Here is a 57,671-nt window from a genome sequence, read left to right as displayed (position 1 = left end):
CATGGAAACCAAGCGACAATTAGATGTGTTGGATCGTCATTTGGCTGAACGTGAATACATGTGCAAAAGCGGTTATTCAATCGCTGATATCGCTATCTGGTCGTGGTACGGACGTGTAGCACTGGGTGATGTTTATGATGCAACCGAATTTCTAGATACCGCTTCATACAAGAATGTGCTGAGATGGGCTGAGTCAATTCAACACAGAGAAGGAGTGAAGAAAGGACTTGAGTCTGCGTTGTGATAATTGATTAGAGACCCGCCGAGATTGGTTCACTAAATCGAAGGTCTCGGGATGCTCTGCTCGAACCCATTGGGGGTTCTCATACATCCGATTCGTTTCAAAATAAAAAAGCCCACTTCAACGAGTGGGCTTTTTTTGTATTTGGCGGAGAAGGAGGGATTCGAACCCTCGGTACCGGTAAAGGTACACACGCTTTCCAAGCGTGCTCCATCGGCCACTCGGACACTTCTCCGTATGCTTTGTAGCAAGGGTGCGCAGTTTATTCTGTTTTGATAAGTGTGACAAGTGAGATGTATTTTTTAGCACCCTTTGTATAGAAAAATAGCTTAGCCGAAGCTTTGCTGAGACAGCGTTGGAACATTGTGACGACGACCCGAAGGGTGAGGTTTTCATTTAATACTATAAAAAAAACCTCATAAAAGGTGGGGGGTGTCATTTTTCCTGTTAAAACGAGCATTATCAATAACTCATGTCTGGACGCTTCGTCATGCTTATGCAATTATTACCAGTCCTTTTTAACGATAGTTAAAGCATTTTCTCATGAATCAACAAAGCTCTAAAAATACCCCTGAATTAACTGAAAATTACCAGCAACTGCTCGATTATGTTCCAGTAGATGGCTTGTTGAAGGATCGCGTTATTTTAGTCACGGGTGCCGGTTCTGGTATTGGTAAAGAAATATCATTGGCGTATGCGCGTTTTGGTGCAACGGTGGTGTTATTGGGAAAAACACTGAAAGAACTGGAAGTCGTCTACGATGAGATTGAAGAGGCGGGATACCCTGAGCCCGCTATCTACCCATTGAATATGGAAGGTGCGGTGACAAAAGATTATCAGGATATGGCGACTACCATCGAAGATAAGCTGGGTGGGCTTGATGGTATTGCGTTAAATGCGGGTTGGTTGCCAGCGTTTATCCCATTCAAAGAATATGATCTTGAGTTATGGTCGAAAACGACAATGGTAAACTTACACGCTAACTTTTTAATCACTCAAGCGTGTTTGCCTTTACTTGAAGCCTCTAAAGATGCGGCGATTGTTTTCTCTGCGCATGATTCACGCAAAGCCTATAACGGTGCTTTTGGTATCGCTAAAGCGGGTTCACAGGCAATGATGGATATATTGGCTGATGAATATGATCTGCCGGATAATTTCATTCGTGTGAATAGCATCGATACAGGTCCAGTCGACACTCAAATGCGCCGCATGAATTTCCCGGGTGAAGATATGACACAGGTTGCAAAACCTAATGCTTTAGTCGGACCTTATTTGTACTTTATGGGTCCAGATGCAGGAAAACGAACCGGTGAGAAAATTACTTTTGGCAAACTATCCGTTGATACTAAATGGCCGGGTGCTTAAGCCTTTTTGCATAGGCTGCTTTAGTTATTACCACTTTTGCGCATTCTTTTACTCACATTCTAGTGACTCATGAAACAAGATAATATTTTCGCTAATAATCAAAAAGTCGTGGATTTCGCTTTTGACGATTCTGTGGCGGATGTGTTTCCTGACATGATTCGTCGATCTGTGCCTGGATATGAAACGGTCATTTCCTTACTAGGTGTTTACGCTGGTCAGTACGCCAAAGATAATAGCAATGTATATGATCTTGGTTGCTCCTTAGGCGCAGCGACTTTAGCGATGCACCGACAAACATCATCACGAAAGTTGAAGCATATTTGCATCGATAATTCTGAGGCAATGGTGAAACGCTGCCAATCTCGTTTGGCTCGTCACATGCCTGAGTCTGATTTAGACGTCCTGTGTGAAGATATCGAGAAATCAGAGATTAGCAATGCGTCTTTAGTGGTAATCAACTTTACTCTGCAGTTTCTTTCTCCTGAGTCGCGCTTAAGCTTATTGAAAAAAGTTTACGAGGGTATGTTGCCAGGCGGAGCGTTGATCTTATCTGAGAAAATTATTTTTGATAACGAGGAAGAGAATCAACAGCAAATCGAGTGGTATCACAATATGAAGCGCTCGAATGGCTATAGTGATCTTGAAATCAGCCAAAAACGTGCGGCTTTAGAAAATGTAATGATTCCTGATACCCTGGAACAACACCAGACCCGTTTGCAAGAAGCTGGTTTTTCTCAGTCTTACCAATGGTTTCAGAGCTTTAATTTTATCTCTCTAGTTGCTTTGAAATCCTAAGAAAGAATATAGTAATGTCCGAAAACATGATTGTTAATTTTGAAAGCTTGTATGCTGATCTGCAAGAGAATGACTTTGTCGAATGGCAAGAAGTACTCCCGCAGCAACTATCTGCTATTTTTGAAAAGCGACAACACGGCAAGAAGGAAGAGTGGGAAAGCATTCTTCAACAACTACCAGATATTCAGGCATCTAGTATTGATATTTCCGCGGATAAAGTAAGAATTGGTTCAGCTGAAGATTGCGATCATGAAACTAGTGAGTATTTGCTTTCACTGCTCAAAAAGTTACACCCCTGGCGCAAAGGTCCTTATGAATTATTTGGTATTCATATTGATACTGAATGGCATTCAGACTGGAAGTGGCAAAGAATTCAATCGCATTTAACGCCTTTGAAGAATCGACGGGTTTTAGATGTCGGTTGTGGTAATGGCTATCACATGTGGCGTATGTTGGCCGATGGTGCAAAGTTGGTGGTTGGTGCTGACCCTAGTCAGTTTTTTCTTGTGCAATTTCATACCTTAAAGAAATACGTAGGTGAAAAACCTATACATCTATTGCCCTTCAAAGGTGAAGAGTTGCCTGCATTCAGTAAGGTATATCAGGGCAAAGGCTTTGATACGGTATTTTCAATGGGGGTTTTGTATCATCGCGTTTCCCCCATCGAACACTTACAAGAACTCAGAAGTTTTTTACGCGCAGATGGCGAATTGGTATTAGAAACATTGGTCATCGAAGATGAATCAAATCAACAGAGCCATGAGTTGTTATTGCCCGAAGATCGTTATGCGAAAATGCGTAATGTCTGGTTTTTACCCACCCCCCCACTTTTAGTGAGAATGTTAGAAAGAGTGGGTTTTAAAAATGTACGGGTAGTCGATATAAACCAGACCAGTATTGAAGAGCAGCGCTCGACGGACTGGATGGAATTTGAGTCACTGCAAGATTTTCTTGATCCTGAAGATCATAATAAAACCATAGAAGGATATCCTGCCCCCAAAAGAGCGGTCGTTATCTGTAACCGTTAAGATGTTAGAGAATACGCCCAACGATTAAGGTGACCAAAAAAGTGCCTGTAAGTAGGGGGGTGACTTTTTATAATCACTATATCTACCCTTAAGCCCCAGTTTTTGATACTGTGTGCAAACTTAATAAAACCAAAAACAGATCAATCGATATGACTCAAATAATTGCCGTTGCTAATCAAAAAGGTGGTGTTGGTAAAACGACCACTAGCGTTAATTTGGCGGCCTCATTGGCGGTTATTAAGCGCCGTGTGTTAATTGTAGACATGGATCCTCAAGGTAATGCAACTACTGGTATTGGTTTAGATAAACACGAAATGCCGGTGTATTTAAGCGATGTTTTGCTGGGTGATGCAAAGGTTGATGAAGCGATTCAAACTATCCCCAATATGTCTGTGTCTGGTTTAGCGGGTGGTCCTGATCTAACTATTGCTGAACTTGAAATGATGAAAATGGGCGATCGTGAATACCGCCTGCAAAAAGTATTACAATCGGTAAAAGGTAATTACGATTACATCATTATAGACTGCCCACCTTCACTCAATATGTTGACGGTAAATGCTTTAGTTGCGGCAAATGGGGTGCTTATTCCCATGCAATGTGAGTATTATGCATTGGAAGGTCTTTCTGCATTGATTGGTTCGATAGAAACCATTCGTAGCAATTCGAACCCAAAGCTGGAAGTCATCGGACTTTTAAGAACGATGTACGATCCGCGTAATAATCTGTCGCGTGATGTTTCTAATCAATTGGCCCAGCACTTTTCTGATACCTTGTATAATACCTCGATTCCGCGCAATATTCGTTTGGCAGAGGCGCCAAGTCATGGTTTGCCAGCATTGATGTATGATAAGCGATCAAGTGGCGCATTGGCTTATTTAGCGCTTGCAGCTGAAGTCATCCGTAAAGAATCATCGCGACAAGCCGCTTGATAGTAGTTGTTTAAGTCAGTCTAATAATCTTCGATAGGGAATTTGATAATGGTAAAAAAACCAGGACTAGGTCGTGGCTTAGATATGCTACTAAGTTCGGCTGTAAAAGATGATGCTGCAAATAAAGACAGCGAACTAAAGAAACTACCCGTTGAAAAAATCAGAAAAGGTGAGTATCAGCCACGCTTATCTATTGACCCAGATGCGCTTCAAGAGCTTGCCGAGTCGATCAAAGCACAAGGATTAGTTCAACCTATAGTCGTTCGTAGAATCGATGGCGGTGAATATGAGCTGATAGCTGGCGAACGTCGCTGGCGTGCGTCTCAAATAGCGGGTATGCATACCATTCCTGCGATTGTCCGAGATATTCCTGATCAGGCTGCTGCAGCAATGTCTTTGATTGAGAATATTCAACGTGAAGACCTTAATCCACTGGAAGAAGCGATTGCAATGAGCCGTTTGATTGCAGACTTTGGTTTGACACATCAGCAGACGGCGGAATCAGTAGGTCGCTCCAGAGCCGCTGTCAGTAATCTATTACGCTTGCTTGATCTTGAAGAAACTACCAAAGAATTATTAGACACAGGTAAACTTGATATGGGCCATGCGCGAGCGTTGTTGGCTTTATCAGGTGCGAAACAGGTTGAAACGGCACATATTGTTGCAAAGAAAGAACTGTCTGTAAGAGAGACTGAAAAGCTGGTAAAGAAAATAGCAAACCCCGAGCTAGCTGCAGATAAAAAGACGCCCGTGAAGAAAGCCCTGGAAGTGCAGAAGCTTGAAGAGTCCTTATCGCAAACTTTGGGTGCTCAGGTTGCCATTCAGTATAACAATAAGGGCAAAGGTAAACTGGTTGTTGAATACAATAATCTAGATGAGCTCGACGGTATTCTTGAACATATAAAATAAACAAAGGTTGTTTAGATAACTCATAACACTTATGGACGCAGAAATTTTATTTCTTATGTTGGAAAAGGATGAGTCTGAGTTTTTGGCTTATGCTAATGATTATTGCGATTCTATCGATATAAAAGAAGTCACTTCAGAGTTATATGTTGGTGACTGTAAACTACTGTTTACCCATTCTGTTTTAGACAATGAAACCTTGTTTTGTGGCAAGTTAGAAATCAGGTTAGGGCGCGAAGAGTACAACTGCACAGACCATGCAAAAGCGATGTCGGTCTTTAGAAAATTAAGAAATTATATTAAGAAAGGCTATTGGAGTCGTTTGGCATACAATCATCAAAACAAAAAAGGAAAATTAACGCCATCTCGAAATCACTGGCTTGGTCCTGTAGCTAAAAAGTGGAAAGAGGAAGACCCTTCAAATCATATTTTAAAGTTATCCAAAACAAGCTGGATGATATTTGATATTGGTTTTTAGGTAACTGATTTCATTAGAATGCAGTTAGCATTAAAATTCAGCAACAATACTCGATGCGTTGAGTGAAAACTTAGAAGCAGCAACCACTCTTACCGGTTTAGAGAATAGGTAACCCTGAACAGAGTCTGCGCCTAAACTTCTAACCAGATTTAACTGCTCAAGGGTTTCAACACCTTCAACAACAGACTTTACCCCAAGACGTTTTACCAGTGAGATGGCAGATTCTAAAATCGCTTTGTTACCATCGCTCGCACTGAGTAACAAACTTCTATCTATCTTTACACTATCTACGGGCAAAATAGATAAGCGGCCAAGGGAAGAATAGCCCGTGCCAAAGTCATCGATAGAAATTGAAAAACCATTCGCTTTTAATAGATTGATCGCTGGGATTAAGTGATCTGTAGGGATATCTCCATCTTCAGTGACTTCAATACAGAAACGTTCTGTGGGTAGATTTGCATTATGGAAAGAGCTGATAAATTCGTTCAGTGTATCGGTATTATTCAGCATATAGGGTGGTACATTAACGTTGATATCTACTTTCGGTAGTTTTTCAAAGTTCTCAGCGACCATATTAATACACACTTTTGTGAGCCCAGTTAACAAGCCATAAGCTTTTGCCTGATCAAGAAATTGGCTAGGACGTAGAAGTCCATGTTCATCAGACTGCACGCGAATTAATAATTCCAGTGCTTTAAGAGAACCATCTTTCAGATTATAAATAGGCTGAAAATGAATAGGTAAATAGTTTTGATCTATCGAGCTTTGTAATATCTCTCTAAGTTCTAGTCTCGGGAGATTATCATTATAATTAACGGAAAGTGGATTTTCTCTTTCCTTATATAAAGTAAAATCTTTGTGTAATTCTCTAGCTTCCTTTAACGCAAGCTCAGATTGTCTAACTAATTTTTCTGGTTTGATGGGATGTTTACTGTGGCTGGCTCCAAAAGTTAAGGGAACTGCAACTCTCTTGCCGGAGACCATATCCCATATGCCTAATTCTTGTTGGAGTTTTGCATAAACTTTATATATATGTTCTTGAGGAGCCTGGAAGACTGCTAAAAAACTATCGCTACCGATACGAGCAACAAATAAGACATCACTGAGATTTTTTAGTCTTTTGCCTAAGCTTATTAATACATTGTCTCCAAATTGCCTTTCGTGCATATCATTGATCGATTTGAAGTCTTCAATATTAAGGGTGAAAACCAACATATTTTCTTTGTCATCTATTAAATGACGTATACCTAAATAATTAGGTAACCCCGTTAATGCATCAGTAAATGCGATTGATTTTAATTTCTTGCGTTGTTTTTCGTAATTTCTGAGTAGCACTGAGATTCGTAAAATAACAATTAGACTTAGTGTTGCTCCGACAATGGCTAATAAGTAAGGATCTAGAGGAGTAAGATTAAATTTCCATCTATAAATTACGCCTATTGGAGTAACCAATAATGCAAGAATTGAAGAACTCCAGAGAAACTTTAAACCCAGAACCTTTGCTTTATTAGGGTCATAATTGTAATTATAGTTTTCAGTGAGTATGTGTAGAAAAGCTAAGACGCCAGCAAATTTGTAACAAAACCATTCAATGTCGTTTACTGCTTCGCTGTTACCAAAATAACCGATGCTGTTGAATGCATTGACTAATAAGTAGGTAGATAGCGTTAATATCATAATGGCGCTTATAAGATCTTTGATTTTAAATGAAATCAGAAGTCGTAGATTTACAAGAAGAAGACCTATCAGCACTGCTACTAAAAACGCATGCGAAAACTGAAGTTGTTGGTATAAGGTGAGATCTTTAAGTGCAAACTGCAGTAGGTTTGGAGATAATATGAATAAGAAACAAATTACCGAAAATAGGCACAATATGAAATCAATGGCGAAGCCATTTATACGATAATTCGATTCTATTCGTAACAGTAAGCTTAAGCTGAAAAGACTTAAAATGCCTATGCCAATTTCTTTTAGCCATTCATTCTTAAAGAATGAGGCATCAAATCCCAAGTATGGTAACGAAGATAAAATATCCTCTGCTACGAGAATTAAAATAGCAAAAACAAAAATTCCCCAGGGATAGAGAGGTTTTTTGTGGATAAAAATGGCTATTAAAAGAGGGATGGCTGTGAAAGTAGCCAGTAGGATATTAAAAAAGTGCTTTATTTCTGAGCCGTTTGTAAAGAAAGCTATGCAAATCGCAGTAGCAAAAAGAGCAAAAGCATAAAATTGCCAGAAAGCTGACAGCCCTGCATCTTTGACTTCACTAGAAATTTGAGTAATTTTCATTTACAGTTTTAGCAGTTATTTAGACGTTGTTATTTTTATAATTACTCAGCTTTTCAACTGATTGGAAACTTCTAAAATATAGTTACAAAAGCCTTTTAGTGGCTTTTGTTAGAATGCAGCTTTTTTTATATTCTATTTATAATTATATCGAGTTAATTTATTTTTTACTTTTATGCAAGAGAGTTTAAATCAATATAAAAATTATTTTCAATATATCTGACGAGTTGCACTTTTATTATTAGATTTTTATTTATTATCAGTTTTTTATTAAAACTGTTTTTGTATTTCTTCTTTTATTTTATCCCTAATAATTCTTTTTAATTCTTGAGTATCATTTTTTTGAGCGTTCCTATTTGCTGGAGCAGGGCTGTTTGACGCAATCGTAAATGTTTGAATGGTTGTTTCACCGGAAGCTACTCTAACCACTTCGCTGCCACTGAGGCCTCTGTAATTAACACTGACTGTGTGTCTTATAGGTGCTAATTCAAATTCACCTATTGAGACACCGTTTGCTCGTGCAACGATTCTGCCTCGCATGTCTTTGACAAGTAGATTGCCTTTTAGGGGACGGCCAGCTTCATCAATGATCCTGCTCCTCAAGAGTCCTTTGCGAACTCCAAAGTCACTTGTTCTAAAAATCAAACGTGTATTTTGATTTTCTCTGATTGTTACATTTTGACTGCGACGTTGATTTTTATGAATTGCAGTAACGACGTATTGGCCTGTATCTAATTTAAAATTTCCTGATTTGACACTGGTTAGCTCAACTATTTTTTTACCTGCTTTTGTAGCGACTATAAAATGGGTATTTAAATTTTGATTTGATCCGTTTTGATTATTATCCGCTTGCATTAAAACGTTTAAAAATCCACTTGGAATAATGCCATTATTTACGGGTTTAGCGGGTTTTTGAGGGGCAGGAGTTGCAGACCTTTCTGTGGTGTCAGGCGCTGTCAGATTATCCATCAAAAAGGTTTCGTTTAATTGCTGATTAGCCGAAATACGAATGGTTTTAACGTTGTTTTTTCTGTTCTTTGATCGAACAGTAATTTTATATACGCCTGGTGCTAGCTCAAAAGTACCTGAGTCTACATAGATTTTTTTATCTAGATGCTGACCGGCTGGGGTTTGAATGTAAATATTTGATTTTATCGGTCTGTTATCTGCAGCATTTCTAGCAAGAATGGTTATGCTGGCGTTTTGAACCGCAGCTTCATCTGCTTCTGGAACAGGTTCAATAGCGGGTTGTGTATCAACTTGGTTAGTTTCTTGTTGAGGTTCTACTGCTTTAATTGTGACATTTTCTGTAATTTGGATGCCATTATCACTAGAGTTTCCAGAGGTTTCGGTATCATCGGATACATTGGTAGTAGACGTTTCCGTGGTATTGACGGCAACTTGAGGCGCATCGAAGCGAAAAATCTCACTCAATGATTGTCCTGCTATTACTCTTATATTCTTATTGGATTGTCCGGTTGGACCTGCAACACGAATCTTATAATTGCCTTGTGCCAGTGAAATTTCAGTTTTAGTCACTGATTTTAACTCTTGTACCAGATTTCCTTGAACATCAGAAATCGTAATATCAGCATTCACAGGGGTGCTGGAGCGAGTATCAAAAACCCTGATTAAAACACGTCCCTGTGCAGCAGCTTCTTGAAGCTTAAACGTTTCCTGTGTTGATTCGCCTGCCTCTACGACAACGGTTCTAAAGTCGCTTATGCTGCCACTTCTTACGGTTACTTTATAACTACCTGCATTCAGTTTGAAAAGGCTGTTTGTCACATTGTTTCTGGTAGCGACGGTCTCTCCATTGTCTTTTTGAACGATGAAATTTGATCTAACGGCTTTATTTCCAGCACTCGTTGAAACAGCAGATACTTGCAATATCCCAATGGTCAGTGGTGGTTTAAGTTCGAAAACCTGATCGGTTTTAGAGTCGGCACTAATCGATAGTTGCTGGGTCTTTTCTACCGTTGGAATCGGTCTATCGGATGGTGTAGCAGCGGGTGTTAAAGTCGCTGTTATTTTATATTCACCCACAGGTAGTTTATACGTGGCTGTATTTACATTACTTGTCTTTGCAACTTCAGTATTTTCTTTATTCAAAATGACAAAAGAAGCGTTAAGTTTTTCTTTATTGTCTGGATTGATCGAACTGACGGTAAGCATGCCGAATTGAATTTCTTCAGGTTTCTCCGGTTCTTCCTCTTCTAAAACAGGTTTGTCCGCATCTATAGTGGAGTCCACAATTTCGTCAGCGTTTGTTTTTTCTTGATTAGAAGTGAGTTGCCCAGATTGTTCAGCATTATTATTGGTATTGTTATCTGAGTTTTCGGTGTTTGTTGAATTTTGCGGATTAATGCTAATAGAGGGGGCTGGAATATTCGAAGAGTCTCTGCTTGTTGAATTGTTGATGTTGGTATAGTCATCTGGGGATTTACTTTTATCTAATAAGCTCATTGTTCCTACAATGGCTAATATTAGGACAATGCCAATCATGATGCCTTTTAATAACTGAGACATTCCTCCAGAGCTACTCATAAACAATCCTGTTTAAGTGATTTTTTAAAGAGCAAATAATACAACATTTCGCTTGAAAAGTTATTAATTGACCATACATTTTTGACATCTTTTATTAGAACTACCATAGGATTTATTAGGAAATTAACAATGGCTGAAACAAAAGTGAAAAAAGAGAACATGGAATTTCAAACTGAAGTAAACCAATTGCTTCATTTAATGATCCATTCTCTGTATTCAAATAAAGAAATTTTTGTACGTGAATTGGTATCTAATGCATCAGATGCTTGCGATAAGCTTCGATTTGAAGCTATTTCAGATGATTCTTTATATGAAGGAGATTCTGAATTACGCATAGAAGTAGAATTTGATGAAGAGGCTAATTCTGTGACTATCCGCGACAATGGTATCGGTATGACGCGTGAAGATGTCATCAATAATATCGGTACTATTGCAAAATCAGGAACGAAAGAATTTTTATCAAAACTCTCTGGTGATGCCGCTAAAGATTCAAACCTGATTGGTCAGTTTGGTGTTGGTTTTTACTCATCATTCATCGTCGCTGACAAAGTAACGCTAACGACGAGAAGAGCAGGTGACAAGCCTGAACAAGCTGTCGTTTGGGAATCAAACGGTGAAAATGGCTTTACCTTAGAAGATACAACAAAAGAAGCGCATGGAACTGAGATTGTTTTGCATCTTAAAGAAGATGAAAAAGAATTTGCCAATGATTATCGTTTACGCTCAATAATTTCAACGTATTCAGATCATATTCCTTTACCCGTAAAGATGCGTAAACGCGATGAAGAAGGAAAACTGACCGAAGAATGGGAAGTCGTGAACAAGGCTAATGCCCTTTGGACCGAGCCTAAAAGTAATCTTAAAGATGAAGACTATCAGGAGTTCTACAAGCACATCGCTCATGACTGGGAAAACCCGTTAGCCTGGAGTCATAATAGTGTCGAAGGTAAGTTAGAATATAAATCACTTCTTTATATTCCATCAAAAGCGCCTTTCGATCTTTGGGAGCCAGAGCAGAAAAATGGTATTAAGCTTTATGTTCAACGTGTTTTCATTATGGATGACACCAAGAACCTAATGCCTCATTACTTACGATTTGTTCGTGGTGTTATTGATTCTAATGATTTGCCATTAAATGTTTCAAGAGAGATTTTGCAAAGTAATCATGTTGTAGAGTCTATGCGCAAAGCTTCTGTGAAGAAGGTTCTGGGCTTGCTTGAAAAAATGGCGAAGAACGATAAGGAGAATTATCAAAAATTCTGGAATGAATTTGGGCGTGCTTTAAAAGAAGGTCCGGGCGAAGACATGGCGAACAAGGAACAAATCGCTAAGTTATTACGTTTCTCATCAACGCATACGGATTCAGAAGAGCAGACAGTAACGTTAGAAGATTATGTTTCTCGCATGAAAGAAGAGCAGGAAGAAATCTACTACATAACAGCAGAAACATTTGCTTCCGCTAAAAACAGTCCGCATCTTGAAGTATTCCGTAAAAAAGAGATCGAAGTTTTGCTATTGAGCGACCGAGTAGATGAGTGGTTAGTGAATGGCTTACAAGAGTTCGATGGTAAGAAACTTCAATCAGTTGCGAAAGGAGAGCTTGATTTAAGTAAGTTCGATACTGAAGAAGACAAAAAAGAACAGGAAGAAGTAGACAAGAAAGCAGACGGTATTATCAAACACCTTAAAGAAGTTCTGGGTGAAAAAGTTGAAGATGTACGTGTTTCTCATCGTTTAACATCATCTCCGTCTTGTATTGTCTTAAATGAGCAGGACATGGCGCTTTATATGCAAACGCTAATGAAGCAGGCAGGGCACGACATGCCTTCAAATAAACCTGTTTTAGAAATAAATCCAACGCATCCATTAATTGAACGTATGGAAACTGAAACGGATGATGAGCAGTTTGGAGATTGGGCAGAGATCCTGTTTGACCAAGCATTGTTAGCAGAAGGCGCGCAATTAGAAGATCCAGCTGGATTTGTAAGTAAGCTAAATAAATTAATGCTTAAAATGTCGTAATAGCCGTTTTATAACGTTACCAAAGGCGCATAATTCTATGCGCCTTTTTTATGTCTGTGAAAAAGGCACCCCCCTACTTACAGCCTATTATTTTATATTGATCATTCTTTTATTCTTATTTTAGCTCAAAGGATGGTGGATACCACTGGTCTGATAGTTTCTGATAAATGTTGATATTTAGCCGAATAACGGTAATCTGTGAGTGAATAATATAAAAATAATTGGTTTAATTTATCTACATGAAACGTAATTTTCATTATTAGTGCCCGAAAAATAATGTGTACTCAGTAATAAATAAACCTTTTACTCGATAATTTTAAAAATAATAGAAAGTAAATACATACATGTTAAACACAAGAACACGCATTAAAGGCTTTTCAATGATTGAGGTTTTAGTAAGCCTTATTGTCATTGGTGTAGGTATGCTGGGTCTTAGTGGATTGCAGATTGCATCAATGAAAGGGACGAATAACGCCCACTCGAGAACAACAGCAAGTTATCTTGCATTTGAACTTGCCGAAAGGATGCGCGCCAATCAGCCGGGTGTCGATGGCGGCTTTTATGATAATGATGTGAGTTGTGATGTCCTTGAAGAATTGTGTGAGAGTGACGGCACCGCTTTAGATGCAAATACCACCTATTGTACACCTCAAGAAACAGCAAGATTCGATACGCAAGAAGTCATGTGCGGAACATTAACGGGTGCAACAAGAGAAGGTGGCATAGCGAATTTACTTGCAAATGGCTCCCTCGACGTAAGTTGTGTTGGTCTTTGTTCGCAAGCAAATATTGAGCACAATATTACTATTAGCTGGAATGAGTCTAAAACTCATGAAGATCAACCGGACGAAGATCAAGTCCAAACAATAACAATACCGGTTATCCCTTAATCCATAAATAGGATTTCAATACTAGTGATGAAATATAAAAAATTTAAAAACACAGCTTATCATCAGACAGGTTTGTCGCTGATAGAGTTGATGATATCAATGGTAGTTGGATTATTTCTATTGGCAGGTGTAGTGACTAATTTTATTGGTACTAAAGATGCCGATCACATGCGTGATGCAATTAGTAATATGGATGCTAATGCAAATGAAGCGCTTACTGTTTTGAGAACGACAATCTCCCACGCTGGATACTCTTCCATGGAAAATATTCGTCTTGATAAGCCTTTTTATACAGCGTCTGATGGAGAAATAAAGAATGAAAATAGTTGTAGAAATGGATTAAAACCTCATCGTTGGAAACCTCCTGAAAATAGGAGAACAAGAGATCTCAATGTACAAGATAGAATAACCGTTGTTTCATTGGCTGATAACCCATGTCGTGATGGTGCGACCAGTTGCCCTAATATGGCAGATGTAAACCCAAATGCTCTACATTATACAGATTGTTTGGGTAATGGTGGCGAAGCTACAATTCGAGATACAAGAGCAGTATATTGCAGTACCGACCCAGATATAGGTATGCCGGACCCTACCCAGGCGAAGATATACAGCACCTTTAGAATTATCAGAAACCCGAATGTCCCAACCCGTGATAGAGGCTTATTTTGCGAAGGTAGCAGAACCTCAGGTCATATTGACACGAAAAAAATTGCAGACAATGTAGAGGCGATGCAATTTTTATATGGCGTACGTCAGGAAAACGGAAACACATCTTACCGAACAGCTAATCAGGTGGAAGAAGATGATCAATGGGGCATGGTAACTAGTGTTCAAGTTGGATTGCTAATGCGCTCGGAAAACCAATATTTGTTGAAACAACCAAGCACAAAAAACGTATATAGGTTATTAAAACAGCCAGTGACTATTGCAAACGATGATTTACGTCGATTATTTAAAATATACACGACAACCATAAATTTAGAGAATGTTGATAATGGAGCTCTCCTATGATCACTAAGAATAACTTGAGTTTATCTCACAGGCAGCGAGGTGCGACTTTGTTTACATCGCTGGTCTTTTTAGCGTTAATGACCGTGGTAAGTGTTTCGGCAACGAAAGTATCTTTATTAGACTTACTTGTTGCAGGCAATAATCAGCAGCAAATGCGGAATTTTCAAGATACTGAAAACGAATTAAAGAAGCTCACAAGAGTAGAAGAATTAATGATTCCTATGATTGATGAAACTCCGGGAGAAGAATTTAATACCACTACAGGTATTTGGTCCGTACCGCCTAAGGCGGGTGATCATGGTGTTGAAAGAGAGATTCGAGATACCTTCAAAAGGTACACATGTGGTGGTTTTGAAGGTCAGGCAGTAAGCATTGGTCCTGATGTTGCCCCTTGTGACTTATATGATTTTCAAGTTCGAAAGAGAGCTTCTAATTCCGGTGTAAGAGATCGCCACAATCGCGGAGCTGGAAAAGAAAAACCTAACGCGAATAAAAACAGCTACTTGTAAGATAACGACTCAATACATTTTAGATATAGACCAAATTAATAAAAATAACCTAATCCCTAGGGGATGAAAATTATGAACAAATTAACGAATAAAATCAGCACGGCAATTAAAACAGCATTATCCCTGTCGATGCTCGCATCTTGTATAACCACCTACGCAGAAGATACTGAAGTCTTTTATTCGGTCAATGTTTCTAAGCCTAACTTGCTATTTGTGTTAGATGTTTCCGGCAGTATGAACAGTACGATAGAAGTAGCATCGGGCCCAGGTACTGCGGTTACGAGTCAAATAAAAAGTTCAGTAGAAGATGGTTCTCAAAATGGAAGTAATTCTAATGTCGTTACAAATCAGAATTCTATTACCTTTAGCCAATATAATTTAAGTCGTTTCAGATTTGATAATTTAGGTATCCCACAAGACGCTAATATCACTGATGCTTATATCCAATTTGAATCAGCAGCAACCACTTCTGGCGATGTTACTGTTAGAGTTTACAGTGATGACACAGATAATTCCCCCACCTCAGATGGAAACTATTTTAGTGGTTATTTCAATCGTGGTTACGATTGGGATATAAGGGAAGATTGGGCTGCAGGTGACAGGACTGAGGATCAAAGAGTTGACGTAATGAGTGTGTTGCAGGAGGTTGTTGATAGAAATGGCTGGCAACAAAACAACGGCGTATCATTCTTCTTATATAATGTTTCAGGTGGCTCTCGGTCAGTATTCACCTTCGATGATAATTTTGGAACAGTTCCAGAATTACATGTTGAATATACAGATGGTTCTACCTACAAGAAAAAAATAGATGTAATGAAAGAGTCATTACGTACCGTTTTAGAAGAAGCACCAGACAATGTTAAAATTGGCTTGATGAATTATGGTCAGGAAGGATTGAGCATCTACAACGCTCAAGATAAAAGACATAATTCGGTTTCAGGTATCGCTTTTCCTGTTACAGATATCAATGCAAAAGCAAGAGATGTTATAACTTCTAATTCAGAAGTCTATGGTTTGCCTAATTTCCCAGATGAAAATAAAACAGTTCGTGAATATGTTGCTGATATTGCAGATGACTGGAATGCGAACTCATTTACACCTATTGTGGATGCACTTTATGAAGCTGCTTTGTATTATCGTGGCGAGACCATGCATTATGGTCAGAACTCCCCGTACATCAACGGAGCACACCCAAAAACCTATTCTGGAGATATCGTAACTAAAGATATTAGATATGTTGCGAGAGACGTAACATCATCAAATGCACAGAAGTATATTTCTCCAATTGAAAGTAGTTGTCAGGAAAACTATATCGTATTAATGACCGATGGAGCTCCTACATATAGAGTTAGTTACAATAATTCTCAAACTACTAATGAAGGGCCTTTTGCTTCTATCCGAGGAACCTCTAAAGGACCTCAGGGAACTCTGGCTTCTGCCATAGGTGCATGTGCTTCGCCTCAAGGAGCAGGTAATGCCGGTAAATGTGGTGCAGAGATTACGCAATATATAGCAACCCATGATAATTTACCTGATCCAACGGGGTCATTTCCTAATGGTCAAGAAGGCAATCAATACATTGAAACATTTACGATTGGTTTCGGAACAGGAGCGGGAACAAGTACTGAAACATATTTGAAATCATTAGCCACTTATGATGACGGTATACCAGGAACAGAAGATGATGGGTATTTTGAAGCATCAAGCCCAGAAGCGTTGGCAAATGCATTTAAAAATATCTTGGCTGCAGTTGCGGCACCTAAAGGTACTTTGGCATCACCAGGTTATAGTGTGAATGTTAAAAGTGGTTTAGAGCATGAAAAGGATATTTATATCCCTGTTTTTGATCGCAAAAATTCATCAAGATGGGCAGGTAACCTTAAAAAATTCAAAATTGTCGATGAAGACGGCCTTCGTAAAATCAAAGGTAGTAATGGAGCAGAGGCAGTTGACGAGCTTGGTGGCTTTACAACAAATGCCTTGGATTATTGGTCTGAAAGCCCTGCGGCAACTCCTGATGGAAAGTTGGTGCAAAAAGGTGGTTTAGCAAACTTGTTAGATCCATCAGAAAGAAATGTTTATTCTGATATTGTGAGCAATGATATCTCAACAGCTAGTAATCAATTGACTGAAGGAAATATAGCCAACATTACAAATGATGTATTGGGTATATCCCCAACCTCTACTGTTGCATACCGTAAGAAACTGGTTAACTTCATGCGTGGCTGGGAACTTGGAGAGCCAAATACTGAAGCCCGTTATCATATGGGAGATATGCTTCATTCTGAGCCTCTCGTTATCACTTATAACAGCGGAGAGAATGGTGTCAAAAAGCAATATATTTTTGCTGGTACTAATGAAGGTTATTTGCATGCGTTTGATACTGCAGATACGGGCTCAAATGCTGGAAAAGAGATGTTTGCTTTTATTCCTAGTGAGTTGCTTAAAACAATCACGGAATCACAATATTTAAATGAAGGAACCGCCGAAGATCATGAATACGGTGTAGATGGAAGTATTACCTACTGGTTTAACGATGTTGATGAAGATGGCGTTGTTGATGTAGGTAGTGATCAGGTTATCCTTTATTTTGGTTTGCGTCGTGGTGGAAATTCTTACTACGCACTTGATGTCACGAATATAAATGCGCCTAAACTATTATGGAAAGTGAACTCAGAAGACACAGGCTATGGTTTATTAGGACAATCGTGGTCACCTCCATATTTAGCAAGAGTAGGAGTAGACGGATCAACCTGTGTTAACGGACGCGAGAACTGTAAGGAAGTCGTCATCATCAGTGGTGGTTATGATCCAGATGAAGACAGAAATATACCTAACACTCAATTAGTCGATGACGCAAAATCATCAGTTACCGCAAACGAAGGTAATGATATTTTCATTATCGATGCAATTAACGGTGGCGCACCTTTATGGAAGTTAAGTAGTGCTGTTTCTAATCCATTAGTTAACAGCGTTCCAGGCGGTATTCGCATACTCGATACGAATTACAATCAATTTATCGATCGTATGTATTTTGGTGATACAGGCGGTAACTTATGGAGAGTCGATCTTAGTGAGTCTATTGGTTCATCTGATGAAGAGTCAACTATCACTAAATTAGCAGAACTCGGTGATGGTGGAAGAAAGTTCTTTAATGAGCCTGATGTTTCAGCGTTAAAGCTGAAAGGTAAGACGATATTTGCAGTATCTATCGGTAGTGGATTTAGAGCACATCCGTTGGATAAAACGATTGATGATAAATTCTATGTGGTACTTGATAGGTCTCCATTTAGTAAGTTGGATGAAGATAATTACAATACAATATTAACAAGTACCCTGGCTAGAATAACAATAGATGAATCGGGTGTAACCCAAACGGGAACATTAGCTGAATCTGATGGTTGGTTAGTGCATTTGCCTGATTCGGGTGAAAAAGTACTAGCGACAGCAGTTACCTTTGACGGTGTCATCACATTTACAACACTGGTTCCTGAAGTTTTAACATCGGGAGTGGGTATCGATCAATGTGCTGCCCCAGCAACTCAAGGTCGTTTTTATGCGATTAATTTGTTAACGGGTGAACCCGGTATAGACCTTGATGGAAGCGGTGATGCTGATTCAGATACATCTGATCCTTATAATCCGCAAGCAATAACCGATAATGATATATACATCACTGTGGCTAAAGGTGAGATTCCTGGAAAGCCTCAAACCATTTTTAATCCTTTAGATGTGGTTAATGGAGAATGTACTCATCCAGTAGATATTCGTATTGGTAAGAAGCTTTCTCAGGCGACGGGCTACGATGCATGTAGATTAGAGTCTGTTTATTGGAGTGATCCTGTTAGTGATCAATAAAGCACTGGATGATTAGATAACAAGTTGATAGCTTGGCAAATTAATAGCTAGCATATTAAGAAAAATAGAGAAATAACTATGAATAAGAAAATTAAACTAACAATAAGCATGCTGTTATTTTCCCCTCTATTGTTGTCTATGGAGGCGCAAGCAAAAATCTATAAATGCGTTAATACAGAAGGTAAGGTTTATTACAATGATAAGCCTTGCCCCGTTACCAGCATAGAAAAAGAAATGAAGGCGGCTAAAGATCCAGTTGATGGTTATGTGCCGCCCAAATTTGTACCGGATGCTCCAGAAGAGGGAAGTAAAGGTATAATGATTGGTGATGATTCCAGTAGAGAAATAGACAGCAAACAAAGTGAAAATGCTAAAGCTGAAGCCAGCACTACTGGTGGAGGTGGCAGCAATCAAAATTCTAGTTCTGGAACAAATGCAGATACCGCTTCCACAACAAGTCAGTCAAAAGAAACGAACAACACAAGTACGGCATCTCAAAACAATACTGAATCAGCTAATAACAGTTCACCCAATGAGTTAGAGAATGTTAAATACGTTGAAAGTAGAACTAAAAAAGAATAACTAAAATAAATAACTAAAAAAAATAATAAAAGGTCATCGTTAACGATGACCTTTTTTGTTTGAAATCAATGCTGTTGTTATTTGATTGACACCCCCCAACTTACAGGCCTTTTTTCTATAGGCTACTAGGCACCCCCCAACTTACAGGCCTTTTTTCTATAGGCTATTAGGCACCCCCCTACTTACAAGGCCTTTTTCGATTCGCAATTGGGCACCTCCCCACTTATAAGCTCTTTTTTATCTTTTTCTCTTGCCAATTTAAAATTGACGAAAGGTAGTTTTTTATTTACCGATTGTCTTAAAAAATTGCTTTTCTCGCATAATAAGTTAATCTGGTTGACATAAATAAAAATAATGTCAAATGAGTCCTCGTATAGGACTTACTAATAATAAAAATAAGCGATTTAAGCTATGAACAGATTGGCACGGCCACAACGTGGCTTTTCACTAATAGAAGTAATGGTTAGCCTGATTGTTATTGGGATAGGATTACTAGGCCTAAGTGGTATGCAGGTTGCATCGATCAAAGGGCTAAATAATGCCCACTCTAGAACAATGGCAAGTATTCTCGCATCAGAACTTGGTGGACGAATGCGTGTGAACCGCTTGGGTGCTGCAGGTGGTTTTTATGAGTCTGCGGTTAATTGCAATACATTGCAAAAACAATGTCGCGGTAACACTTATTGTACCCCTGCAGAAACAGCACGATTTGATATCCAGGATGTCATGTGCGGAGTAAGGAAAGGTTCAAAACGTGTTGGTGGAGTCGTTAATACATTGCCTGCCGGAACATTAGAAATTGCTTGTGACGGTGGTTGTGCAACTCCGAATGTTGATCACAATATAACGATTGAATGGACTGAATCTAAAGCGCATGAAGATTTAGGGGGTGAAGAAGAAAGGTCATCAGTTTCTATAGTGGTGAGGCCGAACTAAAATGCAAAAAATAATAAAAAATAATTCTAGTCTATTTAAAGGTAAGTCGGGCTTGCAGGCTCAGTCGGGCTTATCCATGGTTGAATTGCTTGTTTCTATGGTTATCGGCCTATTTCTGTTAGCTGGCGTAGTGACAAACTTTGTTGGAACTAAAGACAGTGATCGCATGCGTGATGCGATTAGTGAGATGGACGGAAATGCAAGATCTGCACTAGAGTTGATACGAAAAACTATTATGCATGCCGGGTACCCTTCGATACACAGCAAAATTATTGATAAGCCTTTTTACACTGATGCAGATGGTCCTTTGGATAATCCCGTTTGCAGAAATGGCGTCACATTAGAAAATCAACAACCGTCATGGAATAGAAAAACCAGAGATGGCGCAAGTGATTTAATTACTGTTGCAGCATTAGCGGATAACCCCTGTATTTCAGGTGTTACAGAATGTACAAATTCCCCCGCAAATTATAATTCGCGTGCCTTAGTTTATTTTGATTGTACAGGCGGAGGAACATTACGAGATCAACGCGCAGTAGCGTGTAGTGCAGATCCTGTGAATGGCATTGCTCCTCCTTTTCAACCATCAGATGCCAAAATTTACAGTACTTTTCGTGTTGTAAGGAACACTTCTAGTGTTGATGACGACAGAGTTTTATTTTGTCACGGAAGTCGTGGCGGAACTCAACCTATTATTGAAAATGTAGAGTCTATTCAGTTTCTTTATGGTGTCCAACGTGATGACGGTTCGATTAATTATCAACGAGCCGGAAAAGTTGAAGATAGAGGTGAGTGGGAAAGTATAGTGAGTGTTCAAGTTGGGCTTCTACTTCGATCTTCAAATGATAACTTATTGAAAGAAGATAGCTCGGTCACCTTTTATAATGTGCTGGATAAAAAAGTAAACATTTCTAGTAATGATTTACGCCGTTTGTTTCGTGTTTATACAACAACGGTTTACCTAGCTAATAAAAGCTCAGGGAGGATATTAAATGCTGGCAATTAATCAAAATAACAAGTCATTAAATTCTTTGAAAAAACAACAGGGTGCAACGCTGTTTACCGCACTGGTGTTTCTTACGTTGATGACAATCATTACGGTCTCTGCAACAAAAATTTCTGTGCTTGATATTTTAGTGGCGGGTAACGACCATCAGCAAATGTCCATTTTTCACGAAACAGAAAATGAATTAACTGATTTTACCGCAACAACTAAGTTGATTACGCCACTGGAAAGACAGGATGCAGGACTTACTTTTGGAAATGGCGGTGGCAAAGTTAACGGTGTAGAGACTGATGATAATACATTCAGTTTTGCTGGAGCGCCTTCTGGGACTGTAGAAATTATTACCGATTTAGAAGAGCTATATGCCTGTTTAAGAGATGGTGTGGGTTCTAGTATTGGTCCGGGTGTTCCTAATTGTAGGCTCTATGATTTTCAAATAAGAAAAACAAGCGATAAAAATAAATCGGTTAGAGATCAACATCACAGAGGTGCAGGAAAAATGGTGCCTAATTCAAAAAGTAAAGGAAGTTATCTCTAAGCGTTTGACGTTAGAAAAGTGAATTCAATACAAATAAACAATGAAAATAATTTTGAGTACTGATCGTTATGAAAATTTATCTAGATAATATGAAAAAAACTTATTTTATAAGTGCATTGGGCATAACAATGCTGGCGCTAATGGGTTTCTCGTATGCTGATGATACCGAAGTTTTCTACACGGAAAGTGAAATAAATAATAACGTATTATTTATTATGGATAACTCGGGCAGTATGAAAGAAGAGGTTGATGGAACCTCTGCCGTCGGAGAGAAGACTACAGTTTCTAGTGCCATCATAGATAAAAACGAAGATGCTGATGAGCATAATTTTCCAAGTCTGAGGGGAACTGCTCATAGTGGCAATATTCTAGAAATGACTAAAGATGGATTATTCACTCAAAAAGTTGGGTTACGCTTTAGGGATTTAGATATACCCAAAGGCGCAAAAATTGATTCTGCGTTTATACAGTTTACGGCTAGCAACTCTAGTTCTGCCTCTACTACGTTAGATATTAAAATTCAAAATCATGATAACCCATCTGCTTTTGAAAATAATCTTACCAATATTTCAAACAGAACGCTTTATGGTACATCAGTCTCCTGGTCCGTTGATCCATGGGTTGTTGGTGAGAGTGGGGCTGCACAACAAACACCAGATTTGAAAAGTCTGGTTCAATTGGTTGTCGATAGAGGTGACTGGGACCCTAATGATGCGATGGTGTTTGTCATTTCTGGTTACGGAGAAAGAAATCCTAAATCAAGAGATAACGGTGATGGTTCAGGTGCGCCAGTATTGACGATAACGTATGAAGAAGTTACCGGTAAGAAAACACGTATGCAGGTAATGCAAGATGCATTGAGAACAGTTTTGACGAATGCTCCAGATAACCTAAGCGTGGGTATCATGAATTATGGTGATAACTCAAACTGGCGAAAAAATTATCCTAACGGGATTAAGTTTCCTATTACTGCTGTTACCAGTCTCGCAAGACCTATCATAGAAGACTCAATGATGCTTAATGGAACAGTTCGTTGGGATTACAGTAATATTCCAGAGCCAAGCGATACGGTCACGGTTAGAACTTTTTTAAGTGAAATTGCCGATGACTGGGAAGCAAAAGGGATGACTCCCATCGTTGATGCGCTTTATGAAGCGTCACAGTATTTCCGAGGCGAAGAAGTCGACTACGGTTATGATTATGCGAGAAAGAATTACACGTGGGCAGCACATCCTTCAACCTATGCAGGAGAACCCGTAAATCAAAAGAATGACTCAGGTTCTTGTGATGCATCACCTTCTGGATACAGAGTTTGGAACGATAGTATAGCTGACTGGAGAGCAGGAGAAACATGGGGGAAAATATGCCCAGCTGATCGCTTTAATCCGTCTGGACCTGGTTTAGCCTCTAATTGTGCAGGTACTGAATATAATTGTAAGACTGAGTCATATTGGGGATGCCGAAGTTCGTGGGTTGGTGGAACCACAACATGTACCGGTACGGATGAAGATGGTAATCCTACAGGTTGTTCGACAACGGGTAAATATTGTAAAGACAATGATTATGGCACTATCACAAATTCATCTTGTTACTATGCGATTTGTAAAGATTCGCCATTACCAAAACCTAAATATGAATCACCCATGAAAGATGGTTGTCAGAGTAGCTTCATGATTTTGATGTCTGATGGCAAGCCTGAATACTCGAATGGTGTTAATAGAGATCCTTATTCCTATGGCAGAGTAAAAAGCTTAATAAACAAGTCTAGTTGTGACATTACGCATGGCTTCAGAAGTGGGCGTTGTGGAGCAGATTTAACGCAATATCTGGCGACTCATGATAATCAGCCAAACGTAAATGGAGATCAATTCTTACATACCTATGTTATTGGTTTCTCTGAAGGTATTACACCTGAAGCCTCAGAATACTTGCAAAGTCTGGTGACGTTGGAAGATGACCCCGAGACGGCTAAAAAAGAAGGTTATTTCTCGGCGACTAATGAAGCTGAACTTGCGGATGCCTTTTCACAAGCATTAGATGAAATAGCGGAAGAGGCACGTTCTCAAGCTTCTCCCGGTTACAGTGTAAATGTGAAAAGTGGTCTGGAGCATGAAGATGATATTTATATTCCGGTATTTGATAAATCCAGCTCTTCACGTTGGGCGGGTAACTTAAAGAAGTTTAAATTGGACGATGTTGGTGATAGTCGAATTATTAAAGGTAAAGATGGAAATGGTGGTTTAACGAGTGCCATGACTGAATTAGGCTTATTTAAAGATGAAGCCTGGGACTTGTGGTCAACAAGCGCAATCCCTGATGGTGATGTGGTACAGCAAGGTGGAACAGCAAGTTTGCTAACGAACCCTGCTATACGTAAGTTGTATTCGAATGTCTCAGGCAATACATTATCTGAGATCAATGTAGCTAATACCGGTATCACTGAGGAAATGTTATTCGATAAAGATGGATTAAATTTGAATACCGTTGAAGCAGCAGCTTACCGCGCTCAGCTAATCCAGTTTATTCGTGGCTGGAAAAATGGTCAGTTTGACAGTAATGCAACGCCTCATGGAGTTGCGCGTAAACATATGGGAGATATGCTGCATACCGAACCTGTAATCATTACCTACAAAAAATCTACAGACGATGCGGCGAAAAAACAGTACATATTCTCTGCGACCAACGAAGGCTATTTACATGTGTTTGATAGTACATCTGGTGAAGAAATATTTGCCTTTATGCCACAGGAATTATTAAAAAATATAGAGCCACAATTCACAGGACAAGGTCCTCATAAATATGGAATTGATGGCAATATAAGTTACTGGCACGAAGATGATCCGGATAACCCAAATGGTGAAGTAGATTCAGGTGAAAAGGTATATTTATACTTTGGACTTCGTCGCGGTGGTAAATCATATTATGCCTTGGATGTGAGTAATATTCACAAGGGACAAACGCCAACAATGCTTTGGAAAATTGACGGTGATGACAGTCAGTTTAGCCGAATGGGACAAAGTTGGTCGATGCCTTACTTAGCGAACGTTCTAGTAGGCTCTGGTAGCAGTGCCGTTAAAAAAGAAGCAGTCATTATTGCCGGAGGTAATGATCCTGTTCTTGATTATGACGAGGACTATGAGCCAGCTGATGTCGTGATCTCTAAAACGCCAACGATGGGTGATGATATTTATATTGTCGATGCAAAGACCGGAGATAAACTTTGGTCGATGCGTGAAACACTTGGAGCAAAAGTAACTCAGGCTTTCCCTGGTGGCGCAAGAATTCTTGATGTAAATAAAAATAACATCCTTGATCGAATGTATTTTGCAGATACGGGAGGTAGCGTTTGGCGACTTGATTTCCTAACTGAGTCGTTATCAAATAATGCTGAAGACTTTAAACTAACCAAGTTGGCTGATTTAGGGACGGCAGGATCTTCTGCGGCTCGTAAGTTTTATAATGAGCCAGATGTAGCTTCATTCAGATCAAACGGTAAAACAATGTTTACGGTTTCAGTTGGAAGTGGAATGAGACCTCATCCAATGAATGAAGAAATAAATGATCATATGTTTGTGATTCTGGATAAATCGCCATTAAATAAGTTGGATGATGATTTCACCCCAATCCAACTTTCTGATTTGGCAAAAGTTGAAATTGATGTTGTGGGTACAGGAACCACTCTTACCAAAAGCATTACACAGGATTCAGATTTTGAAGGTAAGCAGATTACAGAGACCGATAAACTCGGTTGGTATGTGAATTTCTTTGAATCTGGCGAAAAAGTATTGGCACCTGCAATTACCTTTGAAGGGTCAATCACTTTCACTACATTAGTACCTAAGGTTTTAACAACGGGTGAGTTAATAAACTCTTGTGCCGCTCCGGCAACTCAGGGGCGTATTTACGCAATGAATCTGTTAACCGGAGAAGCCAGTATAGATATGGATGGAAACGGAGTGATTAATGATAATGATGTTTTCCAGACAATATCTGCCAGTGAAATCCCCGGAACGCCTCAGCGTGTATTCAATGAATTAAGTTGTGAAAACGGAGAATGTTCACACGAAGTTGATATTCGAATTGGTAAAAAGAGTACCGAAGTCGGCACTATGGATGTTGAAGCTATAGAGTCCATTTATTGGAGTGACCCAATGTAAGTTGGGATCAGCGATAGTGTAAATTCAGTACTAGTCTCACGAGTGATTTTTATCCTCGTGAGGCTTATGTTTTAGGTAGTTCTTTAATATATAAATCCTGCTTTGCATAGGGAATTTCAATGTTTTCTTCGTTGAATCTCTTATAAACAGCACTATTTAACTTATGTAGCGTTCTCCCCCTTAATTCTGGGTTTTCTATCCAGCAAAGCAGTTCAAAATCTAGACTAGATGCCCCAAAAGCACGAAAACGTACTCTTGGTTCTGGTGATTTAGGGACGAGTGGCTCATCTTCCGCAACCTTCATTAAGATATCATTGACTTGGTCGATATCAGTTCCATAGGCAACCCCGACTTGAACCCTTATTCTAAATTTGGGGTGAGGGCCACCACTCTGATTGGTGACTTTGCTATTTCCCATGATGGAGTTTGGAACTGTCACTTCAACATCATCGCGTGTGATTAAACGCGTACTACGTAAACCGATATGTGTAACTTTGCCTCGCTGATTGCCATCCAGGACAATATAGTCACCTATTTTATAAGGTGTATCTGCGAGTATAAAAACACCAGAAAATAGATTGGCAAGGGTATCTTTAGCGGCAAAGCCCACAGCTATACCTACGATACCGGCAGAAGCTAACCAGGCTGTCATATCAATTCCCCATATTTGGAAAATGATGTAAACGGCTACGGCGACAATTAAAAGCTTTGATACGTTATCAAACAGGGGAAGTGTTTGCGGTTGAATGAGTCTAATGTTGTTTCTATTGCCACCCCATGCCAGTTGTTGAAGAATAATTTTAGATACTCTAACTAACGCTATCATCCAGATAATAACGCCTAGGGTTTTAAAACCAAAGATCAGGTAATCGGTCAATTTATCTGAGAGAGGCATACGATTAACGCCAGCAGAAAAGCCTGTCATTAAAAGTGAGTAGTAAATAGGGGGCCTGGCAATTGCTAATAAACGATCATCAAGAAATGATTTTGTTTTGCTGGTTAGGAATTTTAAGGTACGAAAAATAAACCAGGAGAGTAGAGAAGCGAAAAGAAAGGTCACTCCCATAATCGCAATACCTTGCGGCCAGGGTTCACCATCAAAATAAGCCAATAAAGGAGCAAGGTATTGTTCTAGGTTATCCATTCTATTTCCCAAGGGCGCAAATAATTTTCGCAACTGTAGCAGATAGCGTGGTAAATGGAAAAACACACCCCCCTACTTACGGGCACTTTTTCTTGATTCATTTATAATAGCTATTTAAATGCTACCGTTTGCTTTAGAAAGCTTGTGAATCATTTTCAATAACGATAAAATCCTCCCCCTTACTTTTTAGTGTGGACTTGAATTGCTGTTCAAACATAACCATTCATACAAGTACACATTATAAAATAAAGGCGCGTAGCTCAGTTGGTTAGAGCATCGTCATGACATGGCGAGGGTCCTCGGTTCGAGTCCGAGCGTGCCTACCAAACAATATTTTTACACTTTTTGTTAATTAATGATAAACACGTGGCCTCTCGTAAGGGTCACCACTGGGGAATAAAATGCCAACAATCACTTTGCCAGACGGCAGTCAGCGTTCATTCGACAACGCAGTATCCATTTTAGACGTAGCAGCAGATATCGGTCCGGGTCTAGCGAAAGCAACACTTGCAGGCGCCATTGATGGAAAACAATATGATGCAAGTCATATCATCGATGAAGATGTGTCGCTAAGTATTATCACTACCAATAGCCCAGAAGGTGTCGATGTAATACGTCACTCTTCAGCGCATTTGATGGCCCAAGCTGTTAAACAGTTATTCCCAGAAGCTCAAGTGACTATTGGTCCTGTAATCGAAGATGGTTTCTTCTACGATTTTTCTTATGAGCGTGCGTTTACGCCAGAAGATGTAGATGCTATCGAAAAACGCATGCAGGATTTGATCAAACAGGATATTCCTGTTGAACGCAGTGTGATGTCTCGTGATGAAGCCGTTCAGTTTTTCCGCGATATGGGTGAAACCTATAAAGCTGAAATTATTGAAAGCATTCCAAGTGATGAAGATTTATCTTTGTATAAACAAGGCGATTTTATCGACCTTTGTCGGGGTCCTCATGTACCAAGCACAGGTAAAATACCGGCGGTAAAATTAACAAAACTTGCTGGTGCATACTGGCGTGGTGACTCTAATAATGAGATGTTGCAACGCATTTATGGCACAGCATGGGAAAATAAAAAAGCGCTTAAAGCTTATTTGCACCGTGTAGAAGAAGCAGAGAAGCGTGATCACAGGAAAATAGGGCGTAAACTTGATTTATTCCATATTCAAGACGAAGCGCCAGGGCAGATCTTCTGGCACGACAAAGGCTGGACAATTTATCAGGTGATTTCTCAATATATGCGTGACCAACAACGCATGCGCGATTACAAAGAAGTGAATACACCAGAGTTGGTTGATTTTTCTTTATGGGAACGCTCTGGTCATGCGGCAAAATACAGTGAAGACATGTTCTCACTAGAGTCTGATGGTCGTCAGTTTGCACTAAAGCCAATGAATTGCCCTTGTCATGTGCAAATATTCAACCAGGGTCTAAAAAGTTATCGTGACCTTCCATTAAGAATTGCTGAGTTCGGTGCGTGTCACCGTAATGAGATGTCAGGTGCATTGCATGGTTTAATGCGTGTGCGTGGGTTCGTGCAAGATGATGGTCATATCTTCTGTACCGAAGAACAGATACAGCCTGAAGTTGCCGATTTTATCGATTTCTTACATGATGTGTATCATGATTTTGGTTTTGAAGATGTTATCTATCGTTTATCAACTCGCCCAGAAAATAGAGTGGGTAGTGAAGAAGACTGGGATAAAGCAGAAAAAGCACTAGCAGATGCATTAGATGCTCAAAATCTGGAATGGGAAGAGTTGCCGGGTGAGGGTGCTTTCTACGGTCCAAAAATCGAATTTTCTTTAAAAGACAGTATTGGTCGTGTGTGGCAACTAGGAACAATTCAAGTCGATTTCTCAATGCCTAATCGTCTTGATGCAGAATATGTTGCTGAAGATGGTTCCCGTAAAACACCTGTAATGTTGCATCGTGCAATTTTGGGTTCTTTTGAACGTTTTATTGGAATTTTGATCGAACATCATGAAGGTAAATTCCCGCTTTGGTTATCACCTGTTCAAGCTGTGATAATGAATATTACGGATAAACAGTCTGATTTTGTGAAAAAAGTAGAAAATACCTTGAAAAAAAGCGGTATTAGAGCTGTTTCAGACTTGAGAAATGAGAAGATAGGCTTTAAAATTCGCGAGCACACGCTTCAACGTACCCCCTACCTTTTAGTTGTTGGTGATCGTGAAGTAGAAACTAACTCAGTTGCAGTGCGTACATTATCAGGCGAAGATCTTGGTAGTTTACCGCTTGATGAGTTAATAGAACGAATTACAAAAGAAAATGCTAGTTGCGGATTACCTGAATAATAGTATTGTTCAGGTAAATTTATAAGTTATAGAGGATAAAGAGTATCGCTAAACCAAAGAAGAATCGAGTCAATGAAGAGATTAACGTGCCACAAGTTAGGCTTATTGATAAGGATGGCGAAAACGTAGGTGTCGTTAAAACTACTGAAGCAATGGAAAAAGCCGCAGTAGATTCATTAGATTTGGTTGAAATAGTACCAACAGCCGAACCACCAGTATGTCGCATTATGGACTACGGTAAGTTTAAATTCTCGCAGAGTAAACAAAAAGGCGCTAATAAGAAGAAGCAGAAGAAGACACAGGTTAAAGAAATTAAAATGCGACCTGGAACTGATATTGGTGATTACAATATCAAACTGAAGAAATTAACAGAGTTTCTTCAAGAAGGGGATAAGACGAAAGTAACTATCCGCTTTAGAGGTCGTGAAATGGCTCACCGTGAGTTAGGCATGGAAATGCTTAAGCGCGTAGAAAAAGATTTAGAAGAGTACGGATCAGTTGAGCAGTTCCCGAAAATGGAAGGTCGCCAAATGATTATGGTGATTGGTCCAATTAAGAAAGAAAAAGGTCAAGCTTAATCATTAACGTTGTTGTTTCTTCAACGTTTAATGCAAGTAGATCTGGTATAAGTAAATCAAGAATTTATATCATTCCTTAAGGAGAGGCACTCTTATAGGAATGTTTTACTCATCATAGTTTTCAATGTTTAGATTGTTACAATTTAGATAGAACTATGACCAATAATGGAGAGTTAAGATGCCTAAGATGAAAACTAACAGCGGCGCTGCAAAGCGTTTCCGCAAGCGTGCTAATGGCACGTTCAAGTGTAAGCAGTCTCACCTGCGCCACATCCTTACTAAGAAAAGCAGCAAGCGTAAGCGTCATTTACGAGCTGGTGATGTCGTCGAAAAAGTCGATACACCAATGGTTCGCAGAATGCTTCCGTACGTTTGATTGATTATTGAGGATATAGAAAATGGCTAGAGTAAAACGTGGTGTTACGGCACGCGCAAAACACAAAAAAGTATTAAAGAAAGCTAAAGGTTATTACGGTGCACGAAGCAGAGTTTATCGTGTAGCGAATCAGGCAGTTACTAAAGCAGGTCAGTATGCATACCGTGACCGTCGTCAAAAGAAACGTCAATTCCGTAGTCTATGGATTGTTCGTATAAATGCGGCAGCTCGTATGTTTGATATGTCTTACAGTGTGTTCATGAACGGACTTAAGAAAGCAGAAATCGAAGTAGATCGTAAAATGTTAGCTGATTTAGCTGTACATGATATCGATGCTTTTGGACAGTTAGCTGAGAAGGCAAAAGCTGCCCTAGCTTAGTTTTACTGTTCCGCCTCACTGTTGCTTCTGGCTTGATGTTTTTAACAGATTGCTTTTTGTCATAGATGGGCGAATAAAAGATGTAAATCAAAGCGAGGAAAGGTTTCTGCCTTCCCTCGCTTTTTTTGTGCAAAAATTTTGTAACTTTTTTATTTATCAGTAAAAGTTACTCAAATAAAACTCAACAACGGATTACGGAGACTTCAGTGGATAAACTGACAGAACTCATGCAGCAAGCTCAGCAGCAGCTTGATGCGGCAACTAACCTAACAGAGCTTGATGATGTACGTGTACATTATCTTGGTAAGAAAGGATTAATTACTGGTCAATTAAAGCAGTTAGGTCAGCTTCCTGCGGAGCAACGCCGTGATGCGGGTCAAGAGATCAATAAAGCCAAGCAGGCTTTATCTGAGTTAATCAATGCTAAAAAAGAATCTCTTGAAGCTGATGCGTTGAATCAACGATTAGAAAATGAGAGTTTGGATATTTCTTTGCCGGGTCGCAAAATGGGTGAGGGGAGTCTACATCCGGTAACTCGCACGGCTAAGCGTATTGAAGAAATTTTCATGCAGTTAGGTTTTGGTGTTGAAGTAGGTCCTGAAATTGAAGATGACTATCACAATTTTACCGCGTTAAATATTCCTGATCATCATCCGTCTCGTGCTTCTCACGATACTTTCTATTTTGGTGATGGCACCTTATTGAGAACGCATACATCTCCTGTGCAAATTCGCACAATGGAAAATCAAGAACCACCATTGCGTATTATTGCTCCTGGTCGCGTTTATCGTTGTGATTCAGATGTTACGCACAGTCCGATGTTTCATCAGGTTGAAGGTTTGATGGTAGATAAAGATGTAACCTTTTCAGATCTTAAAGGTATTTTAGAAGCATTCTTTAAAGCATTCTTTGAAGTAGAAGATTTACCTACTCGATTTAGACCTCATTATTTTCCGTTCACAGAGCCTTCGGCTGAAACCGATATACAGTGTGTATTGTGTAATGGCGATGGCTGTCGAGTTTGTGGAAATACCGGTTGGATAGAAGTGATGGGTTGTGGCATGGTGAATCCAGAGGTTTTCCGTCACGTTGGAATTGATCCAGAAGTTTATACGGGTTTTGCGTTTGGCTTCGGTATTGATCGATTAGCCATGCTTCGATACGGTATTGATGATTTACGTAAGTTGTTTGACAACGATGTACGTTTCTTAAAGCAGTTTGCGTGAGGTTGATATAAGCATATGAAAGTTAGTTTAAATTGGTTGCGTGAATGGGTTCAACTAGACGCAACAACAGAAGAAATATCTCACCAACTCATTATGTCGGGAACCGAACTGGATGGAATAGATCCAGTTGCTTCTGCGTTTACAGATGTAAGAGTAGGTCAAATTAAAAGCATTGAACAACACCCTGATGCAGATCGTTTGCGAGTCTGTCAGGTTAATATTGGTGAAGATGAGCTATTACAGATTGTGACGAATGCCACTGTCGAGCTCGAGCAAAAAGTTCCGGTAGCGATGATTGGCGCAGTGCTTCCTAGTTCTGAAGCAGGTGTGAAGCCCCTTAAAATTAAAAAGGGGAAATTGCGCGGTGTTTTATCACAAGGCATGTTCTGTGGTTCAGAAACACTTGGCATGGGAGAAGCTGGTGAAGGCTTGCTGGCAATTCCTGCAGATGCCGAACTGGGTAAAAACTTAAGAGAAATTTTTGATTTAGATGATGTTGTTCTAGATCTCGATGCGACCCCAAATCGTGCAGATTTATTATGTGTGTCAGGTGTCGCTCGTGAGTTAGGTGTGATCATGCAAGCGCCTGTTAGCGAAGTTACTGTTAATGCCGCAGCATTAGATCACGAGCAGGATTTCCCAGTAAAAATCACTGCAGACACACTATGCCAGCGCTATGTGGGTAGAATTATTAGTAACTTAGACGTTACTGTTAAGACTCCTGATTGGATTGTTGAAAAGTTACAGCGTTCTGATATTCGTAGCCTGGGGCCAGTGGTTGATATCACAAACTATGTGATGCTTGAGTTAGGGCAGCCGATGCATGGTTTTGATTTCGATAAACTTAGCGGTGGCATTGATGTAAGAACTGCAGTTGAAGGTGAAAAGCTAACCTTGCTTGATGGTAAAGAAATTACTTTAAGCGCTGATACCATGGTAATAGCGGATGAAGAAAAAGCGCTCGCCTTAGCTGGAATTATGGGTGGAGAAGAAAGCTCTGTTACAGATGATACAAAAAACATCTATTTAGAAAGTGCCTATTTTGTTCCTGAAAAAATCATGGGGAAATCTCGTAAGTACGGATTACATACAGATTCATCTCATCGATTTGAGCGAGGCGTGTCACCTGACTTGCAAGTTAAGGCGATTGAGCGCGCGACACAGCTAATAATTGAGATTTGTGGTGGCGAAGTAGGGCCATTCAATGATGTCAGTGCTAGAGACGATCTACAGCAGCGTGATGCTGTTTATTTCGAGCGCAGACGTATCAAACGTCATCTAGGTATAGAGATAGATGATGCACGCGTTGAAGATATTCTGACGCGTTTAGGTTGTAAGGTTGATTCAGCTGAGAATGGTTGGAATATTACTCCCCCCGTTTTCCGCTTTGATCTGGCTACACCTGAAGACTTTGTCGAAGAGGTTGCTCGCATTTATGGCTACGATAATATTCCTGCGCGTTTACGTCCTATGGAACCTCGTATCGCTAGAAAAGAAGAAACGCTGGTTGATGAGAATACCTTACGTAATATTCTGGTTAACAGAGGCTATCAGGAAGCGATTACTTATAGTTTCGTACCTCCAGAGGTTGAATCATTATTAAGCCCTGATCAAGAGCAGATAGCATTATCAAATCCGATTTCTGAAGAGTTATCGATCATGCGTAGTACCTTGTGGTCAGGATTAATTCCAGCGCTTGATAAGAACGTAAAACGTCAACAATCACGTGTTCGTTTCTTCGAAACAGGTTTAAGCTTTTTAAAGACTTCTGAAGGGTTGAGTCAGAGAAAGAAACTGGCTGGCGCAATTACGGGTAATGTTTATTCTGAGCAGTGGAATGCAGAATCTAGAAGCGTCGATTTCTTCGATCTTAAAGGTGATGTTGAAGCATTGCTTGAGGAAGCAACAGGTCAAACTTTCGAATTTGTGAAGTCTGATCATACGGCATTACACCCAGGTCAATCTGCCAATATAATTTCTAATGATCAGGTTGTTGGTGTCTGCGGAGCCTTGCATCCAGCTGTCGAAAAGGAATTAAGCTTAGATCAGCAAGTATTTGTTTTTGAACTGGATATGGATAATATCTCTCAAAAAGAATTACCTGAATACACCAAGCTTTCACCTTATCCATCAGTGCGAAGAGACCTTGCGTTATTAGTGAATAAAGATGTTCAGTATTCAACGATTGCTAAGGTATTGAATAATTTGAATATTCAACAGATGGTCGATAGCTTTATATTTGACGTTTATTCTGGGGAGAATGTAGATTCAGGACAAAAAAGTCTCGCTTTAGGCTTGATTTTTCAGGATTTTTCGCGCACCCTAGAAGAACAAGAAATCAGTGCCCATGTTGAGAAGATCATGGACGCACTTAAAAATCATACAGGGGCAGTGTTACGATAAATAATTTAAAAGGAAGTGGCATGTAATATCCTTTCCTTTTTATTATATTTCAACATACACCCATTGTTATCTATTGTAAGGAGAGCAGCAATTATGACATTGACGAAAGCAGGCATGGTTGAACATCTGTTTGATGAATTAGGGCTAAATAAAAGAGAAGCAAAAGAACTTGTAGAAATGTTTTTCGAAGAAATTAGAACGGCTTTAGAAGAAGGTCAAAATATAAAATTATCAGGGTTTGGCAATTTCATGCTGCGCGATAAAGCACAACGTCCGGGTAGAAATCCAAAGTCTGGGGAAGCTATTCCAGTCAGTGCTCGTCGTGTTGTCACTTTCCGTCCAGGTCAAAAACTAAAGCAAAGAGTAGAAAAGTATGCTGGAAGCATCCAATAATAAAGAACTACCTGCAATACCAAGTAAACGGTATTTCACTATAGGAGAAGTCAGTAATCTTTGTGGTGTAAAGGCTCATGTCTTACGCTACTGGGAGCAAGAATTTCCTAATCTAAAGCCCATGAAACGTCGTGGTAATCGTCGTTATTATCAACGTGATGACGTTCTTTTGATTCGTCAGATTCGAAGCCTATTGCATGAGCAGGGTTATACCATCAATGGTGCGCGTCAAAAATTATCAGGTGTAGAAGCAGATGATGATAGTGCTAAAGCAAATCAACTTTCTCGTCAGTTAATCACAGAGTTAGAAGAGATTTTAAGAGTACTCAAATCCTAGAAAGTTATTAATTAGTCTGGGTAAGTTTCTGTAATTGCACTAAAACTCAGATGAAATTAGAAAAAGGCACCCCCCTACTTATAGGGGGTTTTTATTGTCCGAAGGAAACGTAAAGGCTTCAGGAAGTAAAAATACACGCCTTTGTTCTTTAAGGTTGTCATGATCATCTAGACCAATTTCAACATAGCATTGCGCTCTATCTTTAAAAACCTCAACTGGGTTTTTCTGTAAATCTATGATGTCTTTGTAATTAAGCTCAGACAGCCAAAGTGTTTTATTAATCGCTAGATATTTCTTATCTGTGTTTTGAATAGTATTCGAATATATCCATGAACCTCGAAGATGATTGTCAGTGGTATCTTCAGGGGAAATTTTTGAGCCTTCAGGATAGAACAATCTTCCCTTTATGAAGCAATGGCGTTCGTCTATTTGCTGGTTTTTTAATACGTCAATTTTATGAGAAAAATACCCTTCGTGGTTATTACTCAACTGCGATTGGTGAGTTAATAAATGGTCTAATTTTTTTCCCAGTTGATCTTTTGTATTGGTGCCAAACCAGCGATATGGGTTTTTATAGGGTTCGGTTCCTAAATAAAATTTCACACAGACTTCCAGATGAATAACCTTGCCTGTCGAAATTTCCTTGATAATAAAGTCAATCTCACCATAAGTGACGCCATCCTCAATAATCTGGATATTCTGTTGAATGAGTTCGTAATTAGGACTAATGCTTAACCAATAGGAAACCAGAGTTTCAAATTTATGTCCCAGTCTTTTACTTTTTGCCTGAGATAGATGTTGTTCTAAAGGTGATGGGTCTTTATCTAATTTGAGTAAAGTCGGCAGACAATCTTGAAATTCGTTTTGGCATTTGTCGTGATCCCACCAATAGGTGTTTTCAATATGACCTGATTGTATTGGTGGGCTGGTAATCACCCACGCAAGGTCCCTAACTAATTTTGTGCTAAAAGTGGGGGGGTGACCTTTCATTGATTAATCATTTGATTATTGATTTTTCTGCCATACAAGAATGCGATTATTCGCTGGCATGGCAATATCATCGACAATCGACATATTATTTTCCTCGGCAAGCTTATTAAGCTTTTCGAAGTCTTTGATACAACTCTTGGGGTCATTATTCTTTAGCCACTGATCAAAGTTGGCGTTGCTTTCGCTGGTGTATTTCCCTTCGTAGTTAAAGGGTCCATACAAAATAAAGTAGCCATTTGACTCTAATAGGGGGCTAGCATGATTGAAGTAATCAACCACATTTTCCCAAGACATAATATGCACTGCATTGGCTGAGAAAATAACATCATAGGTTTCTTCGGGCCATTCATCTGCACTGACATCGAGGGACAAAGGGTCTCGAGTATTATCTAGGCCTGCTTCATCCAGCCACGCTTTAATACCACCGTGGTAGATACTTTGATCGCTTGTTTGCCAGATAAGGTGTGACATCTGCCTAGCTAAGAAAACTGCGTGCTGTCCTGTGCCACTTCCTATTTCAAGTAAGTGTTTTTTATCTTTTAATAGCGGCTTTAAAACGTCGAGTATGACTTGCTGGTTTTGAACACAAGATTCTGAAAATGGCTTCTGTATATGCATAAGCGTTGTCGATTACTTTTCTTCTTGATAGGGAGACTTGAGTGAGTTCATATAAGCTTTAACGCCAGCTTGTTCATGTCTCACAAAGTTTTCAATGGACTCTTGAAACGGTGAATTATTCAGCCAATGGCTAGATCGAGTCAACGTTGGAATAAAGCCTCGTGCGATTTTATGTTCGCCTTGAGCGCCAGGTTCGAATTTTTCTAATTTATGTTCAATACAATATTCGATACCTTGATAGTAACAGGCTTCAAAGTGAAGTTTGTCTATTTGTTCTATACAGCCCCAATGTCTGCCATAAAGTATCGTATCACTCGCGTACATCAGTGAGCCTGCTATACATCGAGCTTTGTCCGTTTGATTATCTTCTGTAGGTTGTGAAACATCATCGGCTAATACCAGAATCACTTGATCGGGTAAGGACTGTGCGACTTCTTTGAAAAATCCTTCATTCAGTGTCGCTGTTCCATACTTTTCAGCAAACGTTTGTTCATAGAATCTTGAGAAATTTTCCCAGTCTTCATCTGTTGCTGTATGGCCATTCAATACACGCAAATTAACCGCTTGTTGTTCAACTCTGCGACGTTCTTGTCGAATGTTTTTACGTTTCTTGGGTGTCAGCTTTGCCAGAAAATCATCAAAATGAGAATAGTTTTGGTTATGCCAATGAAACTGGCAATCATGGCGGGCAAGGAGTCCGTAATTTTCCAGCCAATCCTGTTCATCACTATTTGCAAAAAGACAGTGAAAGCTACTATAGTTTTGTTCTCCGGCAAATTGTTTGATCGTCTCTATCAAGATAGGGTAAAGCTCGTCTTTTCTATCTGCTTGGCATAGTAGGCGTTGACCACTAGCCGGTGTATAGGGAATTGAAGAAACTAATTTGGGGAAATAGGGGATGTTGTTTCGATGATATGCATCTGCCCATGCATGATCGAAGACAAACTCACCATAGGTATTGGTCTTTGCATAAAGAGGCATTGCGGCGAGTAGTTTTTCATCTTCATAGATGGCTATATGGCAAGGGTGCCAACCGAACTCTTCGCTCGCACATCCATGAGTTTCTAAGGCCGATAAAAATTCATGGCGTACAAACGGGTTATTATCCTTAACCAATGTATTCCATGCTTCGCGAGGTATCTGCGATATTCCTGAGTGAATGTTTATCTGCATTAATTTATTTTAGAAGTTATTATCTATCTGGTTACAGTATGAAATATAAGGACTATTTTCGAAATTGAAAGAGTATCATAGCTACCAATCTGAAAGTGAAAAGAAGCATAAGAAACGGGGTATTTTCTCACGTGTCTTGAGACTCTTTGCGCAAGTCACATTGCTTTCGGTACTATTATTATTTGCTGTGCTATTAGTATTTCGCTGGGTGCCTTTACCCACATCATCGTTCATCTATAAACAAAATTCTCTCGCATCTCATTCTCCTGAGATTTATGAAGCAGCCGAATACCAGTGGGTAGATTGGGATAGCATCCCTCCGCATCTTGCCTTGGCAGTTGTTGCAGCGGAAGATCAGCGATTTCCCAATCACTGGGGGATAGATACCATTGAGTTGAAAAAAGCGCTGGCGCAAAACAGTAGAGGGAAGTCTCAACCGCGTGGTGCTAGTACGATAACTCAGCAAACGGCAAAGAATCTATTTTTATGGAATCAACGAAGTTATCTGAGAAAATTGATTGAGGCGGGTTTGAGTTTGTCACTGGAAATTGCATGGCCCAAAAAACGAATTCTAGAAGTGTACTTAAACATTGCGCAATTTGGTGATGCTATATTTGGCGTAAAAGAAGCAAGCCGAATATTGTTTGATAAAAAAGTGCAGAACTTATCAATAGAAGAATCTGCGATGCTTGCTGCAGTATTACCTAAACCCGCTATTTCTAATGTGAATGACCCCAGTCCATCATTACTTAAACGTCAGAAGTGGATCTTAAAACAAATGAAGCAATTGGGCGGTACTGATTATATACGTAAGCTTTAGTTCGTTTTCTTTCAGTAAAAGCCAGGCGTAAAAAAGGAGCTATAAAAGCTCCTTTTTAGTTTCTGCATTAAGGTCAATTTAGGTTGCGTTGATCCATTGTCCGTTTGCATTTTTACAGGCTCTGCCATGTACTTGCTGCATACGACCGTCAATCCAGGCATCCATTACGTAATCACGACACTGGGTGGGTTGCCCATTTACATTACCTTCGTATTTATTGATGGGTGTAAATTCGTAATTGGTTTTGGTATTTGGATTGTCCCAGGCCACTTTTTGATTATTGGGTGCTGTTTCCAATGATTGATTGATTCTGCGTTGATCTTCCTGATCTAATCCACGACCTACGTTACCACCGATCATGCCACCAACAACCGCACCGATCACTGTCATGGCAGTTTTACCATTGCCTTTACCAAACTGATGACCAACAACGCCACCAAGAACAGAACCAGCAATAGCACCTTGTTGTTCTTTGCTGGTATTGCTGCAACCACTGACAACCAATACCGATGAAAATACAACAGCCAGCATCGCTGTGGCAGGTTTTATACATAATTTATTATTCATGTTTACCCCTTATAAGTATTCTTAGTTAAAGTCTTCGGAATATTAGATTCCTAACTTCACTATAAGTTCCAACAGAAGTAATGGACCATGACCTATATCAGGTTTTCTTTATGTTTCAGCGTTGTTTCAACGTTGTTTTTACTGTGATTCTACTGTTATTCTACAAAGGCTCTCCTATGTGTTACCTATGCTCCTCTTAAATTTCCTGCATTACATAGGATTTCATAAGGGATGGTTTCGGCCTTTTCTGCGACAGTGTCGACACTGAGATTTTTTCCCCAGAGTTCAGCCCAGTCACCAACCTTGATTGGGTTTTCCTTATGATCGTCTGCATTCACGACAATCATATCCATAGCCACACGACCGAGTAATTCAGTCGTTTTTCCGTTGATCCAAACAGGAGTGCCACTTGCTGCATGCCTCGGGTATCCATCGGCATAACCGCAGGCAATCACTGCAACTTGCATATCTTTAGGGCATTGCCATGTGGCAGAGTAACCAATACAGTCACCTTTTTTTAAGGCATGTACAGAGATGACAGGTGCTTCAAAGGTCATCGCAGCCTGCAAATCAAAAGAGTCTCTGTCTTTGTCTTTATCAGTAAAAGGAGAGCTGCCGTACAGCATGATGCCAGGACGAACCCAGTCTGCATGTGCGTCTTTCCAGACTAGAACGCTCGCTGAATTACTGAGACTCTTGGGTGCATTTATTCCTTCGCAAGCTTTGTTAAAAGTACTTATCTGATCCTGTGTTGTGGATTTATCCGGTTCATCAGCGCTTGAAAAGTGAGTCGCTAGCATCAGGTTGTCAGGATTTACTTGAGGGTGATTTTTTAACTTAGTGAAAAGTTCATGGATGCGCTCGGGCTGAAAGCCTAGTCGATGCATGCCAGAATCGACTTTCAAGGTAATGTCGAATTTATGCTTTTTTGAATATTGATCGAGTAGTGTTAATTGACGTTCTTCATGCACCATCAATCGTAAGTTTAAATCTGCCGCGATATTCAGGTCATCATTGTTTTGGTGGCCTTGAAGAATTTTGATAGGTAAATCTATGCCGCCTTCGCGTAGAACTACTGCTTCAGGAACACAGGAAACCGCAAAAGCATCCGTATCCGGGTAGAGAATGCCTGCTGTTGCTACTGAGTTGTGGCCGTAGGCATTGGCTTTTATGACAGAGAAAACTTTAGAGTCTGGTGCGCATTCTTTGGCACGTTTTAAATTATGCTGTAAAGCTTCTGGGTGAACGGTAATGCGGGCGGAACGTTTCATAAGCTACTTCAATAAAATATTAGAACAATGTGATTAGAAAGGGTTAGTTCTCAGGTGCGTAAATATCAGGCATAAAATTATCAAAACGGGTGTATTTACCGGTAAAGGTTAAACGAACTTTACCAATCGCACCTTGACGTTGTTTGCCGATGATTACTTCGGCCATGCCTTTGTCTGGGGTGTTTTCGTCATACACTTCGTCACGGTAGATAAACATGATTACGTCAGCATCCTGCTCGATCGCTCCTGATTCACGTAAGTCAGACATGATGGGGCGTTTGTTAGGGCGTTGCTCCAAACTACGATTCAACTGGGATAGGGCGATCACTGGGCATTCCAGTTCTTTTGCGAGTGCTTTCAGGGATCGTGAAATTTCTGAAATTTCGGCGGCACGGTTATCTGATTTTGCGCCGGTTTGCATTAACTGGATATAGTCGAGAACAACTAGCCCCATATGTCCATGCTCACGATGCAGTCGACGACACTTTGCACGAACTTCTGTGGGAGACATAGCAGCAGTATCATCAATAAATAACTTAGTCTCACCAAAGGCTTTTACTGCCATGCCGATGCGAGGCCAATCTTCTTCGCGAATTTTACCGTTTCGAATATCATTTAACGGAACGCGCCCCATTGAGGCAAACATTCTCAAGATCAATTGTTCCGCGGGCATTTCCATACTGAATATGGCGACTGGCTTTTTGTCATTTACCGCTATGTATTCTGCGAGGTTCATTGAGAAGGTCGTTTTACCCATGGACGGACGACCAGCGACGATAATCAAATCACCCTTTTGTAAGCCAGAAGTCATACCATCAAGATCGGTATAGCCAGTTGAAGCACCGGTAAGGGCATCTGTTGATTTACTTAGCTCATCGATTTTTGCTAGCGTCGATTTAAGTAAATCTTTGATGGTGTGGAAATCTTGTTTTCGGTTGCCTTGTTCGGCGATTTCGAAAACTTTCTTTTCAGCCTCATCAAGTAGCTCTTTACTTGGTCTATCGCCAGCATTAAAAGCTTCTTCGGCAATTTCTGAACCGATACTGATCAGCTGGCGCAATACCGATTTTTCTCGCACGATATCGGCGTAGGCTTTAATGTTAGCCGCACTCGGTGTGTCTTTCGCGAGCGTACCCAAATACGCAAGACCACCTGCATTTTCAAGTTCGTCTCTGTCCTTTAACCACTCGGATAGGGTAATGACATCACGAGGTTTGTCGGTTTCGGCTAAAACGGCGATTGAACGAAAAATGAGGCGGTGATCATGACGATAAAAATCATGTTCGGTAATGATGTCCGCAATTTTATCCCACGCCATATTTTCCAGTAACAGTCCACCAAGTACAGATTGCTCTGCTTCGATTGAATGAGGGGGAACTTTTAAATGTTCTACGGCTGAATCTTGAGTGAGGATGGCTGACATGGTGTTAGTTTATCTTGGATAGCGTTTAATAGTTAGTACCAAATCTTATGGATTGATTGGTCATAAGCTGTGGATAATATGTGTTTAACTTATTAGGGGCGAATCCATAAATAGTCAATCTATAAACGAAAGGCACCCCCCTACCTACAGGGCTTTTTTTCTGAGTATTTTATAGCGAGTCTTTATTTCATGCCACGGCTTTTCTTGATCGTGTCGTATGCCGTCTGAATTTCTTGAGATCTTTCAGTGGCTTCTTTAATCATTTCCTCAGGAAGGCCTTGGCCCATCAACTTATCGGGGTGATATTCGCGTACGAGGCGACGGTAGGCTTTTTTGATTTCAGCATCAGTGTTGTCCTCGGAAACGCCCAAGGCTTGATAAGCCGCACTGATGGCATTGACAGAGGTGTATCCACCCGCGCCAGAACTCTGTCCACTGTGTTGATATTGACCGCCCGAGAATTGATCCTGACCATGAATCATCGCCATTAATTGTTCGAAAGCCTGTGGTGAATAGCCAAATTGTTGCGCGATAGATCGCAGTAATTCAGTTTCAGCCTGGTCCAGTTTTCCATCAGCAATAGCCACTCGTATCAAATAAACCATGACCATTTGCTTCATGTTTGGAGAGTTGGCATTTACCTGGTTGAATTCCTGAATCAGGGGAGTGATATCGAAGTCTGATTTGGCTCCTTCCTGAAAATGATTGATCGCACGTTTACGATTCTCGGCACTCATATTGAGTTGTTTCATGAAGGTTTCAACGTGAGCGATTTCTTCTTCAGAAACACGACCGTCCGCTTTCGCCAGTTTCCCCATTAATGTGAAAACGGTTTTAAAGAAAGCGGCTTGTTTATTGGTTTTTATTCCGGTGATACCGCCAACATTACCAAAACCACTGAGTTGCCCTATGAGTCCGCCTGAGAGTTTGAAGCTGATAAAGCCACCAACAAGAAGCCCGATAAAAGCCATAAAAAAGCTGTCAAAAACAAAGTAGAACAGTACTGCTGTTATATATTTAATAAATTTCATCGTTGAATCATGGTGGTTTATAGGGGGTTATCAAGCACTGGGGTAGCTAAAGCCGAGTGTTTTAATGCGTGTTCGAATTCGCGGTTTAAAGTAAGGTATTCTAATTAAACAGAGATTTAATGAAAGGCATTTCGATAAAAATCGGGAAGGGGGGTTAATGTTCCGGTTTCAGACCAGCCTTTTTTTTGTGCCATATCGCTGAAACTTTCTATACGTTTTTCATCTTGTGGGTGAGTACTGAAGAACTCAGCAGGCTCTTTAGATTCCATCGCAGCGCGTTCATTGTGAAATATTCGAAACAATTCAGCGCCGCCGTTCAGATGACCGTATAGGGCTTGCAGGGTGTTCATGGCTTCAATATCAGACTGTTGCTCCATCTTACGACTAAAGTGCAAGGTGGAGAGTAATCCGGTATCACCCAGTATTTGACTGTCTGCGCTTCTACCTAATGTCGTCATTGCGATCGACACTGCGATACCTCCACCCAGGGATTTAATCGGGTGTCGATATTTTACGTGTGCAATTTCATGCCCTAACAGGGTGACTAGGGTATTTTCGTTTGGGAGTTTTTCCAGCAAGCCTTTAAACATAAATACATTTCCACCCAGTGTTGCAAAGGCATTCATCGTATCTGAATGCATATAGTGGATTGTAATTTTCATTTCTTCAGGAAGATTTTGTGCTTTGCTGATTTTATCCGCGAGTTGTTGAAGATATACGGTGATTTGCTGATGGTCACTATTGTCATCATGAGCAGAGACATCGTAGAAACTCGCTACTTTCTTTTCTGCGTTATAGGGGATTAGCCCCGCTAGCCAACTGCCGCCTAAACTGAGTACCAACGAAACCACAATCACGAGCACAATTGATCCCACCAGCAACACAGAAAACTCCTTTAAAGGGTTCTCTTTACTGGTGTTAATGTCTTCTGGTATTTGTGGGTTTTCGTATTGCATGGCTGTGAGAGTTAACCGTAAATATGGATAGTTTGTGTTTTATGTAACTAAAGCTTTTTTAAAGCTGTGCCATAGGCATGTACTTCGATAATCGGCATTTTACGGCTGTCTTGCCCAGAAATGCTGGACGTCTCGTATTTCACATTAAAGACTAATTCTGCACCAAATTGTTGTGCCTGATCTTTCATGCGTAATACGGCTTCGCGTCTTCCTCTATCTAGTAGCGTTTCGTAAGTGCTTATTTTTCCGCCGAATAAATTGCGCAAACCAGCGACAAAAGTTTTGAAGTAATCGTTAGCGATGACGACATTTCCGGAAACCAGTTTTTGTTCGTATCGATTATCCTGAGGAGGCATTCGGCTTGCCATCGCTGGCAATTGATTCATCACTTTTTCTCTTTCGATCAGGCTGATGAAATGTTTCTTTTCTGCGCGTCGGCCAAAGAAATAGCCCAGTGAAACTAGGGCAGCGACTATGAGAATTTGATCCATAATTTGTACCGTAAAACGCTTTTTTAAAAAAGTGCCCCAAAGTAGGGGGGTGGCTAAAGATTTATTTATTAATTCTAATTAGAGTCTATGTTTCAGATTCGTCAAGAATAACGGCAGTGCCATACACATAAATTTCAGCTGCCCCCGCCGTGATGCTGGAAGTGGAAAACCTCACGTTGAGTACCGCGTTAGCGCCCACCGAACGGGCTTGCTCAATCATGCGCTCGGTGGCTTCTTCACGTGACTCCTGTAACAGTTCGGTATAGGCAGTGAGTTCACCACCGAACATGTTTTTGATTCCCGACATGATGTCACGACCCGCGTGCTTGGCACGAACAGAGCTGCCTTGAACAAGTCCTAGATGTTTGGTGACTTTTCTACCCGTCATAAATTCAAGGTTTGATATCAACATGTCGTAATTCCTTAACAGATTTAATGTGTTTTAGTAGTGTATCAGTTGCTACTTAGTTCATATGTGAGTTCAAAGTAAGTTAGATTTTATAATTCAGAAACAGCCTTTGTAATGCGTTTAATCGCTTCTTCAAGCAAAGATCGACGACAGGCAAAGTTGAGTCTAATAAAGTTTTTATCACCAAAGTAGACACCTGCTGATATGCCGATGCCTGCGTTTTCAAAAAAGGATTCGGCATTGTCGAGTGCTAGATCGGAGACATCAATCCATGCAAGATAGGTCGCTTCTAAAGGGAACATCTTTAAGCCTGGTATTGCGTTGATTTCTCGTAGCAGATAATCGTGGTTATCTCTTAAATAATCGATTTGCTGGAGTCTCCAGCTTTCACCATGTTTAAATGCTGCTTCGGTCGCAGTTTGCCCAAGAATGCTGACCTCAGGGGCTTTTTCCAAAACATCCTGTTCAAACTTTTTGCGGATTTCGTCATTGGGAATAATAGCAAAACCAAAATTCATTCCTGCCAGATTATAGGTTTTGGTCGCTGCCATCAGTGTAATACAGCGGTTTGCGGCATCTTCATTCAGGTTGCCAAAGGGGTAATGCTTTTTATTTTTATCTAAAATTAAATCACAATGGATTTCATCCGAACAAATCAATAAATCATGTTTTTTACAGATAGCCTGTAGCCGCAGTAATTCTTCTTCGGTATATACGGTTCCACCAGGGTTATGCGGGTTGCAAAATAAAACCATTTTAGTTTTTGGGGTGATAGATGCTTCCAGAGCAGCGAAATCTAAAGTCCATCGTTCGTTTTGTAACTGCATCGGGACTCTGATTCTTTCCCTCTTTGTATTATTAATAACGAAATTAAAGGGAGGGTAGATAATTTCGGGCACCATGATTTCATCACCTTCGTCTCCTGCGAGAAGCGAAGAGAAGGTTAGCCCATTCACAAGACTTGAAAGCGGCACAATCCATTCGCTTTTTATGGACCAGTCATAATGATAAGAAAGATGTGAGGTAATGGCTTCACGAACACCCGCAGTACCTTGTTCGGTATAACCAAAGACACCCTGAGCAACTCTTTGATGTAATGCCTCAACAATCGCAGGAGTGGTCTCAAAGTCTGAGTCTGCAATCCAGAAGGGAATAATATCTTTGCCTTTATATTTATCCCATTTTTTACAGTAAGTGTTTTTTCTATCGATTATTTTATCGAAATCAGCTTTGCTGTTTATGTCAGTGTTTGTGTCGGGATTTACATTGGTGTTTAGATCGGTATTCATATCTACTTTGGTGTTCTCTCATTAATATTACGGCTTATCAGCCCTGATTCATTTTATGTGTGATTTCAGGCACAATATGTTGAGTTGTTACTGCTTGCAAACGAAGTTTTCAATTAATCTAAATAAATGTTTTTTCATTCATAGGATGCCATTCATTGGCTTATAGAATATGGCACAAACTACCTTGATAATCAGCACCTTAAAGAAAACGCTTAAGTCGCATGGGAAAACCTATGCCGATGTAGCAGCGCATTTGGGGTTGTCTGAGGCGAGCGTCAAGCGCATGTTTGCTCAGCAAACAGTGAGTTTGAATCGTTTGGATGCAATTTGTCAGATGCTGGATATGGAAATCACCGAATTAATGCAGAAGGTGAATGATTCTACAGCCAGACAGATCAGTGAACTCAGTGACGAACAAGAGCAGCAATTAGTCAGTGATAGAGAACTGTTACTAATTACGATTATGGTAATCAATAACTGGACTCTGGAAGAAATTCTTCAGGCTTATAATTTCACAGAAGCACAATGTATTCAGCATTTAGCGAAACTTGATCGCTTGAATATTATCGAACTACTGCCGAATAATAAAATTAAGATAAAGATATCTTCAAACTTTAAATGGCGAAATAACGGTCACATCCAACGATTTTTTAGGGAGAGTATCGAATCGGAGTTTTTCAATTCTAAGTTCTCAAAGCCGGAAGAAAAGCTAGTCGTTTTGAATGGTATGTTGTCGCAAGAATCAAATGCAATTTTTCAAAGAAAACTGGAGCGACTTGCCAGAGAATTTGATGAAATGGCAAAAGAAGACGTTACACTTCCACTGAGTGAACGTCTTGGTTATACCTCGGTTTTGGCCGTACGTGATTGGCGCTTTACTGTGTTTGATGTTTATAAAAGATAAGGCATGCAGCCTTAATTAATTTGTTAGCTGTTTGGTTCTAATCAATCGGAGCATGAAGCTTCGTACCTTCTACAATGACACCACCTCGATTTCCAACATCTATATTACCGTAGCGTTCCTTAAAGATTGGTGGCAATTCTCTGTCGTCAGGCACACTTAACCATAAGCGTAATAGGTGACGTCTGTTTTCTCGCTCTGGCCAATCCATAAAACCACGTCTGTCGTGCAGCATGCTGTGATTGTGTACAAATTGCATATCGCCCACTTCCAGTTTCATGGATAGGTTGAGGCTTTCATCATTCGCTAATTCATCAAATAAATTAAGCGCATCGACATAATTTTCTGGTAACTCTGGTACGCCGTCAAAGCGTTGTCCGGAATCGATATACTGCCTTTGATAGATAACCGTTAATTTTTCCTTGAACCAGCTAAACACAGGTATGGTGAAAAAAGGTTTTTGTCCGGGTTCGACTTCACCTCTTTTATCTGTAGCGACGGGAGAGAACAGTAATTTAACTAAATCTGGTCGACGTTTTAACATTTCATTATAGATCGACTCTGCACTCACTAAGAGCGACTCACCGCCGGACTTTGCCGTCTTTAAACAGATGAGGCCAACGACATCAGCACTATCGGTGTGAAACGTTTGGCGCGAATTCGTTTGGTAAATTCTGCTGTTTGGGTCGTTCTCATCTGCGCCGATATCACGCACATGACCCAATAGATGACCTGCGGCATTTTGTGAGCGAGGATTGCCAAGATGGGAGCCGATTCCCATAAAGAGCGTGGCAACTTCTTCTCTATTATAGGTAGAGATATCTAAACCTCTGAATAGCTTGAAGCCCAAGCCATCGGTAAGCTCTGATTTGATTTTGTTGAGCTTATTCCCTAGCAAAGGTAGTTGAAAGTTATCTTTAGTTATTGCTTCTAGCTTTAAATCAGATGCAATAAATTTTGCAACGGCCTCGTTAATCTCATCAATATCTTCCTGCTTAAACGTATAAACCCATTTTTCTGGTGTATTTTTGATGGAAGGACCTTTCCAGGCCGTTTCTGTAGTTAATGTAGGAGGGAATTTAGACGAGTAAATAGGTGGCAGGGTATTCATCAAACATTCCTTAAACTAAAAGTATTAAAAAATAAGCCTTAAATTGAACCGCTAAAAAGAAGTTTTTTCAATGGTTCAATCCGTCTAGTGATGTTTCTTTCTTGAGAATTTCAAAAAAACGGGCTCAAAGTAGGGGGGTGACTTAGTGCTAATTAGTCATTATAAATTAACTCAGGAGCAGGGCAATTTTCTAATGAATATTTATTTTTGTTCATTAATTAAATTATTCTTAAGTCAGAAAAATGAAAAATTTATAATTTAATTTTCATTTTTTTTGCTTAATTTTTAAACAAAAATTCGCTATTAAAACCATCAACTTAAGTGTGGTTTTTACAAAAAAATTGAAATTGAAATTTAGTTTTTATGAAAACTAAATGAAACTATTTGAAATTCACTTAGTCCTATTTTCCGAAGCGACAACATCAACATTATGAGGTGGCAGCGAGGGAATCGACTTGTGCCTTATTTTAATAAGTTGTTGTTTCATATTTGTTAAATAATATTTAAAAACTTTTTAAGGAGTCAAAAATGACTATCAAAAAAACAGCAGTAGCAACTTCAATTTTATTGGCAATAGGTTTTAGTTTGCCAGGATTTGCAGAAACCAAGACTGAAATGGTTGACGGGGATGCTGTGACCATCGATTGCATTACAACAGCGGAAGTGGATAAGATGTCAGACGAAGATAAGGCAAATCTTAAATTGCCGATCTGTGAAGAAGTTGAGAAGAATGCAGACGGAACGACGGCTACTCAATAGTCTAGTTTCACAAAGCACCTGTTATTTTGCAGGTGCTTTGTCATTTTTTAATCCTGGCTTTTTTGAAAAATTTGATGAAATAAAAAAATCATGATATTGAATGTTTCTGAAAAAAATCTCGATATCAAGCCAAAAGTTACGGAGTGTAATTTTACTGTTTAAAAATAAAAGTATTAAATATCGATACCCTGAATATGGATTTTTAACACTATTCTTGTTTCAATAGTCAAGAGCTGATCAGTACGATTATTCTTTTCGCATATTGATTCTAGACCTTGTTTGACGCTCTTGCGCAGACTCTCTAGTAATCAGTTTCTATGCTTAGAAAGGATGTTGAAATGATCAAAATTTGGCATATTGCTATAAATATATCTGCAACTAATACTGCAACTGCACCTAATACTGGAAATGTAAAAGAGCACAATGTATCAGAACTGATAAATCCACATCATAGATATCCAAATAGATATCAAAGAACGCTTTATACAATTTGTTTACTATTTTTGGCTGTTGTTGCCCTTTCAGGATGTTCAGGTTTAGTAAGTCAGAAATCTGGACAACATACCGTTTCAAGTAGTTTAGCGAGTTTTTTATATTCAGGAAAAGATTCTAACAAGGTTGAAAAGTCTGGCCCCGCGTTACTAGAGCTTCCAGTCAAAGTGGGAATAGCATTTTTGCCGTCGCAACATTGGCGAAATGGCTCGTTAGACGAAAGCACAAAATATCAACTTCTAAATAAAGTTAAACAGTCCTTTGGTAAACACCCTTTTATAGAAAATATATCTATCATTCCTAGTACCTATCTTAAACACCATGTAACTCGGAAAGGGCAGGGGTTCGACACCCTTCAGCAAGTGGCCAATATTCACGATGTTGATATCATTGCCTTGGTTTCATACGACCAACTCACCCGATCAGAACAAAACAATGCTTCTTTACTCTATTGGACGATTGTCGGCATGTACGTTATTCCGGGTAATGAAAATACGATACAAACCTTTGTCGATACTGCCGTATTTGATGTCCGTAGTCGTAAGTTATTGATGCGTGCGCCAGGGGTGAGTAAATTAGCTAAACGATCCACTGCTATCGGTGTTGATAGTGTGATGACTCAAAAAGCACGACAAGGTTTCGATATGGCTTTTGACGATATGATTAAAAACCTGGATCTTGAACTGATTCGCTTTAAGGACAGAATTAAACATGATGGTTGGGTTAAAACAAATAGTGGCTCGGTCAAAATAACGAATCAATCTGCTTATTCAGCGGCAGGATTTTTAGATATGAAATTATCATTGCTTTTAATATTGTTGTTTCTATTTAAGTTTATGTACCCTCAATTCAAATATCGGAAAAGCACATATCAAAATACTGCGAGCATAAAAAAAGGCTAATTAAATTAGCCTTTTTTTATATTTATATGAAAACTTACTTCATATGCAGGGCTTTTTTAACTTCAGCCATTGTATGAGTATGCGATGTGTCCCCACCATTCTTATGTGTGTGAGTAATAAAAGTGCCGTTAGGTAATTGATGCTGATGTTCAACCCCAGCTGGAGCCATTACTGCGGGAGCAGCGCCTTCAATTTGTTGTTGAGATGCTTGAGCAACAGAGATACCTGTAACTAGAAATGCAAAACTCGTAACAGCTAATACTTTATTCAAAGTCATATTTTAATCCTCTTTAGTTTTTATAAGATGGGTTAGTTCAGAGTTTAAATAAGGCGAAAAGTTCAATGATAGGCTAGATTTTAAGCTTCGATTTAAACGCAAGAACAGTATGAGAATAGCTTATGTGATAATACATTGCACAAATAAAAAGAGGCTATTAATAATTAATTATAAAAATATTTTCTAGCAAATTTTTTATTGGTTTTTCTATTGGTTCTTCTGACAATTCATCTATCTATAAAAGTCACTTAGTTTAACTCGCATGATTCATCTGACGTTTATTCGCTTTGCCTTGTTTATTGTTTTTTCTCGCGTTTAGTATCAATTCCAAGGATCCTTTCTGTTTAGTGCGTTGATGATCTTTTTCTAAATACTCACGCATTTGTTCTTCAGGAATAGCCAGTTGATCGCTTACAACTTCATACAGTAATTTATATAAACGGGGTAAAGCGATTTTCCAGGTGCTGCCTTCGGTATTGTGTAAAGCATCTGATAATTGCATAAAGCGCTTAAATGCTGAGGTGTTCTCGTTAGGGTCTTCAATACCCAGAATAAGAGGTAGTGTGTGTTTAAATCTGCCAGAGTTAGCAATCATATCCCAGTAACGCGCAAATCGTTTTACCCGCTGCATCTCAGTGAAGGAAATATCTTTGGTGGTTAATATTGTATAGGGAGGAGTGTCGCTATAGACCAATTGATAATCTTCATTGTGACGATTAAGAGGAGCGCCGCGCAGTCGCTTTAAAATTCCAAGCTGAATTTCTTGTGGGTTCAATGCCACTAACTGATCAAAACTTTTGCCAAAATTATCCAAGGTGTCACTGGGTAAGCCAAAAATCAGATCGGCATGGATATGAGCGCCAGTATGTTCTCGTAACCACAGTAGATTCTCTTTGGTTTTATTATTATCCTGTTTGCGACTAATCAATCCCTGAATTTCAGGGTCGAATGTCTGTACCCCAATTTCAAATTGCAGTGAATCTTTGGGGAAGTGCATCAGTGCTTGCTTGAGTTTTTCTGGAAGATTATCCGGGATAACTTCAAAATGAAGATACAAATTATCCGTCATGCGCTCCAGAAAAAATTCAAGAATAGCGACACTGGTACTCACCTTTAGATTAAAGGTTCGATCGATAAATTTGAAATTACGCGCGCCACGTTGATAAAGTTTATCCATTTCCTCTAGAAATGCACCTAACTCAAATGGCTTCGAGGTCTTATCTAGCGATGATAGACAAAACTCACATTTAAATGGACAGCCTCTTGATGCTTCGACGTAGATCAAACGGTTGCTTATGTCCTCATCACTGTAGAATTCATAAGGTGATGCTATTTTATCCAGTGTTTCAGCAACGCCTTCAATCACTTTGTTCAATGGTCTTTGACCATTTAGAACCTGTTCGCAGAGTACGCGAAAACTGATTTCACCCGGACCTTTAATGATGTAATCAGCGAGATCTACGCATTCTGGTTTATCCGGCAAATGACTGACTTCCGGGCCACCTAAGACAATGCTAACCTCTGGAGCAACCTGTTTTAATATTGCAACGGTTTCGCCGATTTCAGTGACATTCCAGATATAAACACTAAAACCAATTATTTTGGGGTTGGATTCAAGTAATTTTTCAACAACATCGATAGGGCGTTCATGGATGGTGAATTCTTTGAGAATGGTTTGAGATTGCAATTCGCCAAGATTAGCGTACAGATACCGTAATCCAAATGCTGAGTGTATATAACGCGCATTTAGGGTACATAAAATAATGTTAGCTGAGGGTGTTGTCATAAGGTTTGTCATTATTGGTCTAATCTGAAGTATTGCACAGCGTTATGAGCAGTGCGACTGCAATCAAAGATCTAGGTAATATTTATCTTGAGTGACTTGAAATATTAGAGAGAAAACAGAAATCATGTATCACATAAGCAGCAGGAATGTGCTTCAACAAAAAAGCAGAACATTGATTCACATGTTCTAAAAGATGTCTTTTTGTTTCGTCTTAGTTGCTTAAGATACGGTTAATTAATTTGAGTATCTAATACGCCTAAGCGAAGATCATGATACCAATCACTATTAGCGTGACGACGATCATTTCTTTTATGGCTTTTGGGTTTTTCATTTTATCGACTTTTTAATTATCTACGTTTTAAGTATTATTTGAATTATTAGTGGTTAAAAAGCGTAACAATGTTCATTGTTATAGCCCCCGATTTTACCACAAAAGTGCCCTGATTAAGTTACCCCTTATCTGAAATGTCAATTAGCCAAAATGCCTTGAAATAAAGGGGTTAAAAGGCTGATAGGTAAATATATAGAAGGGGTTTTTAGCATATTTTGGCTTCACTCAAAGTTTCTTAAAATGAAGCCAGTTAAGTCCAATGAAATTCAGCTATAAAAACACCCGCCAATCTATGTCAGTCAAACAGGTGATTTTTTGTTTAACCGATATATATTTAAGTGTTCGCTTTAACCCAATCTATGATTTGTTGGGTATTCATGGCGCCAGCTTGTCTGGCTACCGATTGCCCATTTTTAAACACTAAAAGACTGGGAATACTGCGAATATCAAATTTGCTTGCTGTTTGCTGGGCAAGTTCGGTATTTACTTTGGCAAAGATAACATTGGGTGACATCTTTGCCGCAGCTTCAGCAAAATCAGGCCCCATCATTTTGCACGGTCCACACCATTGCGCCCAGAAATCTACCACGACAGGTAGATCACTTTTTGCAATAACCTTGGCAAAGTTATGATCTCTAAGCTCTATCGGTTTTCCGGTAAAAATAGCTTTCTTACATTTACCGCACTTGGGATTATCATTTAAACGATTCTCAGGAATTCGATTTACTGCGCCACACGCGGGGCAGACACATTGTTTAGAATCAGTCATTTTAGACCTCTTTATTACGTTTGTTGATGGCTCTTGTAGAACCCTTTAATAATTAAATAGTGGCGTTTATTCTTGAAAATTCAAGAAAAAAACGCCTGAAAGTAGGGGGGTGACTTTATTAATCCATCTGGAGCTAGATGAGTCTTCAGGAACAGATAATCAGGGATAAATAAACTAAAGATTCATAACGACGCCATAAATATTCCCATAAAGAATCCCTAAAGAATTATCCAAGATTAATGACAGAGCCTGGGTAGTAAAATATAACGAGAAAGGTTTATTATTGGACTATAGTTAACTCACATTTATTTCAGAAAAAGACGCTTGTAATGACACTCGAAAAAAATACATTAGAACAATTATTCGCAGAATTAACCGATGTTGTTGGTGATCGCTTCTCTACCAATATGAATAGCCGTGAAGTCCACAGCAAAGACGAGTCCTATCATATTCCCAAACTGCCTGATGCCGTGATAATGGTTCATAGCACTGAAGAAGTTTCTGAAATTGTAAAGCTTTGCGCCAAATACCAGTGCCCTGTTATTCCTTTTGGCGCGGGTACTTCTCTTGAAGGGCAAGTAATCCCTGAAAGTGGGGGGGTGTCATTAGATTTTACAGAAATGAATAAAATACTGCGATTGAGTGAAGAGGATCTGGATGTCACTTTGCAAGCAGGGGTCACGCGCAGACAACTTGCTACTCACCTGAGAACATCTGGCTTATTTTTCTCCGTTGATCCTGGTGCAGATGCGACTTTTGGCGGTATGGCCGCTACCAGAGCATCGGGAACCAATGCGGTTCGTTACGGCACCATGCGCGATAATGTATTGGGTTTGACCGTGGTCATGGCTGACGGTGAAGTCATAAAAACAGGGGGACGCGCCCGTAAATCATCAGCCGGATATGATCTGACAAAGCTTATGATAGGCTCCGAAGGTACGCTTGGTATCATCACTGAACTTACCGTGCGTTTATACGGAAGACCAGAGGCTATGGCGGCGGCTGTCTGTGATTTTGAATCACTCGAAGGCGCGGTAAATACCGTGATTGAAACAGTACAAATGGGTATCCCTGTTGCCAGAATAGAGTTTCTGGATGAAGTACAAATCGATGCAATCAACAAATATTCAAATCTGGATTACCCCTTAAAACCCACTTTGTTTTTAGAGTTTCATGGCACAGAAAAAGGTGTCGTAGAACAAGCTCAAATGGTGGGAGAATTAGCCGCAGAAAATGGCGGCAATGAATTCCAGTGGAGTGATAAAGAAGAAGAGAAAAATAAATTATGGCGTGCGCGACACGATGCGGCTTACGCCTGTAAAGCATTACGTCCGGGTGCAGGTATGTGGGCAACCGATGTGTGTGTGCCTGTGTCTCGTTTGGCGGAGTGTATTCTGGAAACCCGAAAAGACATTGATGATACTGGTCTGCTATCCCCCATTGTTGGTCACGTGGGCGACGGTAATTTTCATACAGTGATGTTAGTCGATACGGATAATGAAGATGAGATGAAAACCGCTATTGCCTTCAATGAAAGACTCTTAGCGCGATCTTTGGCAATGGGTGGAACGATTACCGGAGAGCATGGGATCGGAACAGGTAAAATGGAATTTCTGCTTAAAGAGCATGGCCCTGCAGTGAATGTTATGAAAACCATTAAGCAATCATTGGATCCGCTAAATATATTGAATCCCGGAAAAGTCGTGGCAATCAATAGTTAATAAAAAAACGCCTCAAAGTAGGGGGGTGGGGATAGAAAAATAAACAGGTTTACACTTTTTTGTTGTTATCCATAACATCAATTTTTATGGATAACAAAGGTCTCCGTATAGGCTTATTCTTGCAAGAAGAACTGATTACGGGATGATTTCTACATCGAAATTAATCGACTTTATCAATAATTTTAGACCTACTGTCTATCTTCACCTGTAAAACAACTTCTCTACCTGATAGGTAGTGACAAAAGTTAACAAAAAAGTGGATATTTTTTGTCACTCTTTTTTTATCTCTTCTTGGCGCACTTCTTGGTTAAACAAAAAATTTATAAATAACAGTGACTTATTTTGTCTCTAAACTTGGCATACAACTTGCTTAGTTTAAACTAATACTAAAAATAAGACATAAAACTAAAATAATCAAAATTTATAAAGAGAGAAAAAATATGAGCGCAGAAAGAAAAATAGATTTTTTATATGAAAGTGCAGAACAAGTTGAAATAGCATTTTATAAAGCGTTTGGAGAGGGTGATTTTTTATTGATGGAATCTTTGTTTGCAGATTCTGGAGTGAGTAGTACGCATCCAAATAATTCTACAATCATTGGTCGTAAAAAAGTCGTTGATAACTGGGAATTTTTACTCGAAGGAATTCCACAAACCACAATCAACCGAGAAGTGTTAAGCGTTACAAAAGCACCAGGTATCGAAATTCATCTAGTACTAGAAAGCTTTGTTGCTGATGTAATCACGGGTGAGCTGTCTGAAGTCTACGCAACAAACGTTTATGTTCTACAAGAGAATGGATGGCGTTTACAAACGCAACACGCGTCTTTACCTAAGCAAGCCTCATTCAATACTGAATTTTTCTATAAAGATAAAAATGTAATGAGCATGCAAATGAGTAAATCGCTGAATTAATTTTCAGCTCTGCTTTATTTATTAATTCGTTTATTGATTCGTTTTTGATTGTAGCGGTGTATTAAAAAATATTGCTTATGATTATAACAATCGGATTAAGTCGTAATTAATCGTTAATTAGATAATGCTTATTGTTATTAGTAAAAAGTTACGTCGGTGATGGGAATTTCTTTCCAAAGGTAAAAGCTTTAGCTGTCGGTCCAAATTCACGAATCTGGTCAAGCTTGTCTTTACCTTCCTGAATAGTAGGGATGTGTCCTGCCGGCACCCACCAAAGCGTTTGATGCATTTCACCCATTTTGTCGAACCATGCATCTCTGTCTTGCAATAATTCAATATGAATCGATTTGTAAACAAAAGCTCTTAGTGAATCAATATCCCGCCAAACACTCATATTGATCAGTAATAACGGATCGTTAAAAACACTAACGGATCCATCGTCACCATCTTCTGTTTCAAGCCGCCAGATAAACCCTGGTGCATTATCCGCGAGGGTATGAATTTCATCGAGACGAGAGATAAAGCCTGACATGATTTCAGAGTCCTTATCTGCTTTCGCTTGCGCAATATTGATTTGCGCGATGTGATACGAGATATCCTTATTTTCCATAATGTGCCAACTTTGATCATTGCAAAATCAGCACCCAAGTTAACACATTGCCTGACTACTTTGAATAATACTTCAGGAGTCAGGTTATGAAGAGTCCCCCATTTTAAAAAGAATAAAATGGAAAACCCATCATCAGAACCACGCTTAAAAAAAACGCTTATAAGTAGGGGGGTGGCTTTTAAACTCTCAAAAACCTCGTCAAATCTGTTAAGAGATCATCCCAGCCCCAACGGTATTATTCGAATGGCTATCGATCACAATAAATGCACCTGTCGCTCTATTGTCTTTATAAGCATCCGTAAATAAAGTATTCGCCAGCTTAAAAGAAACCTGTGCAATATCATTCATTTGTAATTCATTGACTGATTGTTGTTCCAGATTGTTTACGTCTATTTTGTGCTTTATATCGATTAACTTTGCTTTACTTTCACGTGTCGTGTGTCGGATTTGATAGGTTTTTGATTTATCCAGAGGAGTATCGTCAAACCAGCAAATAGTTGCATCTATCTGTTTGCTTTGTGTCGGTAAATCAGACGTCTTAACAATCATATCGCCCCGAGAAATGTCAATTTCATCACTTAACAATAACGTCACAGACTGTTCTTTAATGGCATTATATTTTTGTACGTCTCCCAGCTCTATGGCTTCAACAGTAGAGGTTTTCCCCGAGGGAAGTACCGTGATACTTTCGCCTACTTTAATTTCACCAGACTCAACTCTTCCCATAAACCCACGGTAATCGTGAAGTTCGGGCCTAGTTGAATCTTTAGGTCTGCATACATATTGAACAGGGAAGCGGAATGGCTTGGCCTCATGACTTGC

At 39.6% G+C, this 57,671-nt stretch carries 51 protein-coding genes and 2 tRNA genes (2 of these 53 cut by a window edge); 32 read left to right on the top strand and 21 right to left on the bottom strand.

What is annotated here, in order from left to right; all coding sequences use genetic code 11:
- Positions 1–244, top strand: partial view of a glutathione-dependent disulfide-bond oxidoreductase gene (gene yghU, locus OO007_RS15450; protein ID WP_325809470.1) — the 3' portion only. 539 nt of this gene lie to the left of the window's left edge; only the last 244 of its 783 coding nucleotides appear in the window; the start codon falls outside the window, past its left edge; the stop codon is at positions 242–244.
- A 142-nt stretch (positions 245–386) separates the two neighbouring features.
- Here the strand turns inward: yghU and OO007_RS15445 are convergent.
- Positions 387–476, bottom strand: a tRNA-Ser gene (locus OO007_RS15445).
- A 308-nt stretch (positions 477–784) separates the two neighbouring features.
- Between OO007_RS15445 and OO007_RS15440 the strand changes: the two genes are divergently transcribed.
- The 6 genes from OO007_RS15440 to OO007_RS15415 all read left to right on the top strand — a co-directional run bounded on the left by OO007_RS15440 (position 785) and on the right by OO007_RS15415 (position 5,742).
- The gene (locus OO007_RS15440; RefSeq protein WP_325809469.1) at positions 785–1,606 is read left to right on the top strand and encodes an SDR family NAD(P)-dependent oxidoreductase; all 822 of its coding nucleotides are present in this window, start codon (positions 785–787) and stop codon (positions 1,604–1,606) included.
- 69 nt (positions 1,607–1,675) lie between these two features.
- On the top strand, positions 1,676–2,401 hold the full coding sequence (cmoA, locus tag OO007_RS15435; protein ID WP_131906981.1) for a carboxy-S-adenosyl-L-methionine synthase CmoA: 726 nt from the start codon (positions 1,676–1,678) through the stop codon (positions 2,399–2,401).
- A 14-nt stretch (positions 2,402–2,415) separates the two neighbouring features.
- The gene (gene cmoB, locus OO007_RS15430; protein ID WP_325809468.1) at positions 2,416–3,429 is read left to right on the top strand and encodes a tRNA 5-methoxyuridine(34)/uridine 5-oxyacetic acid(34) synthase CmoB; all 1,014 of its coding nucleotides are present in this window, start codon (positions 2,416–2,418) and stop codon (positions 3,427–3,429) included.
- Between the two features lie 149 nt (positions 3,430–3,578).
- Positions 3,579–4,358 carry a ParA family protein gene (locus tag OO007_RS15425; RefSeq protein WP_131906980.1) on the top strand — a complete coding sequence of 260 codons (780 nt, stop codon included), beginning with the start codon at positions 3,579–3,581 and terminating at the stop codon, positions 4,356–4,358.
- A gap of 48 nt (positions 4,359–4,406) precedes the next feature.
- Positions 4,407–5,267: a ParB/RepB/Spo0J family partition protein gene (locus OO007_RS15420; protein WP_131906979.1), complete on the top strand. Its 861-nt coding sequence runs from the start codon at positions 4,407–4,409 to the stop codon at positions 5,265–5,267.
- Positions 5,268–5,298: 31 nt separating this feature from the next.
- Positions 5,299–5,742 carry a hypothetical protein gene (locus tag OO007_RS15415; RefSeq protein ID WP_131906978.1) on the top strand — a complete coding sequence of 148 codons (444 nt, stop codon included), beginning with the start codon at positions 5,299–5,301 and terminating at the stop codon, positions 5,740–5,742.
- 30 nt (positions 5,743–5,772) lie between these two features.
- Here the strand turns inward: OO007_RS15415 and OO007_RS15410 are convergent, their stop codons facing one another.
- Both OO007_RS15410 and OO007_RS15405 read right to left on the bottom strand, forming a co-directional pair.
- Positions 5,773–8,031, bottom strand: a complete 2,259-nt coding sequence (locus OO007_RS15410) for a bifunctional diguanylate cyclase/phosphodiesterase (RefSeq protein ID WP_325809467.1) — start codon at positions 8,029–8,031, stop codon at positions 5,773–5,775.
- A 267-nt stretch (positions 8,032–8,298) separates the two neighbouring features.
- On the bottom strand, positions 8,299–10,575 hold the full coding sequence (locus tag OO007_RS15405) for a hypothetical protein (RefSeq protein WP_325809466.1): 2,277 nt from the start codon (positions 10,573–10,575) through the stop codon (positions 8,299–8,301).
- 129 nt (positions 10,576–10,704) lie between these two features.
- On the opposite strand from OO007_RS15405, the gene htpG reads away from it, so the two are divergent.
- The 10 genes from htpG (at position 10,705) to OO007_RS15355 (ending at position 26,084) form a co-directional block, all read left to right on the top strand.
- On the top strand, positions 10,705–12,597 hold the full coding sequence (htpG, locus tag OO007_RS15400; protein ID WP_325809465.1) for a molecular chaperone HtpG: 1,893 nt from the start codon (positions 10,705–10,707) through the stop codon (positions 12,595–12,597).
- Between the two features lie 344 nt (positions 12,598–12,941).
- On the top strand, positions 12,942–13,487 hold the full coding sequence (pilV, locus tag OO007_RS15395; RefSeq protein WP_325809464.1) for a type IV pilus modification protein PilV: 546 nt from the start codon (positions 12,942–12,944) through the stop codon (positions 13,485–13,487).
- 27 nt (positions 13,488–13,514) lie between these two features.
- The gene (locus OO007_RS15390; RefSeq protein WP_325809463.1) at positions 13,515–14,498 is read left to right on the top strand and encodes a PilW family protein; all 984 of its coding nucleotides are present in this window, start codon (positions 13,515–13,517) and stop codon (positions 14,496–14,498) included.
- Positions 14,495–15,007 carry a pilus assembly PilX family protein gene (locus OO007_RS15385; protein WP_325809462.1) on the top strand — a complete coding sequence of 171 codons (513 nt, stop codon included), beginning with the start codon at positions 14,495–14,497 and terminating at the stop codon, positions 15,005–15,007. The genes OO007_RS15390 and OO007_RS15385 overlap by 4 nt, the downstream gene beginning before the upstream one ends.
- Positions 15,008–15,079: 72 nt before the next feature.
- On the top strand, positions 15,080–18,865 hold the full coding sequence (locus OO007_RS15380) for a pilus assembly protein (RefSeq protein ID WP_325809461.1): 3,786 nt from the start codon (positions 15,080–15,082) through the stop codon (positions 18,863–18,865).
- Between the two features lie 78 nt (positions 18,866–18,943).
- A complete protein-coding gene (locus OO007_RS15375; RefSeq protein ID WP_131906970.1) occupies positions 18,944–19,447 on the top strand; it encodes a DUF4124 domain-containing protein in 504 nt (167 codons plus the stop codon).
- A 411-nt stretch (positions 19,448–19,858) separates the two neighbouring features.
- Positions 19,859–20,383: a type IV pilus modification protein PilV gene (gene pilV, locus OO007_RS15370; protein ID WP_131906969.1), complete on the top strand. Its 525-nt coding sequence runs from the start codon at positions 19,859–19,861 to the stop codon at positions 20,381–20,383.
- A 1-nt stretch (position 20,384) separates the two neighbouring features.
- A complete protein-coding gene (locus OO007_RS15365; RefSeq protein ID WP_325809460.1) occupies positions 20,385–21,389 on the top strand; it encodes a PilW family protein in 1,005 nt (334 codons plus the stop codon).
- The gene (locus OO007_RS15360) at positions 21,376–21,927 is read left to right on the top strand and encodes a pilus assembly PilX family protein (RefSeq protein WP_325809459.1); all 552 of its coding nucleotides are present in this window, start codon (positions 21,376–21,378) and stop codon (positions 21,925–21,927) included. Before OO007_RS15365 ends, OO007_RS15360 begins: the two co-directional genes overlap by 14 nt.
- Positions 21,928–22,016: 89 nt before the next feature.
- Positions 22,017–26,084 (top strand): pilus assembly protein, encoded by a 4,068-nt coding sequence (locus tag OO007_RS15355; RefSeq protein ID WP_325809458.1) that lies wholly within the window; start codon positions 22,017–22,019, stop codon positions 26,082–26,084.
- Between the two features lie 64 nt (positions 26,085–26,148).
- Here the strand turns inward: OO007_RS15355 and OO007_RS15350 are convergent, their stop codons facing one another.
- Positions 26,149–27,228 (bottom strand): mechanosensitive ion channel family protein, encoded by a 1,080-nt coding sequence (locus OO007_RS15350; RefSeq protein WP_325809457.1) that lies wholly within the window; start codon positions 27,226–27,228, stop codon positions 26,149–26,151.
- A 249-nt stretch (positions 27,229–27,477) separates the two neighbouring features.
- Between OO007_RS15350 and OO007_RS15345 the strand changes: the two genes are divergently transcribed.
- The 9 genes from OO007_RS15345 to OO007_RS15305 all read left to right on the top strand — a co-directional run bounded on the left by OO007_RS15345 (position 27,478) and on the right by OO007_RS15305 (position 35,238).
- A tRNA-Val gene (locus OO007_RS15345) sits at positions 27,478–27,554 on the top strand.
- Positions 27,555–27,629: 75 nt separating this feature from the next.
- Positions 27,630–29,546 (top strand): threonine--tRNA ligase, encoded by a 1,917-nt coding sequence (gene thrS / locus OO007_RS15340; protein ID WP_325809456.1) that lies wholly within the window; start codon positions 27,630–27,632, stop codon positions 29,544–29,546.
- A 44-nt stretch (positions 29,547–29,590) separates the two neighbouring features.
- Positions 29,591–30,124, top strand: a complete 534-nt coding sequence (gene infC / locus OO007_RS15335; RefSeq protein ID WP_131906963.1) for a translation initiation factor IF-3 — start codon at positions 29,591–29,593, stop codon at positions 30,122–30,124.
- Between the two features lie 178 nt (positions 30,125–30,302).
- Positions 30,303–30,500 carry a 50S ribosomal protein L35 gene (gene rpmI / locus OO007_RS15330; RefSeq protein WP_131906962.1) on the top strand — a complete coding sequence of 66 codons (198 nt, stop codon included), beginning with the start codon at positions 30,303–30,305 and terminating at the stop codon, positions 30,498–30,500.
- 22 nt (positions 30,501–30,522) lie between these two features.
- Positions 30,523–30,879: a 50S ribosomal protein L20 gene (gene rplT / locus OO007_RS15325; RefSeq protein ID WP_131906961.1), complete on the top strand. Its 357-nt coding sequence runs from the start codon at positions 30,523–30,525 to the stop codon at positions 30,877–30,879.
- Between the two features lie 206 nt (positions 30,880–31,085).
- Complete coding sequence (gene pheS, locus OO007_RS15320) at positions 31,086–32,105, top strand: phenylalanine--tRNA ligase subunit alpha (protein WP_131906960.1); 1,020 nt, start codon at positions 31,086–31,088, stop codon at positions 32,103–32,105.
- A gap of 15 nt (positions 32,106–32,120) precedes the next feature.
- The gene (gene pheT / locus OO007_RS15315; RefSeq protein ID WP_325809455.1) at positions 32,121–34,508 is read left to right on the top strand and encodes a phenylalanine--tRNA ligase subunit beta; all 2,388 of its coding nucleotides are present in this window, start codon (positions 32,121–32,123) and stop codon (positions 34,506–34,508) included.
- 93 nt (positions 34,509–34,601) lie between these two features.
- Positions 34,602–34,901 (top strand): integration host factor subunit alpha, encoded by a 300-nt coding sequence (locus OO007_RS15310; protein ID WP_131906958.1) that lies wholly within the window; start codon positions 34,602–34,604, stop codon positions 34,899–34,901.
- The gene (locus OO007_RS15305; protein ID WP_131906957.1) at positions 34,882–35,238 is read left to right on the top strand and encodes a MerR family transcriptional regulator; all 357 of its coding nucleotides are present in this window, start codon (positions 34,882–34,884) and stop codon (positions 35,236–35,238) included. Before OO007_RS15310 ends, OO007_RS15305 begins: the two co-directional genes overlap by 20 nt.
- A gap of 78 nt (positions 35,239–35,316) precedes the next feature.
- Here the strand turns inward: OO007_RS15305 and OO007_RS15300 are convergent, their stop codons facing one another.
- Genes OO007_RS15300 through OO007_RS15290 form a run of 3 tightly spaced genes read right to left on the bottom strand, consistent with a single transcriptional unit; the run spans position 35,317 to position 38,019 of the window.
- Positions 35,317–36,228 (bottom strand): DUF1853 family protein, encoded by a 912-nt coding sequence (locus tag OO007_RS15300; protein ID WP_325809454.1) that lies wholly within the window; start codon positions 36,226–36,228, stop codon positions 35,317–35,319.
- Between the two features lie 15 nt (positions 36,229–36,243).
- Positions 36,244–36,846 (bottom strand): DUF938 domain-containing protein, encoded by a 603-nt coding sequence (locus tag OO007_RS15295; protein ID WP_325809453.1) that lies wholly within the window; start codon positions 36,844–36,846, stop codon positions 36,244–36,246.
- A gap of 12 nt (positions 36,847–36,858) precedes the next feature.
- Positions 36,859–38,019, bottom strand: a complete 1,161-nt coding sequence (locus OO007_RS15290; protein ID WP_325809452.1) for a GNAT family N-acetyltransferase — start codon at positions 38,017–38,019, stop codon at positions 36,859–36,861.
- A 64-nt stretch (positions 38,020–38,083) separates the two neighbouring features.
- On the opposite strand from OO007_RS15290, the gene mtgA reads away from it, so the two are divergent.
- Positions 38,084–38,839 carry a monofunctional biosynthetic peptidoglycan transglycosylase gene (mtgA, locus tag OO007_RS15285; protein WP_325809451.1) on the top strand — a complete coding sequence of 252 codons (756 nt, stop codon included), beginning with the start codon at positions 38,084–38,086 and terminating at the stop codon, positions 38,837–38,839.
- Between the two features lie 78 nt (positions 38,840–38,917).
- On the opposite strand, the gene OO007_RS15280 is transcribed toward mtgA, so the two are convergent.
- The 8 genes from OO007_RS15280 to OO007_RS15245 form a co-directional block, all read right to left on the bottom strand.
- On the bottom strand, positions 38,918–39,406 hold the full coding sequence (locus tag OO007_RS15280) for a glycine zipper 2TM domain-containing protein (protein ID WP_325809450.1): 489 nt from the start codon (positions 39,404–39,406) through the stop codon (positions 38,918–38,920).
- 185 nt (positions 39,407–39,591) lie between these two features.
- On the bottom strand, positions 39,592–40,677 hold the full coding sequence (gene alr, locus OO007_RS15275) for an alanine racemase (protein WP_325809449.1): 1,086 nt from the start codon (positions 40,675–40,677) through the stop codon (positions 39,592–39,594).
- 43 nt (positions 40,678–40,720) lie between these two features.
- Entirely contained in the window at positions 40,721–42,100 is a 1,380-nt protein-coding gene (gene dnaB, locus OO007_RS15270) for a replicative DNA helicase (RefSeq protein WP_131906950.1), read from the bottom strand.
- Between the two features lie 182 nt (positions 42,101–42,282).
- The gene (djlA, locus tag OO007_RS15265; RefSeq protein WP_325809448.1) at positions 42,283–43,131 is read right to left on the bottom strand and encodes a co-chaperone DjlA; all 849 of its coding nucleotides are present in this window, start codon (positions 43,129–43,131) and stop codon (positions 42,283–42,285) included.
- A 116-nt stretch (positions 43,132–43,247) separates the two neighbouring features.
- A complete protein-coding gene (locus tag OO007_RS15260) occupies positions 43,248–44,087 on the bottom strand; it encodes a M48 family metallopeptidase (RefSeq protein ID WP_325809447.1) in 840 nt (279 codons plus the stop codon).
- Between the two features lie 47 nt (positions 44,088–44,134).
- On the bottom strand, positions 44,135–44,578 hold the full coding sequence (locus tag OO007_RS15255; RefSeq protein WP_325809446.1) for a YbjQ family protein: 444 nt from the start codon (positions 44,576–44,578) through the stop codon (positions 44,135–44,137).
- A gap of 85 nt (positions 44,579–44,663) precedes the next feature.
- The gene (locus OO007_RS15250) at positions 44,664–44,990 is read right to left on the bottom strand and encodes a YbjQ family protein (RefSeq protein WP_131906946.1); all 327 of its coding nucleotides are present in this window, start codon (positions 44,988–44,990) and stop codon (positions 44,664–44,666) included.
- Positions 44,991–45,076: 86 nt separating this feature from the next.
- On the bottom strand, positions 45,077–46,276 hold the full coding sequence (locus tag OO007_RS15245) for a MalY/PatB family protein (RefSeq protein ID WP_325809445.1): 1,200 nt from the start codon (positions 46,274–46,276) through the stop codon (positions 45,077–45,079).
- Positions 46,277–46,445: 169 nt separating this feature from the next.
- Between OO007_RS15245 and OO007_RS15240 the strand changes: the two genes are divergently transcribed.
- A complete protein-coding gene (locus OO007_RS15240) occupies positions 46,446–47,180 on the top strand; it encodes a helix-turn-helix domain-containing protein (protein WP_325809444.1) in 735 nt (244 codons plus the stop codon).
- A gap of 37 nt (positions 47,181–47,217) precedes the next feature.
- Here OO007_RS15240 and OO007_RS15235 read toward each other — a convergent pair whose 3' ends face one another.
- The gene (locus OO007_RS15235; RefSeq protein WP_325809443.1) at positions 47,218–48,288 is read right to left on the bottom strand and encodes a TauD/TfdA family dioxygenase; all 1,071 of its coding nucleotides are present in this window, start codon (positions 48,286–48,288) and stop codon (positions 47,218–47,220) included.
- Between the two features lie 528 nt (positions 48,289–48,816).
- Between OO007_RS15235 and OO007_RS15230 the strand changes: the two genes are divergently transcribed.
- Together OO007_RS15230 and rhlP are read left to right on the top strand one after the other, a co-directional pair.
- A complete protein-coding gene (locus tag OO007_RS15230; protein WP_131906942.1) occupies positions 48,817–49,047 on the top strand; it encodes a hypothetical protein in 231 nt (76 codons plus the stop codon).
- A 338-nt stretch (positions 49,048–49,385) separates the two neighbouring features.
- The gene (rhlP, locus tag OO007_RS15225) at positions 49,386–50,441 is read left to right on the top strand and encodes a rhombotarget lipoprotein (protein WP_325809442.1); all 1,056 of its coding nucleotides are present in this window, start codon (positions 49,386–49,388) and stop codon (positions 50,439–50,441) included.
- Between the two features lie 34 nt (positions 50,442–50,475).
- On the opposite strand, the gene OO007_RS15220 is transcribed toward rhlP, so the two are convergent.
- The 3 genes from OO007_RS15220 to trxC form a co-directional block, all read right to left on the bottom strand.
- On the bottom strand, positions 50,476–50,718 hold the full coding sequence (locus OO007_RS15220) for a hypothetical protein (protein WP_299879967.1): 243 nt from the start codon (positions 50,716–50,718) through the stop codon (positions 50,476–50,478).
- Between the two features lie 253 nt (positions 50,719–50,971).
- Positions 50,972–52,504 carry a B12-binding domain-containing radical SAM protein gene (locus OO007_RS15215; protein WP_325809441.1) on the bottom strand — a complete coding sequence of 511 codons (1,533 nt, stop codon included), beginning with the start codon at positions 52,502–52,504 and terminating at the stop codon, positions 50,972–50,974.
- A gap of 665 nt (positions 52,505–53,169) precedes the next feature.
- On the bottom strand, positions 53,170–53,604 hold the full coding sequence (gene trxC, locus OO007_RS15210; RefSeq protein WP_325809440.1) for a thioredoxin TrxC: 435 nt from the start codon (positions 53,602–53,604) through the stop codon (positions 53,170–53,172).
- Between the two features lie 329 nt (positions 53,605–53,933).
- Between trxC and OO007_RS15205 the strand changes: the two genes are divergently transcribed.
- A complete protein-coding gene (locus tag OO007_RS15205) occupies positions 53,934–55,325 on the top strand; it encodes an FAD-binding oxidoreductase (RefSeq protein ID WP_325809439.1) in 1,392 nt (463 codons plus the stop codon).
- A gap of 440 nt (positions 55,326–55,765) precedes the next feature.
- The gene (locus OO007_RS15200; protein ID WP_325809438.1) at positions 55,766–56,239 is read left to right on the top strand and encodes a YybH family protein; all 474 of its coding nucleotides are present in this window, start codon (positions 55,766–55,768) and stop codon (positions 56,237–56,239) included.
- A 148-nt stretch (positions 56,240–56,387) separates the two neighbouring features.
- On the opposite strand, the gene OO007_RS15195 is transcribed toward OO007_RS15200, so the two are convergent.
- Both OO007_RS15195 and OO007_RS15190 read right to left on the bottom strand, forming a co-directional pair.
- A complete protein-coding gene (locus OO007_RS15195; RefSeq protein WP_325809437.1) occupies positions 56,388–56,849 on the bottom strand; it encodes a DUF3291 domain-containing protein in 462 nt (153 codons plus the stop codon).
- A gap of 207 nt (positions 56,850–57,056) precedes the next feature.
- Positions 57,057–57,671 carry the 3' end of a sulfate adenylyltransferase subunit 1 gene (locus tag OO007_RS15190; RefSeq protein ID WP_325809436.1) on the bottom strand. Its footprint extends 702 nt past the window's final position, so 615 of the gene's 1,317 nt are visible here — the last part of the coding sequence; the start codon falls outside the window, past its right edge — the gene reads right to left on this strand; the stop codon is at positions 57,057–57,059.

Origin of the sequence: Cocleimonas sp. KMM 6892 (assembly GCF_035798195.1) — a bacterium.
Lineage (GTDB): Bacteria > Pseudomonadota > Gammaproteobacteria > Thiotrichales > Thiotrichaceae > Cocleimonas > Cocleimonas flava.
The sequence above is the reverse complement of the archived record's forward strand: the minus strand, read 5'-3'. Positions and strand labels throughout refer to the sequence as shown.

Excerpts from the sequence above, each read along its gene's own strand:
- OO007_RS15440 (WP_325809469.1), top strand. The coding sequence starts at position 785 with ATGAATCAACAAAGCTCTAAAAATACCCCTGAATTAACTGAAAATTAC.
- cmoA (WP_131906981.1), top strand. The coding sequence starts at position 1,676 with ATGAAACAAGATAATATTTTCGCTAATAATCAAAAAGTCGTGGATTTC.
- cmoB (WP_325809468.1), top strand. The coding sequence starts at position 2,416 with ATGTCCGAAAACATGATTGTTAATTTTGAAAGCTTGTATGCTGATCTG.
- OO007_RS15425 (WP_131906980.1), top strand. The coding sequence starts at position 3,579 with ATGACTCAAATAATTGCCGTTGCTAATCAAAAAGGTGGTGTTGGTAAA.
- OO007_RS15420 (WP_131906979.1), top strand. The coding sequence starts at position 4,407 with ATGGTAAAAAAACCAGGACTAGGTCGTGGCTTAGATATGCTACTAAGT.
- OO007_RS15415 (WP_131906978.1), top strand. The coding sequence starts at position 5,299 with ATGGACGCAGAAATTTTATTTCTTATGTTGGAAAAGGATGAGTCTGAG.
- OO007_RS15410 (WP_325809467.1), bottom strand. The coding sequence starts at position 8,031 with ATGAAAATTACTCAAATTTCTAGTGAAGTCAAAGATGCAGGGCTGTCA.
- OO007_RS15405 (WP_325809466.1), bottom strand. The coding sequence starts at position 10,575 with ATGAGTAGCTCTGGAGGAATGTCTCAGTTATTAAAAGGCATCATGATT.
- htpG (WP_325809465.1), top strand. The coding sequence starts at position 10,705 with ATGGCTGAAACAAAAGTGAAAAAAGAGAACATGGAATTTCAAACTGAA.
- pilV (WP_325809464.1), top strand. The coding sequence starts at position 12,942 with ATGTTAAACACAAGAACACGCATTAAAGGCTTTTCAATGATTGAGGTT.
- OO007_RS15390 (WP_325809463.1), top strand. The coding sequence starts at position 13,515 with ATGAAATATAAAAAATTTAAAAACACAGCTTATCATCAGACAGGTTTG.
- OO007_RS15385 (WP_325809462.1), top strand. The coding sequence starts at position 14,495 with ATGATCACTAAGAATAACTTGAGTTTATCTCACAGGCAGCGAGGTGCG.
- OO007_RS15380 (WP_325809461.1), top strand. The coding sequence starts at position 15,080 with ATGAACAAATTAACGAATAAAATCAGCACGGCAATTAAAACAGCATTA.
- OO007_RS15375 (WP_131906970.1), top strand. The coding sequence starts at position 18,944 with ATGAATAAGAAAATTAAACTAACAATAAGCATGCTGTTATTTTCCCCT.
- pilV (WP_131906969.1), top strand. The coding sequence starts at position 19,859 with ATGAACAGATTGGCACGGCCACAACGTGGCTTTTCACTAATAGAAGTA.
- OO007_RS15365 (WP_325809460.1), top strand. The coding sequence starts at position 20,385 with ATGCAAAAAATAATAAAAAATAATTCTAGTCTATTTAAAGGTAAGTCG.
- OO007_RS15360 (WP_325809459.1), top strand. The coding sequence starts at position 21,376 with ATGCTGGCAATTAATCAAAATAACAAGTCATTAAATTCTTTGAAAAAA.
- OO007_RS15355 (WP_325809458.1), top strand. The coding sequence starts at position 22,017 with ATGAAAAAAACTTATTTTATAAGTGCATTGGGCATAACAATGCTGGCG.
- OO007_RS15350 (WP_325809457.1), bottom strand. The coding sequence starts at position 27,228 with ATGGATAACCTAGAACAATACCTTGCTCCTTTATTGGCTTATTTTGAT.
- thrS (WP_325809456.1), top strand. The coding sequence starts at position 27,630 with ATGCCAACAATCACTTTGCCAGACGGCAGTCAGCGTTCATTCGACAAC.
- rpmI (WP_131906962.1), top strand. The coding sequence starts at position 30,303 with ATGCCTAAGATGAAAACTAACAGCGGCGCTGCAAAGCGTTTCCGCAAG.
- rplT (WP_131906961.1), top strand. The coding sequence starts at position 30,523 with ATGGCTAGAGTAAAACGTGGTGTTACGGCACGCGCAAAACACAAAAAA.
- pheT (WP_325809455.1), top strand. The coding sequence starts at position 32,121 with ATGAAAGTTAGTTTAAATTGGTTGCGTGAATGGGTTCAACTAGACGCA.
- OO007_RS15310 (WP_131906958.1), top strand. The coding sequence starts at position 34,602 with ATGACATTGACGAAAGCAGGCATGGTTGAACATCTGTTTGATGAATTA.
- OO007_RS15305 (WP_131906957.1), top strand. The coding sequence starts at position 34,882 with ATGCTGGAAGCATCCAATAATAAAGAACTACCTGCAATACCAAGTAAA.
- OO007_RS15300 (WP_325809454.1), bottom strand. The coding sequence starts at position 36,228 with ATGAAAGGTCACCCCCCCACTTTTAGCACAAAATTAGTTAGGGACCTT.
- OO007_RS15295 (WP_325809453.1), bottom strand. The coding sequence starts at position 36,846 with ATGCATATACAGAAGCCATTTTCAGAATCTTGTGTTCAAAACCAGCAA.
- OO007_RS15290 (WP_325809452.1), bottom strand. The coding sequence starts at position 38,019 with ATGCAGATAAACATTCACTCAGGAATATCGCAGATACCTCGCGAAGCA.
- OO007_RS15280 (WP_325809450.1), bottom strand. The coding sequence starts at position 39,406 with ATGAATAATAAATTATGTATAAAACCTGCCACAGCGATGCTGGCTGTT.
- alr (WP_325809449.1), bottom strand. The coding sequence starts at position 40,677 with ATGAAACGTTCCGCCCGCATTACCGTTCACCCAGAAGCTTTACAGCAT.
- dnaB (WP_131906950.1), bottom strand. The coding sequence starts at position 42,100 with ATGTCAGCCATCCTCACTCAAGATTCAGCCGTAGAACATTTAAAAGTT.
- djlA (WP_325809448.1), bottom strand. The coding sequence starts at position 43,131 with ATGAAATTTATTAAATATATAACAGCAGTACTGTTCTACTTTGTTTTT.
- OO007_RS15260 (WP_325809447.1), bottom strand. The coding sequence starts at position 44,087 with ATGCAATACGAAAACCCACAAATACCAGAAGACATTAACACCAGTAAA.
- OO007_RS15255 (WP_325809446.1), bottom strand. The coding sequence starts at position 44,578 with ATGGATCAAATTCTCATAGTCGCTGCCCTAGTTTCACTGGGCTATTTC.
- OO007_RS15250 (WP_131906946.1), bottom strand. The coding sequence starts at position 44,990 with ATGTTGATATCAAACCTTGAATTTATGACGGGTAGAAAAGTCACCAAA.
- OO007_RS15245 (WP_325809445.1), bottom strand. The coding sequence starts at position 46,276 with ATGAATACCGATCTAAACACCAATGTAAATCCCGACACAAACACTGAC.
- OO007_RS15240 (WP_325809444.1), top strand. The coding sequence starts at position 46,446 with ATGGCACAAACTACCTTGATAATCAGCACCTTAAAGAAAACGCTTAAG.
- OO007_RS15235 (WP_325809443.1), bottom strand. The coding sequence starts at position 48,288 with ATGAATACCCTGCCACCTATTTACTCGTCTAAATTCCCTCCTACATTA.
- OO007_RS15230 (WP_131906942.1), top strand. The coding sequence starts at position 48,817 with ATGACTATCAAAAAAACAGCAGTAGCAACTTCAATTTTATTGGCAATA.
- rhlP (WP_325809442.1), top strand. The coding sequence starts at position 49,386 with ATGATCAAAATTTGGCATATTGCTATAAATATATCTGCAACTAATACT.
- OO007_RS15220 (WP_299879967.1), bottom strand. The coding sequence starts at position 50,718 with ATGACTTTGAATAAAGTATTAGCTGTTACGAGTTTTGCATTTCTAGTT.
- OO007_RS15215 (WP_325809441.1), bottom strand. The coding sequence starts at position 52,504 with ATGACAACACCCTCAGCTAACATTATTTTATGTACCCTAAATGCGCGT.
- trxC (WP_325809440.1), bottom strand. The coding sequence starts at position 53,604 with ATGACTGATTCTAAACAATGTGTCTGCCCCGCGTGTGGCGCAGTAAAT.
- OO007_RS15205 (WP_325809439.1), top strand. The coding sequence starts at position 53,934 with ATGACACTCGAAAAAAATACATTAGAACAATTATTCGCAGAATTAACC.
- OO007_RS15200 (WP_325809438.1), top strand. The coding sequence starts at position 55,766 with ATGAGCGCAGAAAGAAAAATAGATTTTTTATATGAAAGTGCAGAACAA.
- OO007_RS15195 (WP_325809437.1), bottom strand. The coding sequence starts at position 56,849 with ATGGAAAATAAGGATATCTCGTATCACATCGCGCAAATCAATATTGCG.